We start from the raw sequence: 57,671 nt of genomic DNA on the forward strand, positions 1-57,671 counted from the left end.
GTTGATTATACGGTGATCTTCAATGAAGATGCCGTCAAGGTTTCAGGAGATGATTGTGGTTTAACTCTAACCGGAACTGCTACAGGGACTATAGATAATGTGAGTGGATCTGCAACAACCTACACGGTTTCGATCTCTGGAATTTCTGGAGAGGGTAGTTTGAGATTGGACCTGCTTTCGGGTACCGATATAGAGGATACAGACGGCAATACGCCCCCAGATCCGTTTACCGAAGGAGAAGTGCATTTGGTGTCTTCATGCTTTGTAGAGACCTTTGAGTCATTGGCTGTTGATGCCAATACATGGACGCGTGCCGGAGTTCCTTTTACCACGAGCTCAACCAATTTTAGCGTAGATGAATTTATAGGAGCTGGAGCAGGTGCTTCAGACCGATATTTAGATAATGTAGATGATCAAGGTGTAGATAAGACCTATTCCATCAGTGTGACTAATACTGCACTGCTCTATATGGAAAGTTTTGAAGTTTTTGTTTCTTCTGAGGCGGACGGCGCCAATCCAACCAACGACGGTTCTTTGACCGTGCGCGGATTATTAGATGGTGTTGAAGTTTACAGCTTTACAAAAACAGGCAGTTTCCCGACGACCTTTGGATCAACGAGTGGATTCTCTACGGTTGATTTTGCTACGGACGGAGCCTCAGACTTTTCTGGGGAAGACGTGGATGAAGTAGAGGTGACCATTAGCGGCAGTTTTATCTATGTGGCCGTAGACAACTTTAAATTCTGTGAAGACATTGTTGCTCCAATTGCCGTTTGTCAAGATGTTACAGCAGAGTTGGGTGCAGAAGGTACCGTGCTAGTTGCCCCGACAGATGCTGATGCCGGTTCTACAGACAATGCTGCCCGTTTTTATCTCGGCTTTGAAACCACTGGTTTTGATTCAGAGACCACTGCAGGTAGTACCCCAGCAGACTACGGAGGCGGTACGTTCTTAATTAATGAATTTGCTTTTACTGTTTCAGTCACTGGTGATTACACACCTGTGGCTACGGGAACTTCGGCTTCCGATGGAAACGTACTTACCTTCTTTAATGCAAAACCAGATTTGGGCACGAACCTGTTTGCTTCTCCGAATTATCTCGGCTTTGTAAACTACAACAATGCTGGTGTTTTGACAGCGTCAACTGGAGGCGCTACTTTCTCATTTGAAGCCGGTCAAACCTATTTCATGCATGTATTGATCCCAGATCCTGGTGCTTTTGGAATGTCATCGGTTTCTTGGGACATGAGCATTATTGCTGATGCACCTTTGGAATATACTTGTTCTGACGTCGGAACCATTACAGAAACCCTTTATGCTTTTGACGATGCCGGTAATATTGACAGTTGTTCTACAGATATCACCGTAAGCGCTCGTATCACAGATTGGGACGGTGGCGCCTGGACCAATGGAGTTCCAGACCTAGGGGCTGTTGCGGCTTTCTCTGGAGATTATGATACAGTAACTGGTAGTATTGAAAGCTGTAGCTGTATTATAGGATTGGGAACAGTGACTGTGAATGCGGGAGATTACCTTTTGGCGACAGAAGATATCACCGTAGGGATCAATGGTAATCTGGTTGTAGAACACGAAGGTTCTGTGGTGCAGACTTCAGAGACTGCTGTTACAACCAATAACGGAACCATCAGTGTACGAAAAACAACACCTAGTTTAAGTTTACGAGACTTTTCAATTTTAGGCTCGCCCATGAGCATGCAAGCAGATGCTGCCTTGTACGATCCAATGCGAGTACGCATGTTTAGTCACAATACGTTGAATTTTGTGCCTAATGCCGATGTTGCTGCTGCTTTTCCATCCGCAGAAAACTTTGCCGATGACAACGGAGACAATTGGTCGCCTTTTACAGGAACCTTAAACGTTGCAGAAGGTTATATGTTTAGAAGACGCGGTACAGATCCGGGAGCTTCTGGAGTCTTCGATATTGAATTCAATACGGGAACGCTAAACAGCGGACCGCTTGATATCTCTGCAGTGTTCAATACCGACCAAAATTCAAGCCCGAATATCATCAGCAACCCGTACGCTTCGGCTATAAATGCTGACGCTTTTATCGCGGCAAATTCAACAATAATATCCACCCTTTATTTCTGGGAGCATTTAACGGCGCCTTCGGCCGCTTATCCTGGTTATGATGATCTCAATTATGATATGGGAGATATTTCTATGTACACTACAGGTTCAGGAGGAGTGGCTGCCGCCAATGGTGGTGCGGCTCCGACAGGCTTTATTTCTTCCGCTCAAGGCTTTGGTTATAAGGCAGCAGCAGCAGGAACGGTTAGTTTTGCTAATTCCATGCGTGTCACTGGGCCGAATGATACTTTTAGAATGACTGAGCCAGTTCAAAGAGATCGGATTTGGTTAAACTTGACCAATGAGACCTATGAACTAAGATCTCAGGCGTTGATTGCCTTTGTGGACGATGCTACTGAGGCTATGGAACCACATTTTGACGCCAAGCGATTGGCAACTCCAGTTTCTATATATTCTCAATTAATCACTGGAGAAGAGCTGGCCATAAACGGTTTGCCAGTTTGGAATGTTGAAGCAGAGGTTAGCCTGGGTATGAGTAGCATGATAGAAGCTGATGCAGTATTTACGATTAGCATCGCTGATATGGAATTCAATACCATGCCGGAGGACACTCAAGTGTATTTGATCGATCACGAACTCAATACGCAAACCAACTTAACGGAAGGTGATTACGTCTTCAGAGCGCTTAACGGTACTTATGACAATCGTTTCAGTTTGGTCTTTGAAGAGCGTGTGTTGGGTGTGGATGACGAATCATTAGAGCTTGTGGGGCTTTATCCGAACCCGGCTCAAGATAACGTCACCTTAAATGCTCCAAACGGTGTGATACTTGAAAATGTGGTGATCTATGATATCCGGGGACGTCAAGTAGCACAACATGAATTGAGCGGAGATCAGTCCAGCTTCAGTGTTGCTGAGCTTGAAGCCGCAATTTATGTGCTGAATATTACTACCGATTCAGGGGTATTTAGCCTTAGACTTATCAAAGAGTAGGCTTACTTTTAAAACTTTTGAAAGTGCCAGTTATTCAATTAATTGGCACTTTTTTTATGACATCCTTAACAAAATGCAGTTTTTCCTTGTATTTCGTCGTTTAAATGCTATTTTTGACGACTAACACACACTAAATCAATCCCCTTAACAACAACCCTTTAACCGTAAAATTATGCATCTTAATTACTTAACTGTCTCAGAATCAGTTAGAAAAGCCCTTTATGGTGTTTTTGTTTTCTTGATCTTTGGAGCTGTTTCTACAGCTTACGGACAATCCCGCAACTTTAGTTTAGATCAAAAACTACAGGAATTGGTTGAAAATGAAAGCCTTTTCCAAGAAGATGCTGCTTACATCATCACTGCGGAACACACCAGTGAAGTAAGTGGAACTCATCACGTTTATTTTGTTCAAGCAATTAATGGTATTCCTGTTAAAGGAACCGAATCGAGCATACATATTAATGCCGACGGTAAGCTGAGCAATTTCAACAATAAGATGATCAAAAATCTTTACAACCATGCTCAGACTTTAGGTAGCTCAAGCATGACCGCAGAGATGGCCATTCAAAATGTTGCTACGCGTATGGTTTACAGCATGACGGAGAGCCTTACGCAACTAGAACGTAAAGAAAATGGCGTTGTCCTTTATAGCAAAGCGGGAATCTCAGAGCGAGAAATTCCGACCCAATTAGTTTATCACTATGCTGATAAAGGAGGTTTGACACTAGCTTATGAACTCTCCATTGCGGAAACTCGCAGTGCAGATTGGTACAACTTCTTTGTAGATGCCAAGTCTGGTGATATCATCACTAAATTCAATTATACAAATTACTGTGACTTTGGTCACGACCACAGCCACGATGTGCCATTTATTGGACCCCATGCGGCTCCAACAACGGTAGAAGCTTATACACCAACTATGGTGGTAAATGCAGCTTCGCCAGTTCCAGCACAATACCGCGTTTATGCAATTCCGGATGAATCTCCCAACCACAGTACGGGTCGCGTTCTTGTGGTAAATCCAGAAAATACCAATGCCTCTCCTTATGGATGGCACGATACCAATGGGGTAACCGGTGCGGAATTTACTAATACCCGTGGTAACAATACACACACCTATGAGGATGGTGATAATGCTGGTTTCTCCCCAGATGGAGGTGCGAGTTTGGATTTTGATTATACATTAACCATTCCATATACAACAGCTAACCAATCAGAGTCTGCTGCAATTACAAACTTATTCTATTGGACCAACATTATTCATGACGTACTTTATGAATATGGATTTACGGAACAAGCGGGTAACTTCCAAGAGAACAATTACGGTAACGGTGGAGCTGGAGGAGATTCTGTAGATGCAGAAGCTCAGGACGGTTCTGGAACTTGTAACGCAAACTTTGGTACCCCTGCGGATGGAGGTAACCCAAGAATGCAGATGTATGTTTGTGATATCAACGGAAACGGTCAATTTGCCGATGGTGATTTTGACAACCTTGTAATTGCGCACGAATATGGACACGGATGGTCTAACCGTTTGACAGGTGGTCCAGCTGCTGCAGGTTGTTTGGGTAACCAAGAACAAATGGGAGAAGGTTGGAGTGACTTCTTAGGTCTAATTTTGACCATGAAGCCGGCAGATGCTTCTAACACCAACCGTCCTGTAGGTACCTTCTTGTTTGAAGAGCCAACTACTGGTGGAGGAATTCGTCCTCAACCATATAACCGTGAAAATAACACACAGACTTATAACGACATTACAACAGCTTCAGTTCCTCACGGAGTTGGATCTGTTTGGGCTACTATGCTTTGGGAAATGACTTGGGATCTTATCGATGTTTACGGATGGGATGCTGATATTTACGCCGGAACAGGAGGTAACAATATTGCCTTGAATTTGGTTTCTGAAGCAATGAAATTGCAACCGTGTAGCCCTGGTTTTGTAGATGGACGTGATGCTATTCTACAAGCTGATGCCAATATTTACGGCGGTGCGAACCAGTGTTTGATCTGGGGTGCTTTTGCCAGAAGAGGTCTTGGATTAAATGCAAGCCAAGGTTCTTCAGCAAGCCGATCTGATGGAACTGAGGATTACACTTTGCCAGATGCTAGCTTTAGCCTTGTAGGCGGAGATACTTTTTGTGCTACAGAAGGTGTTCAAACCCTAAGTGGAGGTATTGCTTTGGGAACTGGTACATACAGTGGTCCGGGAGTATCTGATAATGGAGACAATACTTTTGACTTTGATCCTTCTGCCGCAGGTGTTGGTTCACATACCATTACTTTTAGTGCTTTGAACTGTGACGGATCTTCAGGGACTCCATCTCAAACCATTACGGTTACTGACGGAAATCCTGTATTAGTTTGTCAAGATACGACCATCACTCTTGATGGTGCTGGAAATGCTACCTTGACAGATCCAGATGTGATCGCAAACCTATTACCGGGTGATGGATACACTATTGATCAAACAGGAACTTATGCTCCTATGGATATCTCAACGGGATCAACAAGTGTTACGCTTGCTGATGACGCCGGTACAGCTGCTATCTCTTTAGGCTTTGACTTTAGCTTCTTTGGAGTGACTTACAGTGCTGTTCACATTACCTCAAACGGGTACATATCTTTTGATACGAATGACCTTACTGATTACACTAACGATGCGCTACCATCAACCACACTACCGGACAATATGATCGCCGCGGTTTGGGATGATTGGAGACCTCTTGGTGGTGAAACGATCCGATATAAGACAGAAGGTACTGCACCAAACAGAGTGTTTGTTGTAGATTATATCAACATGCCACACTGGGAGGATACTTCCTTATTGAATACCTTCCAAGTACAATTGTACGAGGCAGACAGCAGAATTGAGATCCACTCAACAGCGATCACCTCTGATGGTGGTACTCGTACGCAAGGGATCGAGAATGTTGGAGGAACGACAGCTTATGTAGTTCCTGGAAGAAATGGCACAGACTGGACGGTTACTAATGATTTTGTAGCCTTTATTCCAGAAGTGGCTGGATTGGCAGAAAACTGTGGCAACTCGGTGACCGTATCTCTGAGCCAGACTGCTTTTACTTGTGCTGATCTTGGAGAGAATATAGTAACCATTACTGCAGACGACGGTGCTGGAGGAATCACTACTTGCGATGTGACTGTTACTGTTGAAGGAACAGGAGCCACCTTCTCTGGAGGTTCTTGGGATGTAACTCCAACAGCCGGAACTATTGCTACAATTGCTAGTAATTACGATACTGCAACCGATGGAGATATTACCGCCTGTTCTTGTGATATTGACCCATCAGCGACGCTTACTATTGGAGCTGGAGGGACACTGAGTGCAGTAGGTAATATTAATGTTGATGGTACTTTGGATGTACAACACGAAGGATCCGTAGTACAGATTAATGATGATGCTGTGGTGAATAACAACGGTAGCATTATTGTTCGTAAAACTTCTCCTAGTTTGGATAACCGAGACTTTATGGTTGTGGGGAATCCAATGACGGGAAGCACGCGCGCCAATACCTTTGGAACAGCAATTATCTTTAGAAATCACAATACAGCGGACTTCGTACCAAACCCTGCGGTAGCTGCTGCAGATCCAACTGCGGAGAACTGGGCAGATGATGACGGTAATAACTGGGTGAATTACTCAGGTGCTATCAATCCTGGAGAGGGATATATCTTGTTGCCACAAGCTGCTGCAACTGTACCAGATAATGCTGTGTATAATTTCATTTATGACGACGGAACTCTTAACAATGGTGTGATTACATTCGATGCTGGATATAACGGTTCTCAGAATGCCAGTGCGAACGTAACGGCCAACCCTTATGCATCTGCTATTGATGCGGAGGCCTTTATTGCCGCTAACAGCGCTGTAACTGGAAACACCATTTATTTTTGGAACCACATCAATAAACCAAGTGCTTCATATGCAGGTTACAACGAGGCCAACTACAATATGGGAGATATTTCCATGTATGTGGCCACTGTAGGAGGAACTGCTGCTGCTAATGGTGGAGATGCACCTACGCAATATATTGCCTCCGGACAAGGATTTGGATTTAAGGCTGTAGCTGCAGGAACAGTAACCTATCAAAATGATCAACGTGTGGTTGGTAATAATACCGGATACAAATCATTTGATGCTTCTAAGGTGCGTGTTTGGCTGAACGTGAACAACGATACCTATAAACTAGGAAGTCAAATGTTAGTGGCCTTTATGGAGGGTGCTACCGCTGATTTTGAAAATGAGTTTGACGCCAAACGTTTGAGTACTCCAGTTTCTTTATTCTCTACGGTGGCAACTGGCGAGCAGTTGACCATTCAAGCGCGTGAGGCTTTTGACATGAGCGCGCAAATTCAAGTAGGATTCCGCTCGCAGATTGAGGAGAATCAATTATTCACCATTTCATTGGCTGATATAGAGCTAGGAACTCTAGCAACTGACGTGGATGTCTTTATTGAAGATCAAGTGACAGGTGCTATCACCAACTTAAGCACAGGGAACTACAGCTTTGCTGCAGATGCCGGTTTAGATGATGATCGTTTCTTAGTATTCTTTGAGGAGAAGGTACTCAGTACCGACGACAACCAGATCAACAACCTAAACGTTGTGCCAAACCCAACTACTGGTATGGTACGCGTAGTTGCGCCATCAGCAACTATTGAAGCGGTTGAGGTTCGCGATATTCGCGGTCGTCTGATCACAAACAAGACCTACACAGTGACAGAAAGTGTTGAACTTGATCTTACCGGATTGGATACTGCGATCTACTTTGTGAAAGTCTTCACTACAGAAGGAACCATTGTTAAACGAGTGATCAAGCAATAATTAAATTGCTCAGATATAGAAAAAACCGGTACTAAAGTGCCGGTTTTTTTGTTATATCCTTATGCGTAAACTTTTATTTCTGCTTGTTGTTGGATTGGCGATCTTTCTGTTGTCGCGCACAGAGAAGGGACAGGTAGTCACCCAAGTGGCTAAGAGTTATGTGGTCAGTCCGAATTATATAGAGGAGCAAGGCAATACAGTTGCCAGCCGTGTTAAGCTTCCAGAAAACTACGCACGTGTTCCATATCCGGCTGGAAGTTTTCAGCAGTATTTGAGAAGTTTTAAACTTTTACCTGCAGGCGCTGAGGTAATCAACTATACGGGCAAATCCTATGTGTATCAACGTGGCCATGTCGGTGTGTTGGATCTTTCTGTTCCGGATAACGGCCTTCAGCAATGCGCAGATGCCTTAATTCGATTGCGAGCAGAATACCTTTGGCAAGCAGGTAGAAAGGACGAGATAGGCTTTAATTTCACATCCGGAGATTATTGTTCGTGGAAGTATTACGCCCAAGGCTATCGTCCGGTGATCAACGGTAATGATGTTCGTTTTGAAAAGTCCGCATCCGCAGATCACAGCAAAGCCAATTTTTATCGTTATCTCAATTTGATCTTTACCTATTCAGGAACGCGGTCTTTGCATGATGAACTCATTCATATTACAGATCCCGATGAAATGCAGCTCGGAGACATGCTCGTTTATCCGGGTTTTCCAGGGCATATAATTATGGCTGTAGATGAGATTAGTAATGCCAACGGCGAGAAATTATTTATTTTTGCACAAGGGAATACACCTGCACAAAGTGTGCATATGCTCAAGAATCTCAACGATTCTAAACGAAGTCCTTGGTATGAGTATCCCCAAGGAGATTCTTTTGGAATTCCCACCTATACATTCACGGAATTTAAGTGCATTAGATTTAAATAAATGACCCCATTATCACCACAGGAACTTCACAATTTGGCCATGAACATCGTGGGCAAGGATCTGGAGGAGCAAGGCTATGAGTTTTTAGGAGTGAACTCCAAACTCAAAAAGGATCCTCAGTTTGTGGCTCTTAAGAATAAAGATCTGCATTTTGTAATTGTGCGCGCCGTTGCCTATCCGCAAGATGCCAAGGTTTATGATCCGGTGTTTATGCAAACCATCAAACAGCACGCAGATAAATTCAACGCCAAGACGTATTATGCCGGTGTTGGTTTGGGGCACGGCAGTGATTATGCCAAACCTCCTATTAAAGATGAATCCTATACAATGGTCTATCATGGTCTTCAAGAAATTATTTAAAGTTGTTTTTGGCCTCTTTTTTGGGCTGATGCTAATCGGCTGTCAGGAAGGTACTCCGCAGTTACATACCCTGCAAGGAGGCGCATTCGGCACAACCTTTTCCATCAAATATTTTCATTCGGAGAAGATGGATTTGAGTACCGGCGTGGATTCTGTTATCAACGCGGTAAATCAATCCATGAGCACTTATTGGGAAGACAGCGATATCACGCGGATCAATCGCGGAGATTCCACCCAGGTTACTGATGCCATGTTTCAAGAGGTTTATAATTTGGCCCAACAGATCCACAGCGAGTCTGATGGATATTTTGATCCAACCATAGGTGTGCTTAGAAACGCTTACGGTTTTGGAGATGAAAAGCCCTTAGCGGTGATTGATAGCACCAGTTTGGATTCTTTAATGACTTACGTCGGATTTGATAAAGTAAAGCTCAATGCAGATGGGACCATTACCAAAGCGTATCCACAAATCTACTTTGATTTCAACGCCATCGCCAAAGGCTATGGAATTGACCGAATCGCGACGTATATGTCTGGTCAAGGCTTGACGGATTATATCATAGAGTTGGGCGGTGAGGTTTATGCCTCCGGAATGAACTTAGAAAAGCAAACCCAATGGGTTGGAGGAATAGAAGCTGTTGATACCAATTTCCAAACGCGCGGTCTTCAAGCAGCAGTGAGGCTTGAAAACATTGCTATGGCAGCTTCTGGGAATTACCGTAAGTTTCGTGTAGATCCAGTCAGCGGAAAACGCTACGTACATACCTTAAATCCACTTACCGGATCGGCAGAGACCAGTGATGTGACCAGCGCTACCGTTTTGGCGAGTACCTGTGCAGCAGCAGACGCTTATGCGACAACCTTTATGGCTCTTGGATTGGATAAGTCTAAAGCGCTTTTAGAAAAGTTGGATGGTGTTGAGGCCTATTTGACCTATGCGGTTGCAGATTCCACAGCGGTTTTCTTTACAGCCGGATTTGAGCCTTTGCTCAAAGACTAATTCAGCGGCTTTTTGCAATAGGGGATAAGCTCTCCCCAAGCAAGACTGTATTTGTCTGACAGTTCTTTACCGATCTTCTGCGTATAATCTACCGCATCAACTTCAAAGCCAACAGCAGCGAGTTTATCAAAATAATCTCGACCATAGACACGTACGTGGTCGTATTGACCAAAGATGCGGGTGCGTTCCTCCTTGTCGGTGATGGTTGGATCTTCAAAGGTCTCCTCGCGGTTTAAATCCTGAGGAATTTGAAAAATACCCCAGCCCCCTGGGCGCAATACGCGATAAAGTTCCTGCATGGCCTTAGCGTCATCGGGGATGTGTTCCAAAACGTGATTGCATAGAATTACATCAAAACTGTTGTCTTCAAAGGGCAAATCACAGATATCGGCTTTTACATCGGCAATGGGAGAATTCAGATCCGTGGTTACATAATCCAAATGCTGCATCTTTTTAAAGCGCTTGTAAAAGGCTTGCTCCGGAGCAAAGTGCAACAGTTTTAGAGGTTCGCTAAAGAAGTTCGTTTCGTTCTTTAAAAACAACCACAGTAAGCGGTGTCTTTCTAGAGAGAGTGTACTAGGCGATAAAACGTTCTCGCGGGTTTTGGCATAACCATAGGCCAAAAAGCTTCTAAATCCGCGGCCGTCAATAGGATCAAAATACCTATTGCCTCGCATAAAAAAGGCAAAGATCGGGCGAACCACATAGCTCAACCGAATCAGCAGCGGTCTGGGAAAAAGATTCAGAAAAAATTTAAATAGGGCTTTCATCTATTAGAGCACCAAGGCTGCTGCACGGAAAGGAGTTTCTTCATCACTTTCAATACCCAAGGCTTGGTAAATATAGCCAAAGGTGGAGAGTAGTTCTGGTTTTCCATCCACTAAAGCAACATTGTGCTCAAAGTGAGCGCTTGGTTTACGGTCACGAGTTAAAATGGTCCACCCGTCCTTGAGTTGCTCTATGCGATGCGTCCCAAGGTTGATCATAGGCTCAATGGCAACGGTCATTCCCTCAACGAATTTCTTTCCGCGTCCTCTGCGTCCATAATTAGGCATCTCTGGGTCCTCGTGCATGGTTCTTCCCAAGCCATGGCCCACCAATTCACGAACCACTCCGTAACCGTGTTGTTCACAATGCTGCTGAATGGCATAGCCCACATCACCAGTGCGGTTGCCTTTTTTAAACTGCGCAATACCAACGTATAGCGATTCCTTAGTCACCTTAAGCAATTGCTCCACTTCTGGCGCAATCTCTCCAACGGGAAAGGTGTAGGCGTGGTCTCCGTAAAATCCATTTTTGATAGCACCGCAATCTATAGAAATGATGTCTCCTTCTTCATAGGGAGTATCGTTCGGGATTCCGTGTACAACTTGAGCGTTCGGGCTCATGCAAAGAGTATTCGGAAAGTCGTAGAGCCCCAAGAATCCTGGGATGGCATCGTGATCTCTAATGAACTCTTCTGCTAATTTATCCAAGTGCAAGCTGGTCACTCCAGGCTTTACCTCTGCAGCGAGCATCCCTAAGGTTTTGGATACGATCAATGCGCTTTCGCGCATGAGTTCTATTTCTTCGGCGGTCTTTGGGATGATCATATTATCGTTTTAAAAAGGCGAATAAAGATTTCTTTTTTCTTGGGATAGGAGCTTGTTCTCCAATCAATTCTTGATAGATCAATCCCCAGTCCCACATACCGCCAATATTGCGGTCGTCAATAAAGAGGTCGGCATTGATCTTTCGGCTCACATCCTGAGTGAATTCTTCTTCAGGGAAACTCTGATTAATTGCGTAGAATTCCACTCCATTGGCTTTGCAAAACTCCACAGCTTCCTCCAAAGACTTGCCGTGGCGGTAGGTCCAAAGGATGAGTCTAAACCCCTTTTGCTGGAGTTTTTTCATGGTGTCAAATGCAAACAGCATCGGCTTGCCAATGCGAGGATATGCGTTCTCCACTATGGTTCCGTCAAAGTCTACCGCTATTTTTCGAGTTTCTTCCAAGCTTTAATGAGTTAAGATATTTCCAGACATGGCTTGTGGAATGGATACGCCCATCAAGGCAAGTACAGTAGGCGCTACATCGGCTAAAATTCCATCTGCTATGCTGGCCGGCTGATTGGTCACCCAATATAAAGGTACTGGGTTTGTGGTATGGGCTGTGTTTGGACTGCCGTCGGGATTGATCATGGTTTCACTGTTTCCGTGATCAGCAATGATCAAAATATCGTAATCTGCAGCCAAGGCAGCTTTTGCTATGGATTGTGTACAGCTGTCAACTACTTCACAAGCTTCTATGGCCGCGGCAAATACACCCGTATGACCAACCATGTCTGGGTTGGCAAAATTCAAGCAAATGAAGGCAGCTGTTTTATTTTGGATCTCTGGGATGATCTTATCGCGTATCTCGTAGGCGCTCATTTCTGGTTTCAGGTCATAAGTGGCTACTTTAGGAGAAGGGCAGAGAATGCGTTTTTCTCCCTTAAAAGGTTCTTCCTGTCCACCAGAGAAGAAGAAGGTTACGTGCGGATACTTCTCAGTCTCTGCAATGCGGATCTGAGTCTTTCCGGCTTTTTCCAATACCTCACCCAAGGTATCGCTCAGGTTCTCTTTGTCGTAGATCACGCGAACGCCATTAAAGCTGTCGTCGTAATTGGTCATGGTCACGTAATGGAGCGGAATAGGTGCCATGTCGTATTCCGGGAAGGCCTGTTGACTCAAAGCTTGCGTCAACTGACGTCCGCGGTCCGTTCTAAAATTAAAGAACAAGACCACATCACCTTCTTTAATGGTGGCAACAGGCTCACCATTTTTGGTCATGCAAATTGGCTCAACAAATTCATCGGTGATATCTGCATCATAGCTGGCATCCATACTGGAGGCTATATCACTGCTGGCCGTTCCTTTTCCATGAACAAGCAGGTCATAGGCCTTTTTAACGCGCTCCCAACGGGTATCGCGGTCCATGGCATAATAACGTCCAATAACCGAGGCCAGTTCTCCGGTAGAATCTTTGAGGTGTTTTTTAAGTTCGATCAAAAAGCCTTTTCCGCTTTTAGGGTCTACATCACGCCCGTCGGTAAAGGCATGAACAAATACTTTAGACAAACCTTCATCTGCAGCTACATCTAACAATCCTTTGATATGGTCAATATGGGAATGCACACCTCCATCAGAAACTAATCCTAAAAGGTGAACCGCTTTGTTTTCCTCTTTGGCGTACTGCAAGGCTTCTTGTAATACGGGCTCTTTTGCTAAGGTCCCTTCTGCAACCGCCTTGTTTATCTTGGCTAGATCTTGGTATACAATGCGCCCTGCTCCTAAGTTCATATGACCCACTTCTGAGTTCCCCATTTGACCTTCAGGAAGACCTACATGCATCCCGTCTGTGCGTAGTTGTGCACAAGGGTATTGGTTTGCAAGACTATCTACAAAAGGAGTATTGGCCTGCGCAATGGCAGAGACATCGGGGTTTTGAGTCATACCCCAACCGTCAAGGATCATTAATAAAACCTGCTTGCTCATGGGCGATGTTTTGCTGCAAAATTACACCAAATCATCGACAATTAACAGTGCTTAATTAACACCTATACCTTGATCTCTATACTTTTCAATGGCAGCACGGATTTTATCCATCCGATTGTCTGGATCTGGATGTGTACTTTGGAATTCTGGAGTTCGATTGGGTCCCGCTGCTTCTTTGAGCACTTGCATCACGCCGATCATCTCTTCCGGGTCGTATCCCGATTGGATCATAAAGAGTACTCCCAATTCATCACTTTCCAGCTCGTCATCCCGGCCATTGCCCAAAAGCACGTTTTGACCAATTCCAGCCACCAGTCCGCCGGCATCTGCTCCAACCGAAGCTCCTTGAGAGACCGTCTGCCAAAATTCAGTTTCGGCTATACGTTCTGCAGAATGCCGTCCAATAACATGACCGATCTCGTGACCGAGTACTCCGGCCAACTGATCTTCACTGTCTAATTTGGCCAAGAGCGCGTAAGTAATAAAGATCTGCCCGCCAGGCAGTGCAAAGGCGTTTATGGTTTTGTCATCTGCTAATAAGTGGAATTCGTAGCGATAGGGAGTGTCCTTAGCAATACTACTGTTCACCAATTTCATCCCAACGCGATCTACAAAATCTTGCAGGTCTTGGTTGGGGAAATCTCCACCGTGTTGTTGCTTGAGTTGTGGCATGGCCTGTAAACCAATCGCGATCTCTTGGTCAGAATCCATATTGATGACCTGTTCGCGTTGCGTGTACGGATTGACCACGGTATTGCTGCATCGGTTAAAATAAGCAAAGGCAACAATGGCTAAACCAAACAGTATTCTGATTTTCCAACTTCCTCCTCTTCGTAACATGACCTTAGAATTTAGTTGAGGTCAAAGTACAAAAATCAAAACTTAAGCGTTTGGAAGTAAGTCTGGATTAATGTCCGAAACGTTATTTTGCCAATAATCATCGATGAACTGAGCGTCCATATGTTCTACCCCAGGAACACTGATCTGTTCCAGTATCCTGTTGAAGTCGAATTTTAGATAGGTTTCCATATATTTTTGAGAAACCGGTTTATAACTAAAGTGCCAAGGTTCATACTTAAATCCTTTGCGGTTCGCATTGTCTGTATACACTTCAAAGAACCCAAAAGACTCACTATTGGCATCCATCCATTCTTTGAATTTACAAAAGGGTCCTTGGCCGTGGAAATGCCGTGGTTCCAGTACGCTTGATGGTCTTGGAGATGCGTCTCCATCAATCAAATCGCAATCCGTCCCCCAATGATGTCTGGAGGTACCTGGCATGGTAGAGTATTCAATGATCTTTTTCATTGCTGCAAGCGGAGTCATTCCGGCCTGCGTATAATTGTTGTATTTGCTGGTCCAGATCTGAGCTTGTCTGTCAAAAGAACGGAAGGCAGAGGCGACTTCAATGGTCACTCCATCAACAGCAGCTGCGCGTTGCATACGCAAAAAGGCTTGCATGGTTTGTTTTTCCAATTTAAAACTGGAGCCCGTTAGGTGATTTTCATTCTTACCCATCAAGCGCGCTAGGGAAACTTCATGTGTCATAAAGGGTGTATTAAATCCAGAGAGCAATGGAAGTCCCATTCCGGCGAGGAGGCTAGTCTTAATAAATTCAGTTCGCGTCATAATCTTCTTTTAAAAGGCGATACAAATTGGCCATATGGCCGTCGTACTCAATAGGCTTTACAAAGCTCAGGCCACATTTTTCTAAAACGCGAATAGATCCGTGATTATCGCGATCTGCATGGGCGTAAATTTCGGTTAAATCAAATTCTTCAAACCCCAACTTGATGCAGGCCTTCGCAGTCTCAGTGGCAAAGCCCTGATTCCACAGCTTGCGATAGAACCTAAAACCGACTTCGGTAAGATCTTCATCAGGATGATATTTCAATCCGCAGAAACCCATAAAGCTACCATCATCCTTGGAACAAACTGCCCAACGTCCGTAGCCATTTACTCGGTATTGATCATAGGCTTTGATGAAAGCTTCTGCCGCTGCAATACTGGCAAAAGGGACATCACCTGTGTAGCGAACCACCTCTGGGTCCAAGTTCAGGCTATAGAAGAATTTTGCATCGGAAGGCAAGAATTCTCGCAGGTAAGTGCGTTCTGTCTCTAGAATGACCTTCATAAAGCTAATTTACATAAATGTCAAAAGTAGGAGGTAATTTGCGTGTTTGTTTCGAGTTCAAGAGGATCTTGTCCTTGTCGGAACAAACGCGCAGTATGAGCACCTCGGAGTAGGATCTCTTTACCACGAACCTCCAACCAACTTCCTTCTCGGAGTCCAATGACAGGAATGTTGACTTGGCTGTGAAATTCGTTGATGCGCGTTTGCCGAGTTTCTCCCATATGGGTGCTTCCTGCTACCGGATCCAAATAGTGCGGGTTGATATTGCACGGAATCATTCCCAATGTTTTGAAGGAGGGCGGATAGGCAATCGGCATGTCGTTGGTGGTCTGCATATTTACTCCGCAGATATTACTACCGGCACTGGTTCCTAAATAAGGAGTTCCAGTAAATAATTGTTCACGAAGTGCCGCCATCAGTCCGAGATCATGTAAGGCTTTGACCAAAACAAAAGTATTGCCACCCCCAGTAAATATTCCCTGTGCCCCCGCGATCGCTGCTTTAGGGTCGCTAAAACTGTGAATTCCTCGTACAGCAATATCCATGGATTTAAAGAACTGCTGAGCATGTGCTGTGTATGCGTCATGAGAGATGCCTCCGGGTCTTGCGTAGGGAATGAAGAGCAATTCTTCTACCTCAGAGAAAAAGGATTCCAGTGTGGGTTTTAAGTATTCCAAATAGCTTTGGCCGTGGACTGTGGAAGTACTTGCCAAGATTAGATTTTGCAAAATTATAATGGATTTAACATAATGTAACGACTAATTTAAGGGATAAATTAGAGTTTGTGTCGTAATTTAGAATATGCGAAACTTCTACCTCTTATTCTTGTTTGTTTTTAGTGCCTTTACGGTATCAGCCCAAGAGATCACTCGGGTGATTGTCAAAGGAGAATTATCTGCTCCCATAGGTGAAGATCTGGAAGGAATCAGCATTTATAACCGCTCCGCCCAAGAAGGAACCATTACCGCCAAGGACGGAACCTTTACTTTGAAAATGGCTGCCAATGACCGCATTCTCGTGACTGCTTTGCAGTTTCAATCTTTTACAGTGATCATTGATAAAGGCGTAATTGAAAACAAGAGCATTAAGATCTATTTGAATCCCAATGTGAATCAATTGGAAGAGGTTATTGTTCGTCCTTATGATTTAACGGGAAATGTTGAGGTGGATATAGGCCGCGTAAAGGTGTACGCTTTTGATACCGCATTGTCTTTTGACTATCAATCCATGGAGTTTGAATACGACTTTAAGGATGATTCCCAAAGTCGCATTCGCAATGTAGTTTCTGAGGAAGTCTCTAATTTGAATGTGATGCAATATGGCTTTACGCCCTTGGGTATTTTGCAATTCATTGGAAAGGACAGAAAGAAACGCAAGCAACAAGAGCAACTCAACAATTTGCAGTCCGATGAGCAGGTAGCCACCGTTTTGCGACAGCGCTACAACGTCTACTTTTTTGAAGAATCTTATGACATTCCGCAACTGCGTTATGATGACTTTATTTACTTTGTGCAAGAGCAGGGCATCCCGGAGGGGTATTTAAAACCCGAAAATGAGATCCGTTTGCTCGGCTTTATCAAGCAGCAAAGCACCTTATATCTTGAACGCATTAAAGACTAATTATCTATTCCTTCTTCTTGTCCTCACGGCCATTGTTGGTCGTGCGCAACATATTGAACTGGAGGGAAAACTGCTCAACAACTCAGACATTGAGGGCGTTCACGTTTTAAACAAATCCAAAAGGATTAACACCATAACTGATCAGGATGGTCGTTTTGAAATTCGCGTTTCTTTAGCCGATACGCTCTATTTTTCCTCTGTGCGTTATCAACTCAAAGAGCTTGTTGTCGATGCCCAAATGATGCAGTCTGGATATGCAGCTGTGGTTTTAGATGATCGGGTGACAGAATTGGATGAGGTCTTTATCAAACCCGCACTAAGTGGCAACCTGCAGCAAGACGCTCAGGATATTGAGGTGGAGACTCCAATTAACTTTAATGATGTTGGGATTCCGGGCTTTATTGGAGAGCCAGAAGAGAAGATCGTTCCGATCATCACAGGAATTGGAACCATCACCACCGTTGATTTAGAAGTGTTGTATAAGCACATGAGTGGCTATTATAAAAAGCTTCGGATAAAGCGCAAGTGGGAGCATCAGAATCAAGTGGTCTCCCAGATTTTGGCCTTGTATTCTGCGGAATTTTTCAAGGAGTCCTACGGGTTGCCGCAAGAACGGATCTATGACTTTTTGCTCTTTTGTATTGAGACCACCAGCGTGCAGCGAGACTTTGAAGTAGAGCAATACGGATTGGTGTTAAATCACTTTGAAGAACGTTCTGGGATCTATCTGGAGCGCCTGGAGGAATCAGAAGATTAGTATAAAAGTTGTAACGAAGGATGTTATATTTGCGTCCAATGATGAAGATTTTGGCCTAGTTGTTGCCAAATTAAAGCTATGAAAAGAATCGTATTGTTATTAACCGTTTTGTGTGCCCCGCTGTTTTTGGCGAATTCTTCGGCACATAAATTCTACGTGAGTATTACTAAGATCGAATATGTGCAAGATCAGCAGAGTTTGCAGATCATTACCAAGATCTTTATCGATGATTTTGAAGATGTTTTGCAAGAACGATACGATCCAGATCTGATCTTAGACAGCACTAACGACGATAAAACCGTAGACCTTTACATAGAAAAATACCTCTTGAAGAAACTGGAAATCAAGGCCAATGGAGCTAAAGTAACTCCTCGATATCTCGGAAGAGAGTACGATATCGAAACGCTGGTCTGTTATCTAGAAGTCACTGGTATCAAGGAGCTTAAGTCCTTGGAAGTGACTAATGATTTTCTGTTCGAGTTATTTCCTGAACAGCAAAATATTGTTCATGTAAAAAAGGATGACAAACGACGAAGCATGATTCTGCTAAAGGACGAGTCGACAGACATGTTAAAGTTTAATTAAACCCCTGTAAAATCAAGCCTTAAAGAGCTATTTTTAAGGCCCTTAAAAGGCAACTAATAATCACAATAATCTCAAACAAAACCCAGAACTGATGAAAATCTCAAAGTTGATCGCTTTTCTTTCATTTGCATTGATCGCCGGTACGGCCTTTGCACAAGAAGAAGAAGCAGAGGTTCGCGAAGGCGGACACATCAATAACAACAAATTCCGACAGATGTATCAGGAGTTCTCTACGCCGAACATGTTCCGTTCAGCTAGTGGTGCTCCAGGTCCTCAGTACTATCAGCAACAAGCTGATTACGTAATGGACATTGAATTGGACGACAAAAACGCCAAACTCTACGGATTTGAAACCATTACCTACACGAACAATTCTCCAGACCCGCTAGATTACCTTTGGGTGCAATTGGATCAAAACGTTCGTGCTAAAGACTCTAAGTCTCCACTTATTGAAGGAGACGGTGTGCCACCGGCAGAACAGCCAGGAGGATTCGCATCTAAGTTTATGGACGGAGGTTTTGACGGAGGATTCAATATTGAGGCGGTAAAAGACGCTAAAGGCGGAAACCTTCCTTATACGATCCACCAAACCATGATGCGTGTTGAAATGCCAAAGACCCTTAAAACAGGGGAGAAGTTTACCTTCAGTATCAAATGGTGGTATAACGTAAACAACCACGTTACCAATCGTGCTCGTAGTGGATACGAAGAATTTGAAGACGGTAACAGAGCTTATGTAATTGCACAGTTCTATCCGCGTATGGCGGTTTACAACGATGTGGAAGGTTGGCAAAACTCTCAATTCTGGGGACGTGATGAATTCGCACTTCCTTTCGGAAACTTTGAGGTAAACCTAACTGTACCTGCAGATCACATCACGGATGCGACTGGAGTATTGACCAACCGTAAAGACGTTTTCACTAAAGACATGATGAAGCGTTATGAGTTGGCTAAAAAGACATATGACAAGCCTGTGATCATTGTTTCTCAAGAAGAAGCTGAGGCTAAAGAGAACAATTTTGCAACGGCTAAAAAGACTTGGAAGTTCAAGGCTGAGATGGTTCGTGACTTTGGATTCGCTACTTCTCGTCGTTTTATCTGGGATATGATGGCCGTAAAGATCGGGAACAAAGACGTTATGGCTGTTTCTCTTTATCCAAAAGAAGGTAACCCACTTTGGGAGGAATACTCAACTAAAGCTGTTGCCAGTACCTTGAAGAGTTACTCAAGAATGACCTTTGACTATCCGTATCACAAGGCGATCTCCGTGCACGCCCGTAACCAAGGGATGGAGTACCCAATGATCTGCTGGAACTACGGACGTCCAAATCCAGATGGAACCTACAGCGAGCGTACCAAGTACGGAATGATCTCTGTGATCATCCACGAGGTAGGACACAACTACTTCCCAATGATCGTGAACAGTGATGAGCGTCAGTGGACATGGATGGATGAAGGATTGAATACTTTCATGCAGTACGTTGCTGAGCAAGATTTTGGAGAGTGGTATCCAGACGCCATCGCACCAAATCAGAGCTATCCATCACGTCGTGGACCAGCTAAGAATATTGTAGATTATATGAGCAGTGATCAGGATTATATTGCGCCTATCATGACTAAAGGTTTAAACACCTATCAGTTTGGTGCCAATGCTTACGGAAAGCCTGCAACTGCATTGAACATACTTCGTGAGACTGTAATGGGCCGCGAATTGTTTGACTACGCATTTAAGACTTACGCCAACCGTTGGATGTTTAAGCACCCAACTCCTGAGGACTTCTTCCGCACTATGGAAGATGCATCTGCCTTTGACTTGGATTGGTTCTGGCGTTCTTGGTTCTATACTACAGATTATGTAGACATGGGTGTTGGTGAAGTGAAGAAATTCTATGTTTCCAGCAAAGTTAATGCTGAGGTGCGCGAGATCATGGAAGCTCGTGGTCTTACTGAAAGTGATTTGCCACCATTGGTATACTACGTAGCTGAAGATAGTGAAGACTTTGAAGAAGGTATGGCCGATATGTCTCTAGAAGACATTCCATCTATCAAAGAGTATATGATGGACAATATGACTCCTGAGGAGCGTGCAGCGGTTACCAAACCTAAGTTCTTCTACGAAGTTACCTTTGAGAAGCCAGGAGGTATTCCAATGCCAATCATTGTAGAGTATACTTATGCAGACGGATCTACCAAGCGTGAGACTTATCCAGCAGAGATCTGGAGAAAGAACGATGCTCAAGTAGGCAAGGTAATTGCTTCAGAGCAAGAGATCACAAAGATCGTAGTTGATCCGGATGAAGAAACAGCAGATATCGATACTACGAACAACGCATGGCCGCAGCGCAAAAAGCTCGGACAGTTTGACCAGTTCAAGGACGGTATTAAAGACTAAATAATAGAAAAAGCCCCGAAGATTTCGGGGCTTTTTTTTACCCTCCCGCGCAATCTTAATTATATTTGCAACATGCAATCATTTTTGATATTCGGTTTTATCAGTACGCCAGAGGTTATGTTTATCCTCTTTATTGTGTTATTGGTTTTTGGAGCCGATAAAATCCCGACCATAGCTCGTGGTTTGGGCAAAGGAATGCGTCAGATCAAAGATGCTACTAACGAGATCAAAAGTGAGATTACCAAGAGTGCAGAACAGCAAGGTATTGATACCAGCATCGTAAAGGATGTGCAAGACAGCCTGCATGAAACTAAAAAGAGTATTGAGCAGGTAAGTGGAACTATTGGGCGTGATCCTCTGTCCAGTTCCAGGTCTACAGACTTGCCGAACAAGCCTAGTTTGTAATTTCCCTATTTATTTAACGCGTGTTAAGGTAAGTCCATCGCGAATGGGCAACAGTACCGTTTCCAATTGCGGATGCGTGGCTAAGGTTTTGTTGTACTGTAAAAGCGCTTTGGTGTCCTCGTCATAGGGATCTAATTCTTCCACTACCTTTCCGCTCCACAATACATTATCGCTTAGAATGATTCCTCCGGAATTCATTTGCGGCAAGATCATTTCTAGGTACTTCGGATAATTCCTTTTGTCTGCATCCATAAAGACCAGATCGTATTTAATGTTTAGGCTGGGCAAGATGGTATCTGCTCTTCCTAAATGCTGATGGATACGAGTTCCCGCTCCTGAAAGGTCAAAATATTTGCGTTGCAGATCGTACAACTCTTCATTTTGATCAATGGTGTGTATTTCTCCTTCGGGATGCAATCCTTCCAGCAGACATAAGGCAGAATAGCCGGTATAGGTTCCCAATTCCAATATGACCTTAGGCCGAATGATCTTTGACAATAAACTCAAAATGCGTCCTTGATAATGCCCGCTGAGCATTCTGGGATTCAAAACCTTTTGCCAGGTCTCTCGGTTGAGTTGTTGTAACAATTCGGGTTCCTGCTGTGAATGGTCTACAGCGTATTGGTCAATATTTTCAGGTAAGAAATGCATAATAAAAAAAGAGCTCCACAATTTGATTCAAATTGTGGAGTCCAATATATCGGTTTATAAGCTACTATTCAGATTCTTCATTAGCTTGAGGGAGTTCTTCCGGTTCTTCTTCGGCATTACCCATAAAGAAAAAGACCGCACCTACTACGATCAATCCAATTTTAATTCCCCAGGCTACGCCTTCACCCCAATTGTAAATCCACATCAGGATGGTTGGAACTCGATCAAAAAAGTTTAAAACAATGGAAAAAAGACCAAAAAAGGCCATGTACATTCCAAGTTTTCTCATAAGTCAATTGTTTAGTTAATCAACTACAATATAAAAAATGTTTGCTTATCAGCTCCCGAGTATGCGTTTTTTGAGTGCATCTTTGGCTGCTTGATCATCTCCATGGAGCCACTGCAATACGTTGTCCTCCCACATGGCGTCGCATTGAGCATCAGTGAGGATGTCGCGCTGGCGAGCCAGATCCAAGATCTTTCCTGGATAAGAGGATTGCGGAGCGCTCTCCATTTCTCCAAGCGGATACGGATCATCCAAGCCTACCAATACTTGATTGGAGCCTTGGTTTTCAATAAGCAACTTGAGCGAGCCGGTATCGTGTACTAGCGTATCGAAGAAAATGTTTTTGTGACCCACAGATTTTCTAGGATGTACCTTGCCTTCAAAGAGATCAGGACGGCCATCGAAGCCTTGTATACGGCGTCCGAGGTTGATCTGCGCCAATTGTCCACCGTGTGCAAAACAAACGCGCATATTTGGGTATTTGTCTGCATAACCGTTTAGGGTCAAAAAATGATAGGCATCCGCACATTGGGCCAGCATCCAAATCAAGTGGAAGCGCCAGGCTGTGTTTTCTAGTAAAATGAATTTTTCACCATCGTAAGGATGGATCTCAACCGCTAAGTTGTATTTACTGGCAAGCTCAAAAATAGGTTCGTTCTCTTCATCAAAGATGCAACGCCAAGTACCAATAGTATCCATATAGTGAGTAGGCAGACACAAAAGTTGTAAGCCCAATTCTTCCACACAACGCTCTATTTCCCAAAGAGCACCGCGTACAAAACCGGGATGCACCACAAAGCCACAGGTGAATTTAGATGGATTGTCATGTTGAATGCGCGCGTTGAAATCGTTTTGGAATCGCAAAGCCTGTTTCATTTCTTCCAGGCGTAAACCGTTTCCGTAAAGCTGAGAAAGATTCAAGACAACGGCATGGTCGATCTTATAACGTTCCATCCAAGCCAGTTTTTCATCCAAAAAGAAACTAGAATCTGTCACAGGACGACTCCAGTTCTTTTGCAGCATATACTTTCTGTCCTTGTCTACCCAAAAGATACCTTTCTCGCGCATAAAATCCGGAATCTCCTCCGGATAGGGCAGTAGATGCGAGTGTCCGTTGATGCGTAATTTTCTCTCCACCCTTCTAAGTTACAAACTTTTAGTTCTCCCGCCGTCTACAGGCAAATTAATACCGTTAATATAACTTGCAGCAGGACTCGCTAAAAAGGCCACTGCGTTGGCAATCTCTTCTGGTTGAGCAAAACGTCTAACAGGCACGAGCTGACGCATAAAGGCAGCAGCTTCTTCTTCTGTCTTTTGGAATTTGTTTGCTGCGTTCTTAACAATATCTGCCAAGCGATCCGTTGCAGTAAACCCAGGCAGTACATTATTTACCGTAACGCCAGACGGGCCGAGCTCATTAGCCAGGGTTTTGGCCCAATTAGCCACCGCTCCACGAATGGTATTGCTCACTCCAAGGCCGTCAATAGGTTGTTTTACAGAAGTAGAGATCACGTTTATGATTCGGCCGTAACCATCTTTTTGCATGCCGGGAACAAGGGCTTGGCTAAGCAGTTGATTGCACACCAAATGTTGAGAAAAAGCTTGGGTGAATTCTGCAGTCCCAGCGCTGTAGATGGGGCCGCCTTTTGGGCCGCCCGTATTGTTGATCAAGATGTGGTAGTTGCGATCGTCCGGCAACTCATTTAAAGCTGATTTAAATTGCTCCGGATCACTAAAATCGGCCACCAAAAAATCGTGTCCTTCTTCTTGGTTCTCCAAAGTTTGTAAAACGGCAGTCAATTTATCGGCATTACGTGCAACTAAGGTCACGCGCGCACCAAGCGCAGCAAGGGCTCTTGCAGAGGCAGCACCGATTCCGGCAGAGGCTCCGCAAACCAGAGCATTCTTATCACTGAGGTCTATATTCATGTATTGGTTTTGTATTGTATGCAAATGTTTTTGGGTTCCGTAAAGAAACGTAAAGCTTCAAAGCCTCCTTCGCGTCCAACCCCACTGGCTTTAACTCCGCCAAAAGGTGTGCGCAAATCTCGGTTGAGCCAAGTGTTGACCCAAACAATTCCGGCTTCCAATGCCTTGGAAACTCTAATGCTTCTGTCAATATTAGAAGTCCATACTGTTGATGATAATCCATAAGGAACATCATTGGCCAGGGCAATCGCTTCCTCTTCTGTTTTAAAGGGCATAATAGTGACCACAGGGCCAAAAATTTCTTCTTGCTGCAAGCGGCATTGGGTGGTAGCAACCTCAATGACCGTTGGATCCACATAATAGCCTTCTGGGGCCTCGTCTAATTTTATTTGATGCCCTCCTGTGAGTAGTTTTCCTTCTGACGCTGCCAAGGCTGTATAACTGAGGATCTTCTCCATATGCGATTTAGAGACTACCGCACCCAAATCAATTCCAGAAGTTAAAGAAGGTCCAACCTTTAGTTTTTCTACGGCAGGGATAAAGGCTGCCTTAAAGCGTTCGTAGATCTCTTCTTGAACAAAAATACGGCTGCCGCACAAGCAGATCTGCCCTTGATTCGCAAAGGAGGACTTTAAAGTCACTTGCAGCATTTTGTCAAAGTCACAATCGGCAAAAATTAGGTTTGGATTTTTTCCTCCTAGTTCCAAAGAAAGCTTTTTAAACAAAGGTGCCGCAGTTCTGGCAATTGCCGCACCGGTAGTTGTTCCTCCAGTAAAAGAGATCGCTTTGATTTTAGGATGTTCTACTATGGCTTGCCCGGCCTCAGGACCTTTGCCATGAACAATGTTTAATACTCCTGGCGGTAAGCCAGCTTCATTACAGTATTTACCCAGCATCGCTGCAGTAACTGGAGTAATCTCACTGGGTTTAGCAACTACAGTATTTCCTGCGGCAAGGGCAGGGGCGATCTTCCAGCTGAACAAATAGAGTGGCAGGTTCCAAGGAGAAATGCAACCAACAACACCAATGGGTTGTCTCAAGGTAAAATTGATGGAATCAGAGGCCAGGTTTTCGTGTGCTTCTGAGGCGAATTGGGTGATGGCATTACCAAAGAACCTAAAATTAGAGGAGGCTCGTGGAATATCTACCTTGGTGGCCAAAGCTAATGGTTTCCCGTTGTCTAATGCTTCTGCATGAGCAAGAGTGTCTAAATCCGCAGCAATGAGATCTGCCAACTTTAAAAGTATACGACTGCGTGCTTCAATGGGTGTTTGAGACCAAGACTCGAAAGCCGCCTTTGCAGCCTCAAAGGCTTTTGCTACGTCTTTCCCATTAGATGCTGGAATTTGCCCAGAGACAGCTCCAGTACTCGGGGTGTAATTGTCCATCCATTGCCCGTCAATGGGGTCCACATATTCACCGTTTATGAAGTTCTGCAGCCTGTCCATGATTAAAGTGGTTTATAGGCCATGGCCTTAATCTCAATGACCAAATGAGGATGTGGCAATTGATGCACGGCAACTGTGGTCCGAGCAGGGCCATTTTCTGAGCTAAAATATTCTCCATACACCTCATTATATCCAGCAAAGTCATTCATGTTAACTAGAAAACTGGTAACGTCAACTACATCGGCCATGGTGGCTCCCTCAGTGGCGAGATAGTCTTTGATATTCTCCAAGACCGCGCGAGTTTGTTCGCGAACATCCAGACGCATGGTCCCCATTTCATCAACTTGATGCACTCCGGCAAAAGTATTGTCGGGCAGGCGTGAACTGGTTCCGCTTATAAAAATATAATCCCCAGCACGCTTGACATGCGGGTAAGCTCCTCTCGGGCTCGCTTTTCCAGATACTAATCTACTTTTCATTGTGGTGTTGTTATAAGAGTTCGTCCTCGTGAAGGACTTCTTTGGTGTGATTCTTTACAATTTGTAGTTTCTCTTCTAAAGAAAGATCTTCTGGCAACAGGCCGTCATCCAACAAATTGAGAATGGCCTTGTCTTGGGCTCTTCCGCGACGCATAGCCTCTGCATAAGAGATATGCTCGCTAAAGGTCACCAAGGAATATTTAGAAGAGTACTGCTCCGGGAAGTTGAATTCCAAAGCAGTTTCTACCTTGCGTTTGGCCTGAAACAGCGGATTAGCAGTGTGTTCTTTCATTTCGTGGAAGTTGTCTACCGCGAGGTCTGCTATGGCGTCGGTATCGGTTTTTCGAGTCAGGCTGAACTGCCTAAAGGCTGCATTCCAATCGTCTCCAACTTGATCCAAAACACGATCAAATTCAACTACGTCTTCAAAACTTGCATTCATGCCTTGCCCATAAAATGGTACAATGGCATGAGCTGCATCGCCCATAATCAATACTTTTCCGTAGGCATTCCAAGGAGAACATTTAATCGTGCCCAAAGGAGCTGTTGGATTTTCAAAAAATTCTTTAGCCAATTCTGGCATTAGGGCCAAAGTATCAGGGAATTCATTGCTGAAGTATTCCATGACTTTCTCTTCTGTGGTCAAATTGTCAAAACAATAATCGCTGTCGCTATAAGGTAAAAACAGGGTCACGGTAAAACTACCGTCCAAATTTGGAAGGGCTATAAGCATGTCCTCTCCGCGAGGCCAAATGTGCAAAGCGCCTTTCTCGGTGCGGTAACCGCCAGTTTCTGTAGCTGGAATGGTCAATTCTTTATAGCCATGGGTAAGCCATTGCTGACTAAAACTGAACAGGAATTGTTTGTGGTTGAACATGGCTTTGCGAACCACGCTTCCGGCACCATCCGTACCAATAAGGACATCGCCTTGGTAACGTTTGGTCTTACCTGTAGTGTAATCTTGAAATTCAGCTGCTGCATTTTCCAGATCAACACTGACGCACTTTTGATTGAAGATAATCTCAACACCTTCATGCGCCTCAGCAGCATCGAGCAGCAAGGCGTTAAGGCCTGGCCGTGAGATGGAATTGATGTATTCTCCATCACGACCGCTATAAGGGCTCAAAAAGGTATTCCCTTTGGGATCGTGGATCATGCGGCCTAACATAGGAATGCACAGTTCGGTGACTTCTTTTTCCAGCCCGACGAGTTTCATCCCTTTCATGCCGCGATTTGAAAAAGCCAGGTTGATAGATCTACCTGCATCTTGGGTGACTTTGCGCAAATCTGGTCTGCGCTCCATTAAGGTAACTCGATGTCCGCGTTGCGCCATTCTAAGGGCTAGTAAGCTTCCGCAAAGGCCGGCGCCGACAATGAGAATATGTGATTTATGATCTGCCATTAATACAAAGTGTCTAATGCGTTTTTCAATCGATTTATAAATTCGTAGACGTCTTCAAAGCGCGTATAAAGTGCAGCTGGTGCTACACGAATAACATCCGGTTCTCTCCAGTCACTGATCACGCCTTGGTTTGTTAGTGCATCGTGTAAACGACGGTCCGCATTCTTTACTTGAATGCTCAGTTGACTGCCGCGCATTTCCGGATCACTCGGAGTGATGATCCCGATATTTGGATTGCCCATGTCGTTTAAAAGGAACTCCAGATATCCCGTAAGCTTTACGCTCTTAGCTCGGATATTATCAAATCCGGCATCCGTGAAGACCTGCAAGGAGGCGCGTATAGCTGCCATGCTCAAAATAGGAGGATTGCTCAATTGCCATCCTTCAGCTCCAGCCAAGACGTCAAATTCTTGTCGCATATTAAAGCGAGAAGCCTTGTTGTGTCCCCACCAACCTGCAAAGCGCTTAAGCTCTGGATTGTGTCTATGTCGCTCGTGCACAAAGCATCCGCCTAAACTTCCCGGTCCGCTGTTTAAATATTTATAGCTGCACCAAACGGCAAAATCGGCTCCACTATCATGCAAGTTAGGCTGAATATTTCCAGCGCCATGAGCCAGATCAAAACCAACCATACAACCGTGCTGGTGACCCAGCTGAGCTATTTCTTTCAGGGGAAAGGCCTGTCCGCTATAGTAATTAGTACTGCCAATCATGATCAAGGCAACTTCGTCCTTATTGGCTTCCAAAAGCGCTTGGAGGTCCTCCATGCGACAGATGGCTTCACCCGCTGGTGGATGCCATAGTAAAAGGCCCTCTTTAGGGTCAATACTGTGCATGTCTAATTGACTTTCTACCGCGTACTTATCAGAAGGGAAGGCGTCACTTTCAATGATGATCTTGTAGCGTTTGTCTGTGGGTCTGTAAAAGGAGACCATCATCAAATGCAAGTTCACCGTGAGGGTGTTCATGATTACCACCTCTTCTGATTTTGCCCCAACAATAGCGGCCATTTGATCGGTCAGAAATTCGTGATAGGGTAACCAAGGTTTGCGCGCTTCTGTATGTCCTTCAACACCTAGGGTTGCCCAATCTTCCAACTCTTGCTTGAGATAGCTTTCTGTGGTTTTGGGTTGTAATCCAAGAGAATTACCGCAGAGATAAATGAATGGATTTCCCGCTTTATCAGCAGGAATATGGAATTGGGATCTGAAGGAAGCAATGGGATCATTTTGGTCGCATGCTCTAGCGTAATCCAGGGTGTTTTTGTGCATATCGGTTGGGTAAGTGGCGCTCCTAACAAAAGTAAGCAATTCTCTTTGTTTTTTTTTGTGCTGCTAAAAGCTAATTATCAGGGTTCTAGATTCCGAAAATTTCGTAATTCTTTCTTACATTTGGCGAAAACCCTCCCGCGTGAAAAAATTATTACTCGTTTGTTTGTTATTCTGTGCCGCAATTTGGAATACTAATGGACAAAGTATCGCTCGTGAATGGAATGAGGAAGTACTCAATGCCATTCGCAATGACTTTGCCAGACCTACAGTGCACGCTAGAAATCTTTGGCATACCTCTGCTGCCATGTATGATGTATGGGCAGTTTTCAATCCAGAGGCCGACACCTATTTTTTAGGGAAGTCTTTAGGTGATTTTTCAATCCCTTTTGATGGATTCACCACCGATCTTCCTACAGAAGAGGCTCTTGAAGAGGCTTTGAGTTTTGCTGTTTTTAGAATTATGCTCAACCGCTTTTCTTCTTCGCCGGGACAAGACAATATCTTCACGCGCATCTTTGCTTTGATGGAGGAGCGCGGGTATGATCCTGCTAACGGCAGTACTGAGTATCAATCCGGAGACCCTGCGGCCTTGGGGAATTACCTAGCTCAACAGATCATTGAGTTCGGACTTCAGGACGGTTCAAATGAAGCCGAAGACTACGCCAACAGGTTCTATCAGCCGGTGAATTCGCCTTTAGATACAGACGGTTCAGGTAACCCTGATATGGAGTTTCCTAACCGTTGGCAGCCATTATTCATAGAAGGATTTATTGATCAGAGTGGAAACGAGATCCCAGAGTCTACTCCGGAGTTTTTAAGTCCCGAATGGGGGCAGGTCTATCCGTTTGCTCTTAAAGAAGAGGACAGAACCATTTACAATCGTGATGGTTTTGATTATTGGGTATTCCACGACCCAGGAAACCCATCATTTATACAAGAAGGACTTGGATTAGAGGATCCGTATAAATGGGGATTTACTATGGTGAGTGTTTGGCAATCTCATCTAGACCCAACGGATGAAGTAATGATTGACATTTCTCCGGCGAGTATTGGGAATCAAAATAGCTTTCCAGAGACCTTTGAAGAGTACAAATCTTTCTACAATTATTTTGACGGAGGTGATCCCAGTGCAGGAAGAGATATTAATCCGATAACCGGTGCTCCTTATGAGCCGCAAATGGTTCCAAGAGGAGATTACGCCCGTGTACTCGCAGAGTTTTGGGCGGACGGGCCAGATAGCGAAACGCCACCTGGACATTGGTTCACTATTTTAAATTACGTTAACGATAACCCACTTTTGGAAAAACGATTCAAAGGAGAAGGGGAGATCCTCTCTGATCTGGAGTGGGATGTTAAATCTTATTTCCTTTTGGGAGGAGCTATGCATGATTGTGCAATATCCGCTTGGGGAGTCAAGGGATGGTATGACTATACACGACCCATGAGCGCCATTCGTTATATGGCAGATAAAGGGCAAAGCTCAGATCCTGGATTGTCCAATTATCATCCAGACGGTATACCGCTTATCGAGGGTTATGTGGAGATCGTTGAGGCAGGAGATCCGTTGCAAGGAGCTTCTGGGCAGCATTTAGGAAAAGTAAAGCTCTATACCTGGCGCGGTCACGAATACATCATTGATCCAGAATTTGACACCGCTGGAGTTGGTTGGATCTTGGCAGAAGAGTGGTACCCTTATCAACGTATTAGTTTTATTACGCCGCCTTTTGCAGGTTATGTTTCTGGGCATTCTACGTATTCAAGAGCGGCTGCAGAGATCTTAACAGCTATGACCGGTAGTGAGTACTTTCCAGGAGGGATGGGAGTTTTTGATATTCCGGCTAATGCTTTCTTGGAGTTTGAAATTGGTCCAACTGTAGATATGCAGTTGCAATGGGCAACCTATCGTGATGCATCAGATCAAACGAGTCTTTCAAGAATTTGGGGTGGAATCCATCCACCAGTCGATGATATTCCTGGACGTAGAATTGGAATCGCAGTAGCTGAAGATGCCTTTGCCTTAGGTGAGATTTATTTTGGTGGTACGGCTAATGATCCCGATGCTACTTTTGTTGAGGGTGCCTTTATTTATCCAAATCCAGTTAATGAGGTGTTGACTGTGCAAGCCTTAACTGCAGAAGCCAATACGGTTGAAGTCTATGATATGCAGGGCCGACGCGTGCTGCAAGTACCGACTAGTTTTGATGATAACAACAGAACTCCGCTAAATGTAGCGGAGCTCAGTGATGGTGTTTATTTTGTCGTTTTAGTGCGCGGAGAAGACGAGACCCTTATGGTCAAGCGTCTGATCAAGCAGTAAATTAATTGACCTTTATGCCCGTAAAGTTGATGTTTACGGTCTGTGCGCTATCCTTGTGCGTTTTAGCAAATTTAAACGCTCCGTATGTGTCGTAATCTTCCCAAGTGGTTGCCATGCTCGCTTGGTCAGCATTTGACTTTCTAAAGACCCATTCTTTGATCTTATAGTCTTCACTGTAGTAGAAGTCATAGGCATCTCCTGGTGTATAACCTCCTTCGTTTTTATACGTAATGGTGAGCATGTCTAAAGTGTCTCCAGAAATTGGAGCTACTTGTGCCGCCTTCTCGCTTAATTCGGAATTATCAGCATCCCAAAGCAATTGAAAAGGCGTTAAAAGCCAATATTTATCATTGATAAAACCTGCGTCCACCTGAGCATTGGTACTGTCTACCTCTTGATGATTATAGCTGATGGTATCCTGAGCGGACATCATAGTGACCATTCCTGTTTTAGGTTCCCAGACCCAACTGCGGTCAAAATGGTTCTCTCCGCGATCTACATTAAAAGTAAAGGCGATCTTCTCTACGGAGTCCCATTGCTCGTATCCGTGGGCGTTAGCAATCTTCTCTGCGGTAGATAATTCTACCTCAGGAGTTTCACTTACTTGTTCTTGAGGTTGCTCTTTGCAACTGATTAAAAGCAGGCCTAGGCCAAGGCTAAGAATGATGGTTTTCATGGATGGTTGTTGGTTGGTTATTGCTAGTGGCTGTCTTCTTTGATCAGCTCTGGAAATTTCTTTTGAAACCTTTTCAGTCGTGGAATAGAGACGTTTTGGATGTATCGGTTATACGGATTGAGTCTCTCGTAATCTTGATGATAATCCTCACCTCTCCAAAACTTTTGAAATGGCAATACTTGAGCGGCTACCTTTTGCTCTCCCAATTGCTCATTCAGCTCGGCAATTTTGGCGTCGATGATTGCCTTTTGTTCGTCATTTTGGTAAAAGATGATGGAACGGTATTGGCTCCCGCGGTCTGGACCTTGTCCGTTCACCTGGGTAATGTTCTGAGATCCGAAGTACACATCCACCAAAGTCTCAAAACTCACCACATTCGGGTCGTAAAAAACTTCCACAGCTTCTGCATGGCCAGTAAGACCAGTATTGCTGCTTTGATAAGTTGGGTTTTCTGTATGACCTCCGGAGTAACCGTTGATCACTTCAGAAACACCTTTTACGCTTTCATAGATCGCTTCTACACACCAAAAACATCCCGAGGCAAAATAGGCCTTGTGAATCCCGTCTTGCGGCGTAGTTTGTACAGGTGTTTGACTTGCTTGGGCAAGTGCTTCGTCTTCTTTGTTCTTTTCGTTAGTGGATTGACAAGCTACATTTAAACTGCTTAAAAGTAGCGCCAACATAATGAGGGTTGTTCGTTGCATGGTCTTTCGGTTTAATAGGCAGTCGGAATTGCGTTAAGCTCCTTAAATTTTTTTATCAAAATTACGAAAAAAAGCCTCCAGAGGAATCTGAAGGCTTTGTTAAACTTTATATTATCAGTGGTTTAGAGCTTGGCGAAGAATTTCTCCATTTTCTCTTTTTCCTCTTCCGCCAATTGCGGGTCTACAAGGATTCGTCCACTGTGCTCGTCAGTAATGATCTTTTTGCGAGATGCGATCTCCATTTGCACCTGAGGTGGAATGGTGAAGAAAGAACCTCCAGAAGCACCACGCTCAATCGGCACAACTGCCAAACCATTCTTGGCGTTAGAGCGAATACGCTTGTAAGCGTTAACTAAACGCTCTTCAATTTTCTGCTCGAAAGACTCAGATTCTTTGATAAGGGCCTTTTCTTCTTTCTCAGTTTCAGCAAGGATCTCATCCAATTCGTTGCGCTTGTGCTTAAGGTGTTCCTCACGCTCGGCCAAACGAGTTTTGGTTTCTTCGATCACTTCTTTTTTCTGCTCGATCTGCGCTTTGAATTCTTTGATGTGCTTTTCAGCCAATTGGATCTCCAATTCTTGGAACTCGATCTCCTTGCTCAAAGAGTTGTATTCACGATTGTTACGAACATTGTTCTGTTGCTCGCTATATTTTTTGATGAGTGACTTAGACTCTTCAATAAGATTCTTTTTGTCTTTGATGGAATCATCAGTAAGGGCCAGATCGGCATTGAGTTTTTCAAGGCGGGTGTTCATTCCAGCAACCTCATCTTCTAGATCCTCAACTTCTAAAGGAAGTTCTCCGCGTACATTTCTGATCTCATCCACACGGCTGTCGATCAATTGCAGGTCGTAAAGGGCTCTCAGTTTGTCTTCAACAGTAGCTTCTGTCTTCTTGGCCATAATTACAGGTAAAAAATTGGATTGGTATTAATCTCCGATAAAAGAACTGCAAAATTAGTAATTTTTTTGGTAAGATATTGTACAATTAAATTTTTTGTGTACTGTTCGCTTTCATAGTGGCCAATATCTACTAAAAGCAAGCGCTGCTCTGCGCTAAAGAAATCGTGGTATTTAAAGTCAGCACTTACGTAAGCATCAACGCCAGCACCTTTGGCAGCACCAATAGCAAAGGCGCCACTACCGCCCAAAACCGCGATCTTTTGAATGGATTTACCAAGCAGCTTACTGTGTCTAATTCCGCCGCAATGCATCCGCTCTTTGAGCAGGGCTAAAAATTCAGCTTCAGACAGAGGAGTTTCAAAACTACCAATCATTCCCATCCCGAGTTGTTTGTCTGTGTTGCTGATGGGAATCAGATCATAGGCCACCTCTTCATAGGAGTGCGTACTTAATAAGGCCTTGATCACCGCGGATTCACAATGAAAAGGTACCAAGACTTCTATGCGCGTTTCCGCTTCATAATGGCGCTCTCCTTGCTTGCCTAGAGAAGGGTCGGCGGCTTCTCCGGGTTTACAGCTGCCTTCTCCGTTTGAGGTGAATGCGCATTCGCTGTAGTCACCAATAGCTCCGGCTCCTGCTGCAAATAGTGAATCTAATAGATTTTTGGATTCTGCTTGAGGCGCGTAGGTGACTAATTTTTTTAGCGTATTCGCCTTAGGAACAAGTACAGAGGACTTTTTAGCTCCCAGTGTTTTTAGTATTTGATGATTTACCCCTTCCCAGTTATTGTCCAAAGCGGTGTGGATGGCATAGATGGCAATGTCGTGCTTAATGGCTTTGAGTACGGCGCGTTGCACATAATCAGATCCTGTGATCTTTTTGAGTCCTTTGAAAATGATCGGATGAAAGCTCACAACCATATTGCAATCTTTCTGTACAGCTTCGTCAACCACAGCTTCCAAGCAGTCTAAGCTTACTAAAACTCCTTTTAAATCTGCCTGTCGGGCTCCTACCAATAAGCCTGTATTGTCAAAGTCTTCTGCGTAGCTGCGTGGTGCCCAAGCTTCCAGCAGGTCTATAACCCCTTGTATTTGCATGCGGTGTATTTTATGGTAAAGATAAAAAAGTATACTTTCGTGCTATGGCTCAAATGCGGAAATTACTCACTCCTTTCTCCTTGATCTACCAAGGCGTAACCGCTGTGAGAAACCTTATGTATGACAAAGGCGTGTTCACTTCTGAGTCTTACGATATCCCGGTGATCTGTGTGGGTAATCTCACGGTGGGAGGAACCGGTAAGTCTCCAATGATCGAATATTTGATTCGTTTGCTTAAGGACGATTTTAAAGTAGCTGTTCTGAGTCGAGGATACAAACGCAGCACGGATGGCTTTTTATATGTGGAAACTTCGCATACTTCTTCTGAAGTGGGTGATGAGCCGCTTCAATTCAAATCGAAATACCCGGGAATCACCGTGGCGGTTTGCGCCGATAGACGAGAAGGTATTGCAAAACTCAAACCCAAAACTGAGGTTATTCTCTTGGACGATGCTTTTCAGCACAGAAAGGTAAAGGCGGGTTATACCATTCTATTGACCACCTTTGAACATCCTTTTTTAGACGATAGTTTATTGCCCGCTGGGGATTTGCGCGAATCTAAATCCGGAGCCAAACGAGCAGATGCCGTAATTATTACTAAGATTCCAGATAAGGTCGCTCATGCTAAAATACAGGAACTAGAATTTCGCCTTCGTGAGTATACCGGCAAGCCGGTCTATAAAACCAAGATCGCTTACGGAAGACTCATCAAGAACGACGCGGGTTCTGAACCTATAGATTATCTCAAGGACAAACCCTTTACGCTTGTGACGGGTATTGCCAACCCAGAACCCTTGGTGCATTTTCTGCGCGATGAAGGCTGTAATTTTGATTTGCAACGTTATCCGGATCATCACGAATTCACTCCGGCGCAGATCAAACTCATTGAAAAACGAGAGTTGGTCATTACTACAGAGAAGGATTATATGCGATTGCGTGACAAGATCAATAAAAAAGCCTTGTACTACTTACCTATAGAGACAGCTTTTCTAGATCGAGAAGGGTATTTTGAATCTGAAATCTTGGACTTTGTCCACACTTACTGGAACAAGATCGTTTAAACCGGTGCCTTGTTCATGAATAAGGTGCGGTGGATCTTCTCAAAGAATTCTTCTGTTTTGAATGGCTTTGGAATGATCTCGTTGAATCCGGCGCGATAGAACTCGTCTAGATTCTCATCAATGGTCACAGCCGTCAAGGCAATGATTGGAAGTTCTTTGTTGAATTCACGAACCTTTTGCGTGGCCTCAATACCACTAATTCCAGGCATGTGAATGTCCATTAAGACTATGTGGTAGTTGTTCTGCTGAATGAGCTCAATGGCAGTTTCTCCGTTATCGGCCACATCACACTTCATCTTGTTCTTCTCCAAGATCTTCTTGGTGATCATTTGGTTGATCTTGTTGTCTTCTACTACAAGCACAGAGAGGTTCTCTAAGGCAACGTAGTCAATATCGTAGATGATGTTGTGTGGATTCTTGTCCTCTTTAAATTGATCAGAGATCGCAAACTTAATATCAAAGGAGAATTTAGACCCTTTTCCAAGCTGGCTTTCCAATTGGATCTTAGAGTTCATCAATTGCAAGAGGTTCTTTACAATAGAAAGTCCTAAACCAGTACCGCCAAATTTTCGGTTGATCTGTAGCGAGCCTTGAGAGAAGGTCTCGAAAATACTTTTCTGCTTCTTTTTAGAGATTCCCACCCCGTTGTCTTCAACTTCAAAGTGTAGGTTGACATGAGCATCGGTTTCTCCAATTTTTTGCACACGCAGGGCGACCATTCCATTTTCTGTAAACTTAACGGAGTTACCGATCAGGTTGATCAAGATCTGTGAAATCTTCAGTGGGTCACCTAATAGTTTAGAAGGAATACTCTCATCAAACTCCAGAATAAGTTTGTTGTTTCTGTCGTCTGCGGATTTTTTCAAAGCTACCAACACATCATTAACGCGTTTCTTCAAATTGAAGGTAGTGCGTTCAATTTCCACCTTGTTGGCCTCGAGTTTATTGAGATCCAAAATATTGTTGATCAAGGAAAGCAGATAGTCTCCAGAGAATTTCAAGGAATTCAAGTGTTCCTTCTGATGTTCCATTGGATTTTCCTCCATCAACAAGTGAGTTAGCCCTGTTACGGCATAGAGCGGAGTTCTAAGTTCGTGTGTAATGGTAGAGAGGAACTGGGCTTTAGCCAAGGAAGCCTTTTCTGCTTTTTCTTTGGCGAGTTGCAGTTCGCTGTTCTTCTCTTGCAAAAGATCATTGGCTTTTGCTCTCAGGTTGTTGTTTTTGTAAAGCGATAAGGTCAATAAGGACAAGATGGTGATCAGCGCAATACTCAAAGTAGAGGTGAAGTTGTTCATCTTGATGGAGCTGTCCTTTTTAGCCAGATTGGTCTCTAGCTCCGCAATGATCTCGTCATATTCAGCACTGTCCAATCTAAACGGATTGTCTTTAGCCAAGAGCTCATTGCTCAGATCGCTTTGGGCATCCTTTTTCTGATGATAGGTTTCCAGCAGGGCATAGGCAGATTCAAAATTACCCTTAACTACATGGAGCTTGCTACGGACCAAATAACTGTCTGGCATTATTTGGGCGTAATTGTTTTCTTTGCTGATGTTTACTGCACTCTCTAAGGCTGCTTCTGCTTGTGTTATAATCGCTGCTGATGGATTGTCGGATAGTTCCATCAACGCCTTGGCTTTATTGATTTGCGCTTGGGCAATATAATACCCTACCCCCAATTCTTGGAACGTGGTTAAGGCCGCTTCCAAATAATTTACTGCGCTGGTTGGGTTGTTTCGTTCTAATGCTAGGAGCCCTTTATTGAGCTGAATCCTCGCCATGGCGCTTTCATCTTCTTGACTTTCGTAGATCGCGAAAGCTTTGTCTAAGCTGGAGGAGGCCTGCGTGTAATCGCCATCCTTCATAAATATTTGTGCCTGAATCAGATAAGCTTCTGCAATTTCAGGCGATTCTTGCATGTTTTTGAGCAATTCGATAACTCTTGTCACACGTTCAGAGGCTTTGTCAAACTCGCGTACGCTGTAATAGAATTTGGCCAATTCATTGTCACATGACGCTTCAGTTTCTGGATCTTTCAAAGCCTCAGCCATGTCATGAGCCTTGTTGAGATCGGTCAAAACGGATCCAAGGTCTTGGCGTATAATCGCAGCCCTGGCGCGGTTTTGTAGCTGATTGATCTCGTTTATAGTGTCCTGCCGATTAGACAAAGGGAGTCCCTGCTCTTGAGCGGGGGAAGGGCATACACACAGGAGGAACAAAGCCGTTATATATCGAATTATTTGGCCGTTCATGGATAGAATTACGGTCTAAATATAGTTATTTCTTACAAATCGAGACGATTAAGTCGGCTAAACGTTGCGAATAGCCGCTTTCATTGTCGTACCAACCAATGATCTTTACCATGCGTCCAATTACAGAAGTCATCCCAGAATCGAAGACACAAGAATGCTTATTGCCAACAATATCGATGGAAACTATTGGGTCTTCCGTATAGTCCAAAATACCATTTAACTGTCCTTGCGCAGCCTTTTTAAAAGCCGAGTTGACCTGCTCTATGCTAACGGTCTCTTTGACATTAAAAGTAATATCGGTCATCGAACCGTTAGGAACTGGAACGCGAATTCCGCAGCCTCCAATAACATCGGCCAGATTAGGGAAGATCTTAGTGAGCGCTTTAGCGGCTCCCGTAGTTGTGGGTACAATGGATTGCCCAGCGGCTCTGGCTCGTCTTAAATCCCGATGCGGCTGATCATGCAAGCTTTGGTCTGTGGTATATGAATGGACTGTAGTGATATAGGCTTGCTCCACACCACAGAGTTGATCAATGACCTGTACCATGGGCGCTGCGTTGTTGGTCGTACAAGAAGCATTGGAAATGATCGTCTGCTCAGAATCTAAGAGTTGATCATTTACACCCAAAACAACCATCGGGATATCGTCATCGGATGGAGGTACACTTAAGATCACTTTTTTGGCTCCAGCCATTAAATGCGGGGCTAGTTGCTCACGCTGTTTGAATTTACCCGAAGCTTCAACCACAACATCAACATCAGGCCAATTGCAGCTTTCTGGGCTGGAATGATTGCTGAGCGGAATCGTCTTACCATTAACAAGGATCTCTGATAAGGTACTGTCAATTTCGGCGTCAAAGACTCCGTGAATGCTGTCGTACTTTAAAAGGTGGGCTAAGGTTTTGGCGTCAGCGAGATCATTGATAGCCACCACTTCTATATCAGGATGTTGGTGTACCGTCTTAAAAAAGGTCCGACCGATACGCCCAAATCCATTGATGGCAACCTTGATCTTCGCCATAGTCTAAGCTTAAGTAAGGTGTTTCTGAGCCTTGTATGAAGAACGCACTAACGCACCGCTTTCCACATGTCTAAAGCCCATCTCCAATCCGAGTTGTTCGTATTTTTTGAACTGCTCTGGAGTGATAAATTCTTTTACCGGTAAATGTTTTTTAGAAGGTTGTAGATATTGACCAATGGTCACAATATCCAATCCTACTCCGCGAAGATCCTCCATGGTTTGGATGACTTCGGCTTCAGTTTCTCCAAGCCCAAGCATGATCCCACTTTTGGTGCGGTTGATCCCTTCTTGCTTCAAATAGCTCAAAACCTCTAGGCTGCGTTCATATTTGGCTTGAATACGCACTTCACGTGTCAATCGCTTAACCGTTTCCATATTATGACTAACCACTTCTGGCTTTACGGCCACAATACGGTCGATATGGCGGGTGATTCCTTGGAAATCGGGAATTAAGGTCTCAAGGGTAGTATCTGGATTCATTCTGCGGATGGCCTTCACGGTCTCTGCCCAAATAATCGAACCCATATCCTTCAAATCATCGCGATCCACAGAGGTGATCACCGCGTGCTTGATGTTCATGAGTTTGATGGAGCGCGCTACCTTTTCGGGCTCGTCCCAGGCTACGGTTTCTGGTCTTCCGGTCTTTACTCCGCAGAATCCGCAGGAACGCGTACAAATATTCCCGAGGATCATAAAGGTTGCAGTTCCCTCTGTCCAGCATTCGCCCATATTGGGACAACTACCTGAGGTGCAAATGGTGTGTAAGTCATATTTGTCGACCAAGCCGCGCAGTTCGGTGTACTTCTTCCCTGTAGGAAGCTTTACCCGCAACCATTTGGGTTTGGCTGTCGCTTTTTTCGGTGTCGCTTCTTGAATTTCCATAACCAATTTTACATTACAAAGTTACGAAGAAAGCCGTAATTCTACTACAATGTGAAAAGATACCAAACGCTAAAACCGATCAAGGTGATCATTCCTATCCAGGCTAGAATATATAAGGGTTTGGAGGGTTTGTGCTCCTCTGGCATATGTTTACTGGTCACCAATCGCATATTGAGTCCGGCGTAAAAAGGCGCGGTCAAAAAGGAAAGTACGGTCGCAACCTCTATCAAAACACCCATAAGGCCTTCCACGCGGATCAGCAATACAAATATTGATGTGGTTCCAACTACCAAGATGATCAGCCAAGTCAAATAGGCTTTGGGCATTTCACGTTCTCGCAACAATTCTGTAGTGCGAGCCATGGCTCTAGGCGAGGCATCTAAGGTGGTTAGGGTAGTGCTGAACATAGTAGTTAAGGCAGCTATGCCAATGATATAGCGCGTACCATCTCCCAGGTTCACAGTATACATTTCAATGAGTTGAGTGGCAAAGACTCCACCGATGCTTGAAAATTGTTGACCACTGCCAAACATGACCAATCCGCCTAAGAGAAGAAAGCAGATCGCTAGTATTACTGTGGCGATATAACCTACGTTAAAATCAAAGCGCGACTGTTTTGGAGTTATGGAATCTGTGATCTTCTTCTTTTCAAGGGTCCACATGGAATGCCAAATGGAGATGTCCAAAGGCGCTGGCATCCAACCCATAAAAGCGATCAAGAACCCAATGCCTATGGCAGTATCTGGTAATTGCTGTTCCCAACTCACATTACTGCTGTTAGAAAGCGCCAAGGCGACAGCGATTAGCGTACTTATGGTCAAACAGATAATGATGATCTTCATTAAACTGTCCAGCACTCGGTAACGCCCAAGAATTAAGATCAAAAAACAGATTCCTGTAATTATCGCGCTCCAAAGCGTAGTGTCTGGTCCGCCAAAAAGGCTACTCGCAATTCCAGAGGTCACTATGGTTACCGCTGTTTGTATAGTAAACATGGTAGCCAGCGTGATCAAAAAGTAAGCGATCAGTGCCGATCTTCCGAGTTTTTTATAGCCTTCCAATAAACTCTCTCCAGTGGCCATGGCATAACGCGGTCCGAATTCAAAGAAAGGATACTTAGCCAGATTGATCAGCAGTAAAGCCCAAAGTAAGCCTAAACCAAAATCAGCTCCTGCTCTTGTGGACTGTACCAAATGCGATACACCAATAGCGGCCCCCGCAAAGAGAAAACCAGGCCCCAACTTGCGTATGGTCTGAACCCATTGCATCAATCTTGGCGTTTGGATTTGATGAAAGTGGCTAGTAGATTCTTTGCGCGCAGCAACTTCACCTTCACATTACTTAAAGACTCTTCCATGGCATCAGAGATCTCGTTATAGGATTTCTCTTGAAAATAGCGCAGGTTGATCACTTCTTGATAATGTGGCTTGAGTTGTTTGATCATGGCCAGTAATTCCGCCAGATTTTGCTCGGTGATGAGTTTGTCTTCTGCCGTAGGGGCATTATCAGCAACTTTTTTTAAATGTTCGCTGGCAGAGGTATTCCGATCTATTTCTGGTTGATTATTCTTTTTTCTAGACTTATCGATCTGTAAATTCTTAGAAATAGTGATTAGCCAGGTGTTGAAAGCGTATTTGGGATCGTAAGTGCTGAGTTTGTCAAAGGCTTTTGAAAAGGTCTGAATGGTGATCTCTTCTGCTTCGTATTCGTCTTTTAAGCGCTTGAGTTGAAATCCGTAGACTTGATTCCAATAGGTGTTCAGCAAAGTATTAAAGGCAATTTGGTCTCCTTTAAGTGCTTTTTCTATGGCTGAAGCAATCTTTTGCTCGTTTATTTCCAAGTGGGTTTTGGGCTTAGAAGATTGGATATAAATATACTCATTTGGAAACAGATGAGAAACAACTCCAACACAGGAGCTGCAATAACCAGGTCTAAGGCCTTTAATTTTTTTCCAGCCCCTAAATAGGACAGCCATTGTATAAGCGTCCGCAGTCCAAAGAAGATAAACGCGTATTGAATATTAGTAATCGCCAATAGAATCAGAACGATCCAAAAACTCAAGTTGCCTATGTAATAAAGACCCAAAGCTGATTTGAAGAAAGATTTGTAGTGTTTGGCTGTGCTGATATGTCTTCTTTTCTGAGCCACCCAAGAGCTAAAACTAGTTTTTGGCTCAGAAATGGTAAAGCTCTCTGGATTTAGACAATAGGTCGTGTTTTGTGAGTTTGCCGCTTGATTCACAAACAGATCATCATCTCCAGACTGTATTTTAATATGACTGGCAAAACCCTTTTGCTCTTCAAAAAGGATCTTGGTATAGCCTAAATTTCTTCCGACACCCATATACGGCCTGCCTGCGTGGGCATAGGAGAAATACTGCAAAGCTGTAGTAAAGGTCTCAAATCGGATCAGCGCGTTGAGCAGTCCAAAGCGTTTTTGATACCCGCCGAATCCCAGTACCAATTGTTTCTCCGCACTAAAATATTGACTCATTGTGCTCAACCAATTTGTAGAATCTGGAACGCAATCCGCATCCGTAAAAACCATTCGGGTATGCTTGGCTTTTTTAATGCCTAAGGTCAGGGCGTACTTCTTGGAATTGTGAAAACGCTCGTTGGCTTTCACGTAAACCGGCGTGATTCTTGGGTCTTGCTCGCTAAAACGATCTATGATATCTGCCGTTGCATCTGTAGAGGCATCATCAATTAATACCAATTCAAAATCGGGATGGCTTTGAGTGAGCCAAATTGGGATGTTCTCTTCTAGATTTTCTGCTTCGTTCTTTGCACAAACAACCAAGGATACTGGATAGACTTTGGAGGTTTGCGGAGCAGGGTTTTTGCTCCATCCGAAGTACATAAAAACAAAATAGTACAGGAGGTTGATCAGCAGAACGCCCAGGGCTATGTAAACCAGTGGCGTCAAAAAAGATTACTTGCTAGACTCGTTACAAGAACCAAACTCGCTAGGCATCTTGCCACAGAATCCACAAGCTTCTCCTTCTTTGTTGAGCATTGGATTTTGGCTAGCACAAGTTCCGGCAAATTCGCCGTCTTTCTTTGCCCAGATTTTAATGGCAATCCCTGCAAAGGCTAACAGTAACAGTCCAAGTGTGAGTAAGAGTAGTTTCATGATGCTTGTGCTTTGAGCTTTAAGAATTCGTCTTCAATGGATTATCTGACCAATTCACCCTGCAAAAATACAATCTTTTGATATCTTTAAGTCGATGAGGGCTGCAAAAAATTACTTAATTCTTCTCCTGCTAGGAACGGTGCTTTACAGCTGTAAGCAAGAGGTTGCTACTGTTGCTGCAGAATATGTTGCCGCTCCTGTTGTTGATACTATCACACCGCCTCCTCCGCCTGTGAAAGTGGCTGTAGCCGACGGACTCCACTTGCGCCTGGCAGAACGCATGAGTGCCGACTCGGCGCAAGACGAAACGTATTTACTTTTTGCTGATGCTCTTACGTATTCCAGCGGAGAGAAAACTTTAATAATTCCCAACGCATCATTGACATGTAAAGATTGCACGGACTTAAATTGGGATGATTATTTATTGGAGCAGTCTTTAGGCAGTCCGCAGATCATGGAAGAACTCAATGGGTTTAGAACGCGATTTTCGGCGATGAGTGCCAGTGGAAAAGAGTGGGTTTTTAGTCGTGCTTCTGACAGTCTGTTAGTAGAAGATCCATCTGGAGTGTTGCATTTAATGTGGCAAACGGATATTCAGGCTTCGAACGGGTTGCTTCACTTGCTTAGCCCTATCAGCAGCCAATCAGATTAACCTCTACTTGTAGCGCGATTCCAAATTTTTCTAAGACCTCTTTCTGAATTCTTTGGGCAAGGGACCAAATTTCTTGTCCAGTAGCATTTCCGTGATTGACCAAGACCAAAGCTTGTCTGTCGTGAACGCCTGCGTCCCCAAAGCGTTTGCCTTTAAAACCGGCATGTTCTATCAGCCAGCCTGCGGGCACTTTAACCTCCGTCTCACTGACCTCGTAAAATGGAGCTTCTGGGTTCTTTGATTGAAACACCTCAAAAGCTGCCCTGCTGATCACAGGATTTTTAAAGAAACTACCACTGTTGCCGATCTGCGCAGGATCTGGCAATTTGCTGCTTCTGATATTGATCACCGCTTGAGCAATACTGGCTACAGAAGGAGTCAGATTGAGATTTTCTAATTCCGTGTTTATGGCTCCGTAAGAGGTGCTTAAAGCATGATTGGCAAGACTCAGTTTTAAACAAACTGCCGTAATGATATACGCGCCTTTAAGTTCGTTTTTAAACACCGAATCGCGATAGCCGAATTGGCAATCTTCTAAGTTAAAAGTCTTGGGCTTGCCAGTTGCGATCTCAACAGCCGTGCAGGAAACAAAAACATCTTTGAGTTCCACGCCATAGGCGCCAATGTTCTGAATAGGAGCCGCCCCGATCTTCCCAGGTATCAAAGCCAGGTTTTCAATGCCTCCATAGTTGTGATTCACACAATACATCACAGTGTCGTGCCAATTCTCACCGGCTTGAAATTCTAGAGTGATGTGATCTTCAGTACGTGAAACTTCTCGAATACCTTTGTTGTTGATGTGTAGCACACTTTGCTCAATGTTTGCGCATAGCAACATATTGCTTCCACCGCCAAGTACAAAATAATCCTTAGGGCCATCTTTACTTAGCAGTTCTTGCAATTGCTGTTCGCTGCTGATCTCAATAAAATCAGCAGCTTGGGCATCAATGCCAAAAGTGTTGTATGTCTTTAAAGATGTAGGCAATAGTTAATCTTTGTAAACAGCCAGCGCTGCCTTGAGTATAGCAACAGCGCGCTTGAGTTTGTCTTCATTGAGCACGTAAGCAATGCGGACTTGATTCTTTCCAACACCCGCTGAGGAGTAGAATCCAGCTGCTGGAGCAACCATCACTGTTTCTCCATCCAAATCAAATGATTCCAAAAGCCATTGGGCAAATTTATCCGAATCATTAACGGGCAATTGAGCGATACAGTAGAATGCTCCTTTAGGATTACCGACTTCAACACCCGGAATTTCTTGCAACCCAGCAAGCAAAGTGTCTCGTCTGGAACGATACTCGGTTTTCACTTCTTCAAAGTAGGAGTTTGGCGTATCCAAGGCAGCCTCACTAGCGATCTGCGCAAAAGTAGGAGGGCTCAAACGCGCCTGAGCGAATTTCATCGCAGTCTTCATCACCGCTTTGTTCTTAGAGACCAAACATCCAATACGCGCGCCACACATGCTGTAGCGTTTAGAAACCGAATCTACAATGATCGCATGCTCTTCCAATCCAGCTTCCTGTAGAATAGAGTAGTGCGGCTCATCTCCATAGGTGAACTCGCGGTATACCTCGTCAGCCACCAGAAAGAGATCGTGTTTTTTAACTAATGCAGCTAGTTTTTGGATCTCCGCTTTGGAATACAAATAACCTGTTGGATTCCCAGGGTTACAGATCAAGATCGCCTTGGTGTTTGGCGTAATCAGTTGTTCAAAATCTTCTATCGGAGGCAGGGCAAAATTGTTTTCAATTTTAGAGATCACCGGAACAATTTCTACTCCGGATGCCGTTGCGAAGCCGTTATAGTTTGCGTAAAATGGCTCTGGAATGATGATCTGATCGCCAGCATCCGCAATACAACCCATGGCAAAAAGCAGGGCTTCACTACCACCTGTGGTCACAATAATGTCATTAGCACCAACATTTATGTTGTGCTTTGCATAGTAAGCCGCAATTTTTTCGCGGTATTGGTCAGAACCTTCGCTGCGCGAATAGGCCAATACTTCCACTTGATTGTTTTTAATAGCATCAAGGGCTACTTGTGGGGTTTTGATATCGGGTTGCCCGATGTTGAGGTGATGGATGGTTTTACCTTGCTTGATAGCGGCCTCTGCAAACGGAACCAGTTTTCTGATGGGTGATTCCGGCATGGCCACTCCTTTCTGAGAGATTGCAGGCATAGCGAACGGATAAATAGTTAAAATTCGACTTCGAAAAGCAAAGATAAAGTAACATTGGCTTAAGTTTTATAACTTATCCTAGAAATTCGTTCTGCTTGAAAAATCTGTTGCTTATTTGCTCGTTTCTGGCCTCTCGGACCCTTTAGGGGCAAGGGCGGTTTAGCCTTCCAGAAGGCACCCAGAGCAATAAGATCGATTTTCAGTTTCTGAGCAATTTGGTCATTGTCCCTGTGGAGCTCAATGGGGTGACTTTAGATTTTCTTTTGGACACGGGAGTTAACGCGACCATCCTGTTCAGTATAGAGAATAAAGATTCCATCCAACTCAATAACACCAAACCGGTACGATTACGCGGATTGGGGACCGGAAGTTCTATTGAGGCCATCAAATCTACGGGTAACACTTTCAAAATTGGTGAGGCGGTCAATCGCAATCAAACGGTCTTTATTGTTTTTGATGACGATTTGAACTTTTCACCCCGATTGGGTGAGGCGGTTCACGGAATCATTGGCTACGATTTCTTTAAGGATTTTGTGGTCGAGACTGATTACGTTCGGGAAAAGCTCACTTTTTATGATCCCGAGTATTACAAACCGCCCGACTGCCGGCGCTGCTTTAAAACGCCTATGCGCTTTTACAACAACAAGCCTTGTGTGGAATTAGAAGCAACTTTGGGCGGTGTGACCGATACTGTAACCGTGCTGTTGGATTCCGTTTCTGGAGATGCTTTGTGGCTATTAAAAGACAAAGACCCCTGGATTAAAGTTCCTAAAAAGCACTTTCGGGATTTCTTGGGATTGGGACTTAACGGGAACATCTTTGGAGAACGTTCTCGGATTGAAGGAGTAGGCCTGGGAGATTATTATTTACGCGATGTCAACACGGCCTTTCCAGAATAAGACGCCTTTGGGAACATCAACTTATTTAAGGCCCGAGACGGTTCTATGGGTGGCGAGCTACTGAATCGGTTCACTACGATTATCAACTATCCTGATCGGGAATTGATCTTAAAAAAGAACCGCTATTTCAATCAGCCATTTTACTACAATATGAGTGGTTTGACCTTGCAACACAACGGTTATGAGTACGTTAAGGAAAAGCTGGCGGGGACTAATAAATCCAAATACGGAAATGATCCGAACAATGTCAAAAATGAGGTCATTATGTATGAGACCCAGCAACTATACGCCATAAAGTTGGCTCCTAAGATCGAGGTGGCTGAGGTTCGGGAAGGATCACCTGCGCATGAAGCTGGGATGCGGTCGGGAGATGTCTTGACCTTTCTCAATGGCGAACCCATCCATCGATTTACTTTACAAGAGCTCAACGCACTTTTTCATTCCAAAGAAGGCAAACTGATGCGCTTTAGAGTGAATCGCAACGGTTATAATTTACGGATCACCTTTAAGCTCCGCAGAGTACTATAAAAAAAACCCGCCTATTGGCAGGGTTTCTTTTTAGAAAGCAAGTGCTTCTTAACGTGTCTTTTCTAAAACGCTCTTCTTGCTGTCCGGATCAAGGATGGTTCCTTTGATCTTGATGGCCTTTACTGGCTCGTCAGCGTTAGAATATACGGTGATCGTCTTACGGATAGGGCCAACGCGCTTGGTGTCATATTTCACTTTGATCTGACCTGTAGCTCCAGGAGCAATCGGTGCATCTGGTTTTTCAGGCACAGTACATCCACAGCTTGATTTAACTTCTGAGATGACTAGTGGTGCGTTACCGGTATTGGTGAACTCAAATACGCGGATTCCGTCAGCGCCTTTGTTGATCTCACCGTAATCGATGGTTTCTTGTGTGAATTCAATTTTTGCCACCTTGTCCTGAGCCTGCACGGCATAGCTCATTAAAGTTACTACGGCTAAAAGAATAATCTTTTTCATGTCTTTTAATTTAGAGAACGAAAGTAGGTTTTTTGGGTTAGTTTATCTGCTAAAAATGCGCTAAGTCTGTGTTAAAATCTAAAATTTTCGACCAAATGCACGCTTTTAGTGCGGTTCATTACATTTCCTTAGGCTAAAGTAGACAATATTTTGACTTGTCCAAAAATCGCCTAATAGCTTTTAAATTCTTGAGTATATAACTACTTTTGCTGCCTTATAGAGTTCAAAAATCAGACCAAAATGGTATTAGCAGCAAAATACAGCGCTAAGGAGGTAGAGCAGAAGTGGTATAACTACTGGATGGATCAGGGATATTTTCATTCTGAAGTCAACGAGAAAGAGCCTTACACCATCGTAATTCCACCACCAAATGTGACTGGAGTCCTGCATATGGGACACATGCTTAACAATACCATTCAAGATGTGCTTATACGCAAAGCGCGCTTGGAAGGTTACAATGCCTGTTGGGTACCTGGAACGGATCACGCTTCTATTGCTACAGAAGCTAAAGTTGTTGCTAAACTCAAATCCGAAGGAATCGAGAAAAGCAGCCTGACCCGTGATGAATTCTTAAAGCACGCCTGGGAGTGGACCCATAAACACGGCGGGATCATTTTAGAGCAATTAAAGCGTTTGGGAGCCTCTTGTGACTGGGAGCGCACCAAATTCACCATGGACGACGATATGTCGGAGTCCGTGATCCACGTTTTTGTGGATCTGTTCAATAAAGGATTGATCTACCGCGGTTACCGCATGGTAAATTGGGATCCTCAGGCCAAGACCACCCTTTCTGATGAAGAGGTGATCTATCAAGAGAAACAAGGGAAGCTTTACTACGTTTCCTATAAAGTAGCTGGTTCAGACGATACCTTGACCATTGCTACAACGCGTCCGGAAACCATTCTAGGAGATACTGCGATCTGTATCAACCCTAACGATGAGCGCTTTACTCATTTGAAAGGTAAGAAGGCAATTGTGCCGATCTGCAACCGTGAGATCCCGATCATTGAGGATGAATACGTAGATATGGAGTTTGGTACAGGTTGCTTAAAGGTAACGCCTGCACACGATGAGAACGATAAGGTGCTCGGAGACAAGCATGGATTAGAGATCATAGATATTTTTAATGACGATGCAACCTTGAATGCACACGGAATGCATTACCAAGGGCAGGATCGATTTGCGGTGCGCAAAGGAATTACTAAGGAGCTTGAAGAATTAGGCCATTTGGTAAAGACAGAAGACTACACCAACAAAGTAGGTACTTCTGAGCGAACTGGCGCTGTGATTGAACCTAAACTGAGCGATCAGTGGTTCTTGAAGATGAAAGACCTAGCCGCTCCCGCTTTGGATGCTGTTCTTAAAGAAGATGTCGCTTTGGTTCCTGGAAAATTTATCAACACCTATAAACACTGGATGGAGAATGTTCGCGATTGGAACATCTCTCGTCAGTTATGGTGGGGACATCAGATTCCTGCCTACTATTACGGAGCTGACAAACAAGATTTTGTAGTTGCAAAAACTGCTGACCAGGCACTAAAACTGGCTCAAGAAAAAAGTGGTAATGCTGCTTTGACGGCTGCAGACCTGCGTCAGGATGAAGATGCCTTGGATACTTGGTTCTCTAGCTGGCTGTGGCCAATCTCTGTTTTTAACGGAATCCTGGAGCCAGAGAATAAAGAAATTGAATATTACTACCCGACCAATGATCTGGTAACGGCTCCTGAGATCCTATTCTTTTGGGTTGCCCGTATGATCATTGCCGGATACGAATACCGCGATGCTAAGCCATTTAGCAATGTTTATCTTACCGGTATTGTTCGCGACAAGCAACGCAGAAAGATGAGTAAGCAATTGGGTAATTCACCAGACCCGATTCTTCTTATGGATAAATACGGAGCCGATGGCGTTCGTGTTGGAATGTTGTTGAGTTCCCCGGCAGGAAACGACTTGATGTTTGATGTGGATCTCTGCGAGCAAGGAAGCAAGTTTGTCAACAAGATCTGGAATGCTTACCGACTGATCCAAGGTTGGGAAGTTTCTGAGGACAGAAAACAAACAGAAGCCGAAAGCTTGGCGTTACAATGGTACCGCAACCGTTTCCAACAAGTATTGCGCACCGTAGAAAGTGAGTTTAAGCAATACCGTATTTCAACGGCGCTTATGGAAACTTACCGTTTGGTTTGGGATGATTTCTGTTCCACCATGTTGGAGGCGATCAAGCCGCCTTACGGGGAGCCTGCTTCTGCGCAGACCTATCGTGAAGCCATTGCGATCTTTGAGGATAACTTACGCATCTTACACCCGTTCATTCCGTTCTTGACGGAAGAGCTTTGGCACGATATCGCGGAGCGTTCTGCAGAGGAAGCTCTAATTGTTTCCAGCTGGCCAAAACACGAAGATTTTGATGCCGAATTCATTGCGAATTTTGACTTTGCGATGGAGGTAGTATCTGGCGTGCGTACCATCAGAAAGAACAATCAGATCGCTTTTAAAGAAACGGTTGATCTTGTTATTGCTGATAATGAAAAGCAAGGGCGCACCTTTGAGCCTGTGATCCAAAAACTCGGAAATATTCTAAACATCTCTCACGGAGAGGCGGTAGATGGAGCTTTGACCTTTAGAGTTAAAGCGAACGAGTATTTTGTACCGATCAGCGGGGCTGTTGATGTAGAAGCGCAAATCGCTAAAATCCAAGAGGAACTCAGCTATACCGAAGGCTTTTTAAAGAGTGTTCAGAAAAAGTTGAGCAACGAGCGTTTTGTGAATAATGCTCCGGAGCAAGTGGTTGCTGTGGAACGCAAAAAAGAAGCAGACGCCTTGGCAAAGATCGAGACGCTTAAAGCCAGTTTAGCCGGTTTACAATAATTACTTGCGGTACAGGAGGTAGTGGTTCACTGCGTCAATATACTTTTGCTTGGCTTCATCCGGAGTCATGTTTTGGACTTGAAATAAAGCATTGGTCTTAAAAGCATTGATCAGGGGTCTGGAACTGCTGGGCAACTCTCTGTTTTTGGTTGCTACCTTGTAATAGGCGTAGAGTCTGAGTAAGAAATCAGCAGGAAAGGGTTGCTCGTGGCTGTTGATGGTTTCCACGGCGTCTTCAAAGGCTTTATCTAAATCTTCTGAGTTCATGCGCGTGCCAGCACTGTGAGTCCACCTTTTACTTTCTGATTGAGGCTGACCTCAATTTTTGCGTCTAAAGGCAGGAACACATCCACACGAGATCCGAATTTGATGAAACCGCTATCTGCAGTTTGGTCTGCTCGCTGACCTTCTTCTGCATAATTCACGATGCGTTTGGCCAAAGCGCCTGCGATCTGACGGTGTAATACATCGCCAAATTGCTCGCTCTTTACTACGACAGTGGTGCGTTCATTTTCTTCAGAGGCTTTGGGGTGCCAAGCTACTAGATACTTTCCTGGATGGTATTTGCTGTATACGATATCACCACCTACTGGATAGCGCGTAACGTGGACATTGAGTGGAGACATAAACACAGAAACCTGTCTGCGTTTGCCTTGAAAGTATTCGGGTTCTTCAACTTCTTCAATGACCACCACTTTGCCATCCACCGGAGAGAATACTGCGTCAGCATCTTCAGAGAAATTCCTTTTGGGGTTTCTAAAGAATTGCAAGATCAGAATCAATAGAACTAAAAAAGTACCCATCAGCGAATAGCGCAACCAGGGGAGCTCCACAAATTGATCCACAGTGAGTACTGAGGCAATGCAGAGCACTAAACTGGCAAGAATAATTGTATTTCCTTCCTTATGAAACATAACAGTTCAAAATTAAGAATATATAGACAAATGGCGCTGCATAAATGAGACTATCCATACGGTCGTAAAGTCCGCCGTGTCCAGGCATGATCACGCCGCTGTCTTTCACACCAGCTTCGCGCTTCATTTTAGACTGAACCAAGTCGCCTAAAGTTCCAAAAACGACCACAATGACCGCCAAGATAATCCAGTTCCAAAGCCCATAAACTCCGTAGATCATGTGTGCGGCAATGCCTATTCCAATTGCTCCCAGGGCTCCTCCTAAAAAGCCTTCGACGGTTTTTTTAGGGGAAACGCGTTCCATGAGTTTGGTCTTTCCAAAATTGCGTCCGACCAAATAGGCAAAACTATCATTGGCCCAAAGCATCAGAAATACGGCGATAACTACTTTGTAGTTGAAGACTTCATTGTCTAAAGGCAATAAGGACAAGGAGCCTATTCCTAGACATAAATAACCAAGAAATACCAAAGGTTTTAAGGCTGGAATTAAAACACCATCAGCTTTAAAAAGCCAATAAAGTAAGGCTAAATTTACCACAATATTGAAGCTGACGATCAAGGTTGGATCCACCCAACTTGGAACTACCCAATGCAGTACTCCTGCTAAAACAGCCAAGAGTGGAATGCCTATCCATACGGGGAATTTGTTCAAACGGCAGTATTCCAAGCTCACTAAAACTCCAAATACAAATACTACTATGAGAAAGGCAATTTTTGACCACAGTAACGACCCTAAAAGTAGGGCGATATAGAGCGCTCCTGAAGCGGTGCGAATCAAAAGGTCGTTCATGCTATAAGTCTTCCAGAAGCAACAAATATAGGTTTTTTGTTGTACTTCCGTAGCTCATGAAATCCTTTTCCTTTTGGGTTTCAAAATCCTGAATGGTGGTAATGTTCGTTGGGATTTTGTTCTTGTTGCGGTCTTTGATCTGTCGCAATCCCTCGCCGATATTATCAACCAGCTGACTGGTAGTTGAGAAGATGATAAAGTTGGTGGGCAGTTCGTCTAGTTTCTTTTCGCGGATCTGATTGGAAGAGATCAAAACGGAACCGTTATTCGCTATCAGCGATTCACATCGCGACAAGAAAAACTTGCTGCCGTTCTTGGTGCCAAACTGCAGGTTAAAGCCGTCAAAACGCTCCATGAGTTGCTGGTCAATACAAAAGGCTTCTGCTTCATACCAATCGTTCTCCATCAAGATATTATCAAAGCTTTGCAGTACCTCTTCTAAATTCTCACAATACAAGAACTTACCGCCGTTTCTGCGGAAATTGTAAGTGAATTTTTCGTCTATGGGAAGTTGTTTCTCTGGGTAGTACTTACTGTGCTGTTTGTCCAATGATGTATCCTCGGTAGTTTTGGACTTACCGGACTTTGGATTCAACAGTCTTTTAAACAGACTCATAGGTGCTTCTTGATGGGGATTTGAAACGTATAACCTCAAAGATAAAAAAAAGTTGGAGCCTATGGCCCCAACTTTAAGATTATATAACGCTTATTTGTGGTTAAACTATTCTGAATCTACTGGAATCGTCTCCACTTTTGGCCATTGACGCTCTCCAAAGATCAGTTCTAAGTTGTCTTTAAAGATCACTTCCTTCTCCAACAACACATTAGCCAACTCGGTGAGCTTGTCTTTGTGCTTCTTCAACAGGTCAACAGCACGGTTGTATTGAGTCTCAATGATATTGGAGATCTCTTTGTCAATCATCTCTGCAGTTTTTTCAGAGTAAGGCTTGGAGAAGTTGTAATCGGTTTGCCCACTGCTATCGTAATAGGTTAGGTTTCCGATCTTATCGTTCAAACCGTAGATAGTTACCATGGCGCGTGCTTGTTTGGTCACTTTTTCCAAATCGCTCAAGGCACCCGTCGATACTTTTCCGAAGATCACTTCCTCAGCAGCACGACCACCCATGGCGGCGCACATCTCATCCAGCATTTGTTCAGGACGAACGATAAGACGTTCTTCTGGCAAATACCAAGCAGCTCCTAATGATTGTCCGCGAGGAACAATGGTAACCTTTACCAAAGGCGCAGCGTGTTCCAACATCCAACTCACAGTTGCGTGACCGGCTTCGTGGAAGGCAATGGCTTTTTTCTCTTCTGGGGTGATGATCTTGTTTTTCTTTTCAAGCCCTCCGACAATACGGTCAACCGCATCTAGGAAATCCTGCTTACCAACAGCTTTTTTGCCTTTACGCGCTGCGATCAAAGCCGCTTCATTACACACATTGGCAATATCTGCTCCCGAGAATCCAGGCGTTTGCTTGGCCAAGAAATCGGTATCTAATTCTTCTAGTTTTTTAATCGGTCTGAGGTGTACCTCAAAGATCTCTTTACGCTCGCGAACGTCTGGCAGATCCACATAGATCTGACGGTCAAAACGTCCGGCACGCATCAAGGCTTTGTCCAGTACGTCGGCGCGGTTAGTCGCAGCCAACACGATCACATTGGTGTTGGTTCCAAAACCATCCATCTCCGTTAAGAGCTGGTTCAAAGTGTTTTCACGTTCGTCATTAGATCCGGAGAAATTGCTCTTTCCACGGGCACGACCGATTGCATCGATCTCATCAATAAAGATGATAGACGGTGATTTTTCCTTAGCTTGTTTGAACAGGTCTCTCACACGAGAAGCACCTACACCTACAAACATCTCCACAAAGTCAGAACCAGACAGAGAGAAGAAAGGCACTTTAGCCTCACCCGCAACGGCCTTGGCCAATAAGGTCTTACCAGTACCCGGAGGTCCTACAAGTAAGGCTCCTTTTGGAATTTTACCCCCAAGAGAGGTGTATTTTTCAGGATGCTTCAAGAAATCAACGATCTCTTGTACTTCTTCTTTAGCACCTTCAAGACCAGCAACATCTTTAAAAGAGGTCTTTACTTCTGTGTTCTGGTCAAATAGCTTTGCTTTAGACTTTCCAATGTTGAAGATCTGTCCTCCTGCGCCTCCGGCACCTCCTGCAGACATGCGTCGCATGATCAAGATCCAAATACCAATGATGATGGCAAAAGGAAGTAAGCTGATCAAAATGTCACTCAAGACACTCTCTTCTGTAGTTCTTTTTACAGAAGTCACAGATTTTCCATCTTCCTTGAGTTCGTTATTGATCTCTACAATGCGCTCTTCAAAAAATGTAGGATCTCCAAATTGAAATTCGTAATCCGGCGCGGTAGCAGAGCTCACGCGGAACGAATTAGTCTCAGTCTTTTGGTGAATGTCCTTCAGTTTAGCATCCGGAGTAAGGTAAACTCGTGCTTTGCGGGTGTTGGCAACTACGACCAATTCCTGCACATCGCCCTCACGCATGAAATCTAAAAATTCCTCTTGCGTTGTGGCCGGCGGTTTGGACCAGCTGTTTCCACCCATAAATTGGATGCTCAATAATACTACTATAATAATCCCATAAATCCAGTAAGGGCTGAACTTGGGCTTTTTTGTTTCGTTGTTTTTCTTTTCCTCCGACATGGTCTGCTTTTAGTAAGTAGATTCGATTTTAATGGAGTGTGCATCACCCCAAAGGCCTTCTATATCGTAAAACTCTCGAATGTGTTTCTGGAATACGTGAACCACTACATGAACGTAGTCTATCAAAACCCATTCGGCATTTTCAGTTCCTTCTGTATGCCAAGGCTTCTCACGCAACTCTTTGCTCACCGATTTTTGAACGGAATTCACAATTGCATTGACTTGTGTATTCGAGGTACCGTTGCAAATGATAAAATAATCGCAGACCGTATTCTCAATCTCTCTCAGGTCTAGGATTTCTATATCCTGTCCCTTTACCTCTTCAATTCCCCGTATTATTTGAGTTATTAATTGATCTGTTCCTACTTCTTTTTTTGACATTAAATCGGTTTATTTATGCAAAGTTATTACTTTTTTCGTTCCTTAAAGACGTCATCCAATTAAGATTAACACAATATTTAAGATCCTACCTTGAAGCTAATCAAACTTAATGCCACCCTTTCCACAAACGACTACCTGAAAGCCCTCGTAAAGACTGGGGTAGACTGTGCGGCTAGCGTGGTGATTGCTCATGATCAAACCCAAGGTCGTGGCCAGCACGGAAACCATTGGTATTCCAAAGCAGGGGAAAGCCTCACTTTTAGCCTGTACAGGCGTTTTGAGCAGCATCCGGAGGTCTTCCCTTTCATGCCACAAATGGTAGTGGCCTTGGCTATAAAAAAACAACTGGACGCTCTGCAAATTCCTGCTGTCAGTATTAAGTGGCCCAACGACATTATGTCATACCAGAAGAAGATCGGTGGCATCTTGATTGAAAACATCTGGTCTGGAGGAAAGCCGGTCCACCGTGTAATTGGTATTGGTTTGAATGTAAATAATGACCTCCCAGATGATTTACCTCGAGCTAACTCGTTAAAGCAGATCACGGATAAGCATTACGACCTGGAAGAATTAGGCATGCGTATCGCAGGTCAGATATACACTTATTTTGATGATTTCCGAGTAGCGGATCAACAGCAGTGGTATCAGCAATATTTAGCTGCGCTTTTCAAAAGAGGGCAGGCTGCAAGTTTCCGGATTGCCGGTGAAGCACCCTTTACAGCTTTGGTAAAAGGAGTCACTCCAGAGGGCGATCTGGAATTACAAATGGAGGACGATTCCGTCCATCATTATGCCGTCAAGGCGATAGAAATGATCTATTAGATGTTTTGAAGATTGTCTGTCAAGGCCTCTAAAAAGGAGTTGATAGGCCCTTTGATCATCATGGCCATCATGGCGTTGAAATCCCCTTCAAATTCAAGGGTTGTAGCTGATTTGCTAGCCTCAAGTTCTTCAATATTTGCGGTAAGGGTAAAAGGAAGTTTGTCACTTTTGGCTCCGAGTACCACTTGGCTAGGTGCGTTGATCTCTTTGAGCTCAAGAGCAATCTCTGGCATTCCTTTGAGCGCAAATACAAACGCTTGATCTCCGATCAACTCAAACTTCGCCGTATTCTCTGGCATGAGTTGCTCAAAGTTTTTTACGTCAGTCAAAAATTCACAAACTTCTTGAGCAGATTTATCTAGGGTTACCGTCTTGCTTGTTAGATTCATAATTTATTGCATCCATTGGGCGGGATTGCTGCGCCACTTTTCTAAGGTTTCTAATTCGTCTTTGGTGATGTACTTAGCTTTCTCCGCTTGTTGCAACAAATGTTGATAGTTACTCAAGGTGTGAAGCTGTACATCGGCGTCCTTAAAATTATCGGTCGCCGTATCAAAGCCGTACGAAAATAATGCCAACATTCCTTTGACTTGCGCATTGGCAGCTCTTAAAGCTTTAACCGCATTCAAACTGCTCTTTCCTGTACTGATCAGATCTTCTACAACTACAACAGATTGATGCTCTTCCAAAATACCTTCGATCTGATTTTGGCGGCCGTGCTTTTTAGGCTCCGGACGGACATAAATGAAAGGTAAATTCATATAATCGGCAACCAACATACCAATCCCAATGGCTCCAGTAGCCACTCCGGCAATTACGTCTGGTTTTCCGTATAATTCCTCGATCTGACTGGCTAAGTGCTCTCTTAAGAAGTTGCGAATATGCGGATAGGAAAGCGTGATTCTGTTGTCACAGTAGATTGGAGATTTCCAACCCGAAGCCCATGTAAAAGGGTTTTGTGGTTGCAATTTTATTGCATTAATTTGTAACAGAAGTTCTGCGGTTTTTTGCGCCGTGTCCTTTTTCAATATCATTTTGCAAATGTATTACAAAGTTTTTATTAATGAGATCCCGGTGATACTTTCCACAGAGAAGTTTATCGGTAAAGAATACGTCTCCATTCCGATTGAATTGGTCCGATTCAAAAAGCTTATCAAGATGATAGAAAAGGGTAAACTCACCCACGTGAATCTCTATCATTCCGATCCGGAGAAATTAGAACTTCACCTGCGCAAAAAGCTCAAAGTTGTAGAAGCTGGTGGCGGTTTGGTATACAACGACCGCAAAGAGATCCTGTTCATTTACCGCAACAAGAAATGGGATTTACCCAAGGGTGGATTAGAAAAAGGTGAGACGCCAGAGCAAGCTGCAATTCGAGAGGTGCGCGAGGAAACCGGGGCAAAGAAATTAGAGGTGACTCGTTTTATCCAAAAGACCTACCACGTCTTTAAGCGCAACGGAGAGCGT

The 57,671-nt window shown here is 44.1% G+C and carries 56 protein-coding genes (1 of these 56 running past the window's edge); 18 read left to right on the top strand and 38 right to left on the bottom strand.

The features are described from left to right. From HRT75_RS02235 to HRT75_RS02255, 5 genes are all read left to right on the top strand, one after another. A partial coding sequence (locus tag HRT75_RS02235; protein ID WP_291182380.1) for a T9SS type A sorting domain-containing protein occupies positions 1–3,045 on the top strand: 3,045 nt, incomplete at its 5' end. Between the two features lie 172 nt (positions 3,046–3,217). Then, positions 3,218–7,888, top strand: a complete 4,671-nt coding sequence (locus tag HRT75_RS02240) for a M36 family metallopeptidase (protein ID WP_291182381.1) — start codon at positions 3,218–3,220, stop codon at positions 7,886–7,888. A 61-nt stretch (positions 7,889–7,949) separates the two neighbouring features. Then, a complete protein-coding gene (locus HRT75_RS02245; RefSeq protein ID WP_291182382.1) occupies positions 7,950–8,816 on the top strand; it encodes a DUF4846 domain-containing protein in 867 nt (288 codons plus the stop codon). Continuing rightward, positions 8,817–9,176, top strand: a complete 360-nt coding sequence (locus HRT75_RS02250) for a Na(+)-translocating NADH-quinone reductase subunit F (RefSeq protein ID WP_291182383.1) — start codon at positions 8,817–8,819, stop codon at positions 9,174–9,176. It begins immediately after the preceding gene. Next, complete coding sequence (locus HRT75_RS02255) at positions 9,130–10,176, top strand: FAD:protein FMN transferase (protein WP_291182384.1); 1,047 nt, start codon at positions 9,130–9,132, stop codon at positions 10,174–10,176. Before HRT75_RS02250 ends, HRT75_RS02255 begins: the two co-directional genes overlap by 47 nt. Here HRT75_RS02255 and HRT75_RS02260 read toward each other — a convergent pair. The 8 genes from HRT75_RS02260 to pepE are packed head-to-tail and all read right to left on the bottom strand — an operon-like array spanning position 10,173 to position 16,554. Continuing rightward, entirely contained in the window at positions 10,173–10,946 is a 774-nt protein-coding gene (locus HRT75_RS02260; RefSeq protein ID WP_291182385.1) for a class I SAM-dependent methyltransferase, read from the bottom strand. The genes HRT75_RS02255 and HRT75_RS02260 overlap by 4 nt on opposite strands. A gap of 3 nt (positions 10,947–10,949) precedes the next feature. Next, entirely contained in the window at positions 10,950–11,768 is an 819-nt protein-coding gene (gene map, locus HRT75_RS02265; protein ID WP_291182386.1) for a type I methionyl aminopeptidase, read from the bottom strand. 1 nt (position 11,769) lies between these two features. Beyond that, positions 11,770–12,171, bottom strand: a complete 402-nt coding sequence (locus tag HRT75_RS02270; RefSeq protein ID WP_291182387.1) for a BT0820 family HAD-type phosphatase — start codon at positions 12,169–12,171, stop codon at positions 11,770–11,772. A gap of 3 nt (positions 12,172–12,174) precedes the next feature. After that, positions 12,175–13,692, bottom strand: a complete 1,518-nt coding sequence (gene gpmI / locus HRT75_RS02275) for a 2,3-bisphosphoglycerate-independent phosphoglycerate mutase (protein WP_291182388.1) — start codon at positions 13,690–13,692, stop codon at positions 12,175–12,177. 51 nt (positions 13,693–13,743) lie between these two features. Beyond that, entirely contained in the window at positions 13,744–14,532 is a 789-nt protein-coding gene (locus HRT75_RS02280) for a M48 family metalloprotease (protein ID WP_291182389.1), read from the bottom strand. 42 nt (positions 14,533–14,574) lie between these two features. Continuing rightward, entirely contained in the window at positions 14,575–15,321 is a 747-nt protein-coding gene (locus HRT75_RS02285; RefSeq protein WP_291182390.1) for a M15 family metallopeptidase, read from the bottom strand. Beyond that, positions 15,308–15,826: a GNAT family N-acetyltransferase gene (locus HRT75_RS02290; protein WP_291182391.1), complete on the bottom strand. Its 519-nt coding sequence runs from the start codon at positions 15,824–15,826 to the stop codon at positions 15,308–15,310. The genes HRT75_RS02285 and HRT75_RS02290 overlap by 14 nt, the downstream gene beginning before the upstream one ends. 20 nt (positions 15,827–15,846) lie before the next feature. Continuing rightward, positions 15,847–16,554 (bottom strand): dipeptidase PepE, encoded by a 708-nt coding sequence (gene pepE, locus HRT75_RS02295; protein ID WP_291182392.1) that lies wholly within the window; start codon positions 16,552–16,554, stop codon positions 15,847–15,849. Positions 16,555–16,627: 73 nt separating this feature from the next. On the opposite strand from pepE, the gene HRT75_RS02300 reads away from it, so the two are divergent. The 5 genes from HRT75_RS02300 (at position 16,628) to HRT75_RS02320 (ending at position 21,585) form a co-directional block, all read left to right on the top strand. Then, positions 16,628–17,446, top strand: a complete 819-nt coding sequence (locus HRT75_RS02300; RefSeq protein ID WP_291182393.1) for a carboxypeptidase-like regulatory domain-containing protein — start codon at positions 16,628–16,630, stop codon at positions 17,444–17,446. After that, complete coding sequence (locus HRT75_RS02305) at positions 17,427–18,203, top strand: carboxypeptidase-like regulatory domain-containing protein (protein ID WP_291182394.1); 777 nt, start codon at positions 17,427–17,429, stop codon at positions 18,201–18,203. Before HRT75_RS02300 ends, HRT75_RS02305 begins: the two co-directional genes overlap by 20 nt. Before the next feature lie 78 nt (positions 18,204–18,281). Further along, positions 18,282–18,788 carry a DUF6702 family protein gene (locus tag HRT75_RS02310; protein ID WP_291182395.1) on the top strand — a complete coding sequence of 169 codons (507 nt, stop codon included), beginning with the start codon at positions 18,282–18,284 and terminating at the stop codon, positions 18,786–18,788. Positions 18,789–18,879: 91 nt separating this feature from the next. Continuing rightward, positions 18,880–21,180, top strand: a complete 2,301-nt coding sequence (locus HRT75_RS02315; protein WP_291182396.1) for a M1 family metallopeptidase — start codon at positions 18,880–18,882, stop codon at positions 21,178–21,180. Positions 21,181–21,252: 72 nt separating this feature from the next. After that, a complete protein-coding gene (locus tag HRT75_RS02320) occupies positions 21,253–21,585 on the top strand; it encodes a twin-arginine translocase TatA/TatE family subunit (protein ID WP_291182397.1) in 333 nt (110 codons plus the stop codon). Between the two features lie 9 nt (positions 21,586–21,594). Here the strand turns inward: HRT75_RS02320 and HRT75_RS02325 are convergent, their stop codons facing one another. The 8 genes from HRT75_RS02325 to kynU form a co-directional block, all read right to left on the bottom strand. Beyond that, positions 21,595–22,236: an O-methyltransferase gene (locus HRT75_RS02325; RefSeq protein ID WP_291182398.1), complete on the bottom strand. Its 642-nt coding sequence runs from the start codon at positions 22,234–22,236 to the stop codon at positions 21,595–21,597. 64 nt (positions 22,237–22,300) lie between these two features. Then, entirely contained in the window at positions 22,301–22,525 is a 225-nt protein-coding gene (locus HRT75_RS02330; RefSeq protein WP_291182399.1) for a hypothetical protein, read from the bottom strand. Positions 22,526–22,573: 48 nt separating this feature from the next. Further along, on the bottom strand, positions 22,574–23,659 hold the full coding sequence (locus HRT75_RS02335; RefSeq protein WP_291182400.1) for an amidohydrolase family protein: 1,086 nt from the start codon (positions 23,657–23,659) through the stop codon (positions 22,574–22,576). Positions 23,660–23,668: 9 nt separating this feature from the next. After that, entirely contained in the window at positions 23,669–24,451 is a 783-nt protein-coding gene (locus tag HRT75_RS02340; protein ID WP_291182401.1) for an SDR family oxidoreductase, read from the bottom strand. Then, positions 24,448–25,899, bottom strand: a complete 1,452-nt coding sequence (locus HRT75_RS02345; RefSeq protein WP_291182402.1) for an aldehyde dehydrogenase — start codon at positions 25,897–25,899, stop codon at positions 24,448–24,450. The genes HRT75_RS02340 and HRT75_RS02345 overlap by 4 nt, the downstream gene beginning before the upstream one ends. A 2-nt stretch (positions 25,900–25,901) precedes the next feature. Then, entirely contained in the window at positions 25,902–26,318 is a 417-nt protein-coding gene (locus HRT75_RS02350; protein ID WP_291182403.1) for a RidA family protein, read from the bottom strand. 10 nt (positions 26,319–26,328) lie between these two features. Beyond that, on the bottom strand, positions 26,329–27,720 hold the full coding sequence (locus HRT75_RS02355; protein ID WP_291182404.1) for an NAD(P)/FAD-dependent oxidoreductase: 1,392 nt from the start codon (positions 27,718–27,720) through the stop codon (positions 26,329–26,331). After that, positions 27,720–28,991 (bottom strand): kynureninase, encoded by a 1,272-nt coding sequence (gene kynU, locus HRT75_RS02360; RefSeq protein WP_291182405.1) that lies wholly within the window; start codon positions 28,989–28,991, stop codon positions 27,720–27,722. The genes HRT75_RS02355 and kynU overlap by 1 nt, the downstream gene beginning before the upstream one ends. A 139-nt stretch (positions 28,992–29,130) precedes the next feature. Here kynU and HRT75_RS02365 point away from each other — a divergent pair, with 139 nt between their 5' ends. Further along, positions 29,131–31,308 (top strand): T9SS type A sorting domain-containing protein, encoded by a 2,178-nt coding sequence (locus tag HRT75_RS02365; RefSeq protein WP_291182406.1) that lies wholly within the window; start codon positions 29,131–29,133, stop codon positions 31,306–31,308. 1 nt (position 31,309) lies between these two features. Here HRT75_RS02365 and HRT75_RS02370 read toward each other — a convergent pair whose 3' ends face one another. From HRT75_RS02370 to HRT75_RS02385, 4 genes are all read right to left on the bottom strand, one after another. Continuing rightward, on the bottom strand, positions 31,310–31,984 hold the full coding sequence (locus HRT75_RS02370) for a hypothetical protein (protein ID WP_291182407.1): 675 nt from the start codon (positions 31,982–31,984) through the stop codon (positions 31,310–31,312). Positions 31,985–32,007: 23 nt separating this feature from the next. Then, the gene (gene msrA / locus HRT75_RS02375) at positions 32,008–32,688 is read right to left on the bottom strand and encodes a peptide-methionine (S)-S-oxide reductase MsrA (protein WP_291182408.1); all 681 of its coding nucleotides are present in this window, start codon (positions 32,686–32,688) and stop codon (positions 32,008–32,010) included. Positions 32,689–32,810: 122 nt separating this feature from the next. Next, a complete protein-coding gene (locus HRT75_RS02380) occupies positions 32,811–33,590 on the bottom strand; it encodes a C4-type zinc ribbon domain-containing protein (protein ID WP_272832738.1) in 780 nt (259 codons plus the stop codon). Positions 33,591–33,592: 2 nt separating this feature from the next. Further along, positions 33,593–34,687 carry a Nif3-like dinuclear metal center hexameric protein gene (locus HRT75_RS02385; protein WP_291182409.1) on the bottom strand — a complete coding sequence of 365 codons (1,095 nt, stop codon included), beginning with the start codon at positions 34,685–34,687 and terminating at the stop codon, positions 33,593–33,595. A 44-nt stretch (positions 34,688–34,731) separates the two neighbouring features. Between HRT75_RS02385 and lpxK the strand changes: the two genes are divergently transcribed. Continuing rightward, positions 34,732–35,748: a tetraacyldisaccharide 4'-kinase gene (gene lpxK / locus HRT75_RS02390; protein ID WP_291182410.1), complete on the top strand. Its 1,017-nt coding sequence runs from the start codon at positions 34,732–34,734 to the stop codon at positions 35,746–35,748. Here lpxK and HRT75_RS02395 read toward each other — a convergent pair. From HRT75_RS02395 to HRT75_RS02425, 7 genes are all read right to left on the bottom strand, one after another. Beyond that, entirely contained in the window at positions 35,745–37,913 is a 2,169-nt protein-coding gene (locus HRT75_RS02395) for a response regulator (RefSeq protein ID WP_291182411.1), read from the bottom strand. The genes lpxK and HRT75_RS02395 overlap by 4 nt on opposite strands. A gap of 109 nt (positions 37,914–38,022) precedes the next feature. Then, complete coding sequence (gene gap / locus HRT75_RS02400) at positions 38,023–39,018, bottom strand: type I glyceraldehyde-3-phosphate dehydrogenase (protein WP_291182412.1); 996 nt, start codon at positions 39,016–39,018, stop codon at positions 38,023–38,025. Between the two features lie 9 nt (positions 39,019–39,027). Further along, the gene (lipA, locus tag HRT75_RS02405; RefSeq protein WP_291182413.1) at positions 39,028–39,900 is read right to left on the bottom strand and encodes a lipoyl synthase; all 873 of its coding nucleotides are present in this window, start codon (positions 39,898–39,900) and stop codon (positions 39,028–39,030) included. Positions 39,901–39,944: 44 nt separating this feature from the next. Beyond that, positions 39,945–41,168: an Nramp family divalent metal transporter gene (locus HRT75_RS02410; RefSeq protein WP_291182414.1), complete on the bottom strand. Its 1,224-nt coding sequence runs from the start codon at positions 41,166–41,168 to the stop codon at positions 39,945–39,947. Next, positions 41,168–41,740: a sigma-70 family RNA polymerase sigma factor gene (locus tag HRT75_RS02415; RefSeq protein WP_291182415.1), complete on the bottom strand. Its 573-nt coding sequence runs from the start codon at positions 41,738–41,740 to the stop codon at positions 41,168–41,170. Before HRT75_RS02415 ends, HRT75_RS02410 begins: the two co-directional genes overlap by 1 nt. Further along, positions 41,731–42,825, bottom strand: a complete 1,095-nt coding sequence (locus HRT75_RS02420; RefSeq protein ID WP_291182416.1) for a glycosyltransferase — start codon at positions 42,823–42,825, stop codon at positions 41,731–41,733. Before HRT75_RS02420 ends, HRT75_RS02415 begins: the two co-directional genes overlap by 10 nt. Before the next feature lie 6 nt (positions 42,826–42,831). Further along, positions 42,832–43,032: a membrane or secreted protein gene (locus HRT75_RS02425; protein ID WP_272832726.1), complete on the bottom strand. Its 201-nt coding sequence runs from the start codon at positions 43,030–43,032 to the stop codon at positions 42,832–42,834. A gap of 94 nt (positions 43,033–43,126) precedes the next feature. Here HRT75_RS02425 and HRT75_RS02430 point away from each other — a divergent pair, with 94 nt between their 5' ends. Continuing rightward, a complete protein-coding gene (locus tag HRT75_RS02430) occupies positions 43,127–43,684 on the top strand; it encodes a hypothetical protein (protein WP_291182417.1) in 558 nt (185 codons plus the stop codon). Here HRT75_RS02430 and murB read toward each other — a convergent pair. Both murB and HRT75_RS02440 read right to left on the bottom strand, forming a co-directional pair. Beyond that, entirely contained in the window at positions 43,665–44,669 is a 1,005-nt protein-coding gene (murB, locus tag HRT75_RS02435) for a UDP-N-acetylmuramate dehydrogenase (protein WP_291182418.1), read from the bottom strand. The genes HRT75_RS02430 and murB overlap by 20 nt on opposite strands. A 3-nt stretch (positions 44,670–44,672) precedes the next feature. After that, positions 44,673–45,863, bottom strand: a complete 1,191-nt coding sequence (locus HRT75_RS02440) for a pyridoxal phosphate-dependent aminotransferase (RefSeq protein ID WP_291182419.1) — start codon at positions 45,861–45,863, stop codon at positions 44,673–44,675. Positions 45,864–46,078: 215 nt separating this feature from the next. On the opposite strand from HRT75_RS02440, the gene HRT75_RS02445 reads away from it, so the two are divergent. Together HRT75_RS02445 and HRT75_RS02450 are read left to right on the top strand one after the other, a co-directional pair. Next, a complete protein-coding gene (locus tag HRT75_RS02445; RefSeq protein ID WP_291182420.1) occupies positions 46,079–46,762 on the top strand; it encodes a retropepsin-like aspartic protease in 684 nt (227 codons plus the stop codon). A 45-nt stretch (positions 46,763–46,807) separates the two neighbouring features. Further along, positions 46,808–47,290 carry a PDZ domain-containing protein gene (locus tag HRT75_RS02450; protein WP_291182421.1) on the top strand — a complete coding sequence of 161 codons (483 nt, stop codon included), beginning with the start codon at positions 46,808–46,810 and terminating at the stop codon, positions 47,288–47,290. A 48-nt stretch (positions 47,291–47,338) separates the two neighbouring features. On the opposite strand, the gene HRT75_RS02455 is transcribed toward HRT75_RS02450, so the two are convergent. Beyond that, entirely contained in the window at positions 47,339–47,749 is a 411-nt protein-coding gene (locus HRT75_RS02455) for a DUF1573 domain-containing protein (RefSeq protein ID WP_291182422.1), read from the bottom strand. Between the two features lie 240 nt (positions 47,750–47,989). Between HRT75_RS02455 and HRT75_RS02460 the strand changes: the two genes are divergently transcribed. Next, positions 47,990–50,617, top strand: a complete 2,628-nt coding sequence (locus HRT75_RS02460) for a valine--tRNA ligase (RefSeq protein WP_291182423.1) — start codon at positions 47,990–47,992, stop codon at positions 50,615–50,617. Here HRT75_RS02460 and HRT75_RS02465 read toward each other — a convergent pair whose 3' ends face one another. The 6 genes from HRT75_RS02465 to rsfS form a co-directional block, all read right to left on the bottom strand. Continuing rightward, complete coding sequence (locus HRT75_RS02465; RefSeq protein ID WP_291182424.1) at positions 50,618–50,884, bottom strand: acyl-CoA-binding protein; 267 nt, start codon at positions 50,882–50,884, stop codon at positions 50,618–50,620. Further along, positions 50,881–51,531, bottom strand: coding sequence for a phosphatidylserine decarboxylase family protein (locus tag HRT75_RS02470; protein ID WP_291182425.1), 651 nt, complete (start codon positions 51,529–51,531; stop codon positions 50,881–50,883). Before HRT75_RS02470 ends, HRT75_RS02465 begins: the two co-directional genes overlap by 4 nt. Continuing rightward, the gene (locus tag HRT75_RS02475; RefSeq protein ID WP_291182426.1) at positions 51,521–52,321 is read right to left on the bottom strand and encodes a phosphatidate cytidylyltransferase; all 801 of its coding nucleotides are present in this window, start codon (positions 52,319–52,321) and stop codon (positions 51,521–51,523) included. The genes HRT75_RS02470 and HRT75_RS02475 overlap by 11 nt, the downstream gene beginning before the upstream one ends. Before the next feature lies 1 nt (position 52,322). Beyond that, positions 52,323–52,937 carry an LUD domain-containing protein gene (locus HRT75_RS02480; protein ID WP_291182427.1) on the bottom strand — a complete coding sequence of 205 codons (615 nt, stop codon included), beginning with the start codon at positions 52,935–52,937 and terminating at the stop codon, positions 52,323–52,325. Positions 52,938–53,042: 105 nt separating this feature from the next. Further along, complete coding sequence (gene ftsH / locus HRT75_RS02485; protein ID WP_291182428.1) at positions 53,043–55,001, bottom strand: ATP-dependent zinc metalloprotease FtsH; 1,959 nt, start codon at positions 54,999–55,001, stop codon at positions 53,043–53,045. A gap of 9 nt (positions 55,002–55,010) precedes the next feature. After that, on the bottom strand, positions 55,011–55,382 hold the full coding sequence (gene rsfS, locus HRT75_RS02490; protein WP_272832711.1) for a ribosome silencing factor: 372 nt from the start codon (positions 55,380–55,382) through the stop codon (positions 55,011–55,013). A 90-nt stretch (positions 55,383–55,472) separates the two neighbouring features. Between rsfS and HRT75_RS02495 the strand changes: the two genes are divergently transcribed. Continuing rightward, the gene (locus HRT75_RS02495; RefSeq protein ID WP_291182429.1) at positions 55,473–56,204 is read left to right on the top strand and encodes a biotin--[acetyl-CoA-carboxylase] ligase; all 732 of its coding nucleotides are present in this window, start codon (positions 55,473–55,475) and stop codon (positions 56,202–56,204) included. Here the strand turns inward: HRT75_RS02495 and HRT75_RS02500 are convergent. Together HRT75_RS02500 and pyrE are read right to left on the bottom strand one after the other, a co-directional pair. Continuing rightward, positions 56,201–56,593 (bottom strand): SRPBCC family protein, encoded by a 393-nt coding sequence (locus HRT75_RS02500; protein ID WP_291182430.1) that lies wholly within the window; start codon positions 56,591–56,593, stop codon positions 56,201–56,203. The two genes, HRT75_RS02495 and HRT75_RS02500, sit on opposite strands and share 4 nt — an antisense overlap. Positions 56,594–56,596: 3 nt before the next feature. After that, the gene (pyrE, locus tag HRT75_RS02505) at positions 56,597–57,238 is read right to left on the bottom strand and encodes an orotate phosphoribosyltransferase (RefSeq protein ID WP_291182431.1); all 642 of its coding nucleotides are present in this window, start codon (positions 57,236–57,238) and stop codon (positions 56,597–56,599) included. Between the two features lie 7 nt (positions 57,239–57,245). Between pyrE and HRT75_RS02510 the strand changes: the two genes are divergently transcribed. After that, positions 57,246–57,671, top strand: the 5' portion of a protein-coding gene (locus tag HRT75_RS02510; protein WP_291182432.1) for an NUDIX domain-containing protein. 201 nt of this gene lie beyond the right edge of the window; 426 of the gene's 627 nt are visible here — the first part of the coding sequence; it begins with the start codon at positions 57,246–57,248; its stop codon lies beyond the right edge, outside the window.

It is taken from the genome of Gilvibacter sp. (assembly GCF_013214815.1).
Taxonomy (GTDB): Bacteria; Bacteroidota; Bacteroidia; order Flavobacteriales; family Flavobacteriaceae; genus Gilvibacter.

Coding starts and splice junctions, on each gene's coding strand:
- HRT75_RS02300 (WP_291182393.1), top strand. CDS start 16,628: ATGCGAAACTTCTACCTCTTATTCTTGTTTGTTTTTAGTGCCTTTACG.
- ftsH (WP_291182428.1), bottom strand. CDS start 55,001: ATGTCGGAGGAAAAGAAAAACAACGAAACAAAAAAGCCCAAGTTCAGC.
- HRT75_RS02325 (WP_291182398.1), bottom strand. CDS start 22,236: ATGCATTTCTTACCTGAAAATATTGACCAATACGCTGTAGACCATTCA.
- HRT75_RS02280 (WP_291182389.1), bottom strand. CDS start 14,532: ATGTTACGAAGAGGAGGAAGTTGGAAAATCAGAATACTGTTTGGTTTA.
- HRT75_RS02245 (WP_291182382.1), top strand. CDS start 7,950: ATGCGTAAACTTTTATTTCTGCTTGTTGTTGGATTGGCGATCTTTCTG.
- HRT75_RS02470 (WP_291182425.1), bottom strand. CDS start 51,531: ATGTTTCATAAGGAAGGAAATACAATTATTCTTGCCAGTTTAGTGCTC.
- gpmI (WP_291182388.1), bottom strand. CDS start 13,692: ATGAGCAAGCAGGTTTTATTAATGATCCTTGACGGTTGGGGTATGACT.
- HRT75_RS02370 (WP_291182407.1), bottom strand. CDS start 31,984: ATGAAAACCATCATTCTTAGCCTTGGCCTAGGCCTGCTTTTAATCAGT.
- HRT75_RS02465 (WP_291182424.1), bottom strand. CDS start 50,884: ATGAACTCAGAAGATTTAGATAAAGCCTTTGAAGACGCCGTGGAAACC.
- gap (WP_291182412.1), bottom strand. CDS start 39,018: ATGGCGAAGATCAAGGTTGCCATCAATGGATTTGGGCGTATCGGTCGG.
- HRT75_RS02260 (WP_291182385.1), bottom strand. CDS start 10,946: ATGAAAGCCCTATTTAAATTTTTTCTGAATCTTTTTCCCAGACCGCTG.
- HRT75_RS02460 (WP_291182423.1), top strand. CDS start 47,990: ATGGTATTAGCAGCAAAATACAGCGCTAAGGAGGTAGAGCAGAAGTGG.
- HRT75_RS02500 (WP_291182430.1), bottom strand. CDS start 56,593: ATGAATCTAACAAGCAAGACGGTAACCCTAGATAAATCTGCTCAAGAA.
- HRT75_RS02315 (WP_291182396.1), top strand. CDS start 18,880: ATGAAAATCTCAAAGTTGATCGCTTTTCTTTCATTTGCATTGATCGCC.
- kynU (WP_291182405.1), bottom strand. CDS start 28,991: ATGCACAAAAACACCCTGGATTACGCTAGAGCATGCGACCAAAATGAT.
- HRT75_RS02440 (WP_291182419.1), bottom strand. CDS start 45,863: ATGCCTGCAATCTCTCAGAAAGGAGTGGCCATGCCGGAATCACCCATC.
- HRT75_RS02345 (WP_291182402.1), bottom strand. CDS start 25,899: ATGGACAGGCTGCAGAACTTCATAAACGGTGAATATGTGGACCCCATT.
- HRT75_RS02450 (WP_291182421.1), top strand. CDS start 46,808: ATGGGTGGCGAGCTACTGAATCGGTTCACTACGATTATCAACTATCCT.
- HRT75_RS02340 (WP_291182401.1), bottom strand. CDS start 24,451: ATGAATATAGACCTCAGTGATAAGAATGCTCTGGTTTGCGGAGCCTCT.
- HRT75_RS02285 (WP_291182390.1), bottom strand. CDS start 15,321: ATGACGCGAACTGAATTTATTAAGACTAGCCTCCTCGCCGGAATGGGA.
- HRT75_RS02475 (WP_291182426.1), bottom strand. CDS start 52,321: ATGAACGACCTTTTGATTCGCACCGCTTCAGGAGCGCTCTATATCGCC.
- HRT75_RS02425 (WP_272832726.1), bottom strand. CDS start 43,032: ATGAAACTACTCTTACTCACACTTGGACTGTTACTGTTAGCCTTTGCA.
- rsfS (WP_272832711.1), bottom strand. CDS start 55,382: ATGTCAAAAAAAGAAGTAGGAACAGATCAATTAATAACTCAAATAATA.
- HRT75_RS02350 (WP_291182403.1), bottom strand. CDS start 26,318: ATGAAAAGTAGATTAGTATCTGGAAAAGCGAGCCCGAGAGGAGCTTAC.
- HRT75_RS02240 (WP_291182381.1), top strand. CDS start 3,218: ATGCATCTTAATTACTTAACTGTCTCAGAATCAGTTAGAAAAGCCCTT.
- HRT75_RS02430 (WP_291182417.1), top strand. CDS start 43,127: ATGAGGGCTGCAAAAAATTACTTAATTCTTCTCCTGCTAGGAACGGTG.
- HRT75_RS02320 (WP_291182397.1), top strand. CDS start 21,253: ATGCAATCATTTTTGATATTCGGTTTTATCAGTACGCCAGAGGTTATG.
- HRT75_RS02410 (WP_291182414.1), bottom strand. CDS start 41,168: ATGCAATGGGTTCAGACCATACGCAAGTTGGGGCCTGGTTTTCTCTTT.
- HRT75_RS02255 (WP_291182384.1), top strand. CDS start 9,130: ATGAATCCTATACAATGGTCTATCATGGTCTTCAAGAAATTATTTAAA.
- HRT75_RS02330 (WP_291182399.1), bottom strand. CDS start 22,525: ATGAGAAAACTTGGAATGTACATGGCCTTTTTTGGTCTTTTTTCCATT.
- HRT75_RS02455 (WP_291182422.1), bottom strand. CDS start 47,749: ATGAAAAAGATTATTCTTTTAGCCGTAGTAACTTTAATGAGCTATGCC.
- msrA (WP_291182408.1), bottom strand. CDS start 32,688: ATGCAACGAACAACCCTCATTATGTTGGCGCTACTTTTAAGCAGTTTA.
- HRT75_RS02355 (WP_291182404.1), bottom strand. CDS start 27,720: ATGGCAGATCATAAATCACATATTCTCATTGTCGGCGCCGGCCTTTGC.
- pyrE (WP_291182431.1), bottom strand. CDS start 57,238: ATGATATTGAAAAAGGACACGGCGCAAAAAACCGCAGAACTTCTGTTA.
- HRT75_RS02290 (WP_291182391.1), bottom strand. CDS start 15,826: ATGAAGGTCATTCTAGAGACAGAACGCACTTACCTGCGAGAATTCTTG.
- HRT75_RS02380 (WP_272832738.1), bottom strand. CDS start 33,590: ATGGCCAAGAAGACAGAAGCTACTGTTGAAGACAAACTGAGAGCCCTT.
- HRT75_RS02385 (WP_291182409.1), bottom strand. CDS start 34,687: ATGCAAATACAAGGGGTTATAGACCTGCTGGAAGCTTGGGCACCACGC.
- lpxK (WP_291182410.1), top strand. CDS start 34,732: ATGGCTCAAATGCGGAAATTACTCACTCCTTTCTCCTTGATCTACCAA.
- lipA (WP_291182413.1), bottom strand. CDS start 39,900: ATGGAAATTCAAGAAGCGACACCGAAAAAAGCGACAGCCAAACCCAAA.
- HRT75_RS02480 (WP_291182427.1), bottom strand. CDS start 52,937: ATGAGTCTGTTTAAAAGACTGTTGAATCCAAAGTCCGGTAAGTCCAAA.
- map (WP_291182386.1), bottom strand. CDS start 11,768: ATGATCATCCCAAAGACCGCCGAAGAAATAGAACTCATGCGCGAAAGC.
- HRT75_RS02310 (WP_291182395.1), top strand. CDS start 18,282: ATGAAAAGAATCGTATTGTTATTAACCGTTTTGTGTGCCCCGCTGTTT.
- HRT75_RS02250 (WP_291182383.1), top strand. CDS start 8,817: ATGACCCCATTATCACCACAGGAACTTCACAATTTGGCCATGAACATC.